This is a genomic window from Streptomyces sp. NPDC025721 (genome assembly GCF_055558595.1).
Map to the genome: position 1 here is coordinate 1 of NZ_JBVHMF010000002.1, position 56,433 is coordinate 56,433.

Here is a 56,433-nt window from a genome sequence, read left to right on the forward strand (position 1 = left end):
GAGAAGGACGGGAGAGAGGGAGGGGTCGGGGGGTGGGGGGGCCGTCGCTCCTCCCCCCCCCCCCCCCCCCCCCCCCCCCCCCCCCCTTCTCCCCCCCCCCCCCCCCCCCCCCCCCCCCCCCCCCCCCCCCCTGCCCTCTCCCCCCCCCCCCCCCCCCCCCCCCCCCCCCACCCCCCGAAGGACAACTCCGTTACGGCGTCGTCTTCGTGATGATCACGCTGCCCTTGCCCGCGACCGAGCCGCGCGCGTTGAGCAGTTGCACCTCACCGAAGAACTTGCGTCCCTCGGGCGCCGCGGCCGAGGCCAGGAGCGAGGCCGAGACCTTGGCGGAAGCGCCGTGCGGCAGGTTGACCGTGGTGGTGTCGTCCACCGTGACCGTACCGAGGGCGTCGGAGAAGTAGACGTCCTCGTAGTCGTAGGTGGTCGTCCCCGCCGGTACGGCGTAGGCGTCCACCTCGAAGGTGTACGTGCCCGCGGGCGGGTTGGCCAGGCTGACCCGCTCGTCGGAGCCGCCGCTGGCGGACTGCGCGACGAGCACCCCGTCCCGGTAGACGTACAGGTCGAGGTCGGCGGCCGTGTCGGACGTCCCGCCGATCGACACGTCGAGCCGGGAGGCGCCGGGGCCGAGCGTCAAGGTGGTGGTCTGCGTGTCACCGTCGGCGATCGTCGGCTTGGCGGTGAACGCCGAGCCGAGCGGGCCGCCCTTGAGCTTGCCCTGGATCGGGGCGAAGCCGTTGGTGACCGTCCAGTCGACCGGGGTCGGCGTGCCGACCTTGGCCTCGGGAACCGTCTTGACCGCCGGGTCGAAGGCCACGCCGAGCAGCGTCACCGACAGGTTGTACGGGTTGTCGAGCTGCGGCGAGGTGCGGCGCGCCTCGACCGCGATCTCCCACACGCCCGGCATCGGGTTGGCGTAGGAGCGCACGTCCGGGCGGCACTTGTTGTTGGGGTTGTCGTAGTTCGGGTAGCAGTCGATGGTCTGGGTCGAGTCGAGCGGCACACCGTACGGGTGCATCGTCAGGAACCGGGTCTGGCTGCCGGTCTTGAGCCCGTCCATGGCGACCTCCAGCGAGGTCGCGCCCGCCGGGACCTTCACGAAGTACGACCTCGTGGTGTCGCGCTCGATGCTGCCGGAGCGGGTCAGCGTGTACGACGGGCCCGCGACCGGGGTGGAGACGAGCACCGCGGCCGACATCTGCGAGTCGATGCCGCGGGTCAGCGGGTCGTCGATGTTCAGCAACGCGCTGTGCGCGCCCACCGACTTCGGCTTCGCGGTGACCTTCACGGTGACCGGCTTGTTCAGCGGCAGCAGCACCAGCGGGCTGGCCACCTTGAACGTGCCGTCGTTGTGCGCCCAGGTGAGCGTGTGCAGTTGGGCGTAGACCGGACCGCTGGTACGGGTCACGGTGACGTCGTACGTCCGCGACTGCCCGGCCTGGAGGCCGCCTTCACGGTCGTACACGCCGGTGCCGAAGCCCGGGGTGACGAGGTAGTCCTTCAGCACCGTGTTGACCGGCGCCTTGACCGTGTACGTGTTGGTCTTGCCGCCCTGCTTGAGCAGGTTCCAGGCCGGGCCGACGGCGATGAGACCGGCGCCCTGGTCGATGGTCTGCGTGCCGGGGATCGACTTGGCGGTGCTGGTCAGCGCGGTACGGAGCTGCGCGGGGCTGACCGTCAGGTGCTTGGCCTTGGCCGCGGACAGCAGCAGCGCGGAGGCTCCGGCGGCCTGCGGGGACGCCATCGAGGTGCCCTGGAGCATCGCGTAGCCGGGCGGCAGGGTGTAGCCCGCCTCCTTCACCGGCCCGCCCGGCTCCCAGGTCGGGATGGTGTTGATGGACGCGCCGGGCGCGGTGATGACCGGGGCGAGGCCGCCGTCCTCACGCGGGCCGCGCGAGGAGAAGGGCATCATCGAGTACGGAACGGTCATCTGCGAGCCGTAGTTGGCCGCCCAGGTCTCCTTCGAGATGGACGCGCCGACGCTGAGCACGTGGTCCGCGAGGCCGGGGTCGCCGATGGTGTTGACGCCGGGGCCGTCGTTGCCCGCGGAGATCACGAGCTGTATGCCGTAGGTGTCGATCAGCTCCTTGTAGAGCTGGTCGCGGGCGCTGGCACCGTCGTTGAGGGCGCCGAGACCGCCGATGGACATGTTGACCACGTCCACGTGCCGGTTGACGACCAGGTCGATCATGCCCTCGGTGAGCGCGATGCTGGTGCAGCCGCCGCTCCAGGTGCAGGCGCGCGAGGAGACGATCTTCGCGCCGGGCGCCGCGCCGTTCATCTTGCCGCCGAACAGGCTGTTGGCGGAGGTGATGCCCGCCACGTGCGTGCCGTGCTCGGACTCCACGAGGCCGAAGTTCACGAAGTCCGCGGTCTTGCCGACCCAGGTCCCGCCGTAGGGGTCCATGGGCACGTTCTTGCGGATCTCGACGGTGAACGGGATCGACTCGGAGATCGGCGTCGCCGGGTTGTCGGTGCCGAAGTGGCCGATCTGGAAACCGTCCTTGTACGGCTTCATCGCGGTGTCGTCCGTGAAGTCGCCGTTGTCGTTCAGGTCCACGCGGACCGTACCGGCGGCCGGGTCGTACAGCACGCCCCACTTGTCGGTGGTGTCGCCGTCGCGGTTCAGGTCGCCGTTCATGTCGCCGCCGATGGTGGCGGATTCGGCGAACGTGCTGAAGTAGTAGTTCCCCGCGGGCGCCTTCCAGGTGCGTCCCGAGGAGGTGAAGGCCGGGCCGGAGACCGCGGTCACCATCGGGCGCCAGGTGGCGTCGCCGTCGAGGATCGGGTCGGTCGCGGTGATCCAGTCGACGATCTTGCGCTCACCGGTGGTGGTCTTCTGGAGCGCCGGGTGGCCGATGTCCACACCCGAGTCCAGGATGCCGATGGTCACGCCGCGGCCGTCGTACTTCGGGTTGTCCTTGACGAAGTCGACCGCGCCGGTCTCGAACGCCGGCTGGTACGGGTTCTTGGCCGGGGTGTCCTTGCCGGGACCGGGGTACGTCGTGGCCGACGCCTTCCCGTTCTTGGCCGCCGCCGCGGTGGTGTCCGCCGCCGGGGTCGGGTCGTCGAGCTTGATCTCCTGCTTGAGGTCGATCGCGATGACCGAGGACAGCTTCTGCGCCGCCGCGATGGCCTGGTCCGCCTTGCCGGTCGGCACGGTGGCCCGCACATAGCCGATCTTGTCGTACCGCAGACCCACGCTGGCGCCCTGCGCGTCCAGCTTGTCGGCGACCTGGCCGGTGCTGCCGGGCTTGGTGGCGACCATGAAGGTGACGTTCTTGTCGCCGTCCGCCTTGGCCTTGGCCAGCAGCGAGGCGTCCGCGGACCCGAGTTTGTCCGCGGCTCCGCCCTTGTCGGCGGCGCCCTTGTCCGGCGAGCCGGGGCCGGGCGCGGGGGTGGAGGAGGGCGAGGCGGGCGCGTCCGCGATCGCGAGCGCGGGCCCGGCGGCCGACAGCGCGGCAACCAGACCCGCGGCCAGCGTGATACGGGCCGCGCGTCTCTTGCCGGGAATGTGAGCGAGTGGCATGGGCATCCCTGTTCGGACCGAGGTGGTCTGTTCGGAAAACGGAGCCGGTCGATCGCTCACATTGCTGGAATTGACTCCCCTTTGGGGAGTGTTGACCGTCCAATGGTCTGGGCATGACGTGTTTCCGCCAACCGCCATCAGGACGAATACGGTACGGGTCGGGGTAAATCGCCGGGACCCCGCTTCCTCGTGTGACGGGTGGTCACCTCGGGGTGACCACCACATACGCGGCGGGTGTCCGGTCGGCGGACGCCATCAGCGCGGTCCTGACGATCGCCGCCTGCTGCTCGGCGGAGTCCCTCAGTTTGGCCGGAGTGAGGTGGATGACGGTGATGCCCAGCGCCTCCAGACGCTCCCGCTCACGGGCGTAGCGCGACCACACCGCGTCGTCCTCGGCGTTCTCGAAACCGTGCTCGAAGGCCCGGTCGAAGAGCTGGTCGAAGGCGCCGCCGGGACCGTACGTGCCGCCCGGTCCGTACGCGTCCCCGTCCCCGTACGCGTCCGTCGCGTATACGTCGTCGTGGCAGTCCTCGCCCGCCGCCGTGCCCGGCCGTGCGGTGCGCGCGTCGATCTCCACCGCCACCGCGTGCTCCGGCCAGTACGCGTCGACCCCGCCCAGCGGCGGGCCGCCCGGCAGCCGCAGGTCGACGTTCCACACCGGGTCGGGCAGCGCGTGGCAGCGCACCATCGCGATCAGCCGGTCCTCGGCGACCGACCGGCCCTCGGCGAGCAGCGCGTCCAGCGCCGCCGCCACCTGCGGCCGGTCCAACAGTCGCGCGTGCTCCAGCTCCTCCAGTACGGCGCCCGCGTCGCAGTGCCCGCCGCGCACCGCCTCGGTCAGCAGCCGCCGCACCGTCTCGGCGTCGTCCAGCTCCGCGACCGCGTCGGCCAGGGCGCGCGGCACCGGCGCGCAGGGCAGTCCGGCGACCTCCTGCGGGCGGGGCAGCGCGTTGGTCCTGCGGATCGCCACGTCGCCCGCGTCGCGCAGCCTGCGCTGCCGCGGCACCAGGACGTCGATCCGGGACAGCCCCGGCAGCGGCGGCACCGAAGAGAAGCGGTGCAGGGCGAGGGCGGCCAGCCCGGTCACCATCGCCTCCCGGCCGCCGCCGAGCGGGCCGTGCGCTCCCGGATCGCGGCCCGCGTACAGCAGCGCCGCCTCCAGGCGCTCCGCGCTGTTCGGGGGCCCGGAGTGCAGCAGGTACACCTGCGGCAGCACCTGCTGCCACGGCCCTCCCGGGCGGCACCGTTCCGCGATCACGCCCGGCGTCACGCCGCGCTCCCTGAGCTGACGGACCGTCAAGACGCTGTGGGCGGTGCGGAGGTGGTCGGCGGTGCGGTGTGTGTGGGGGTTCTCGATGCTCATGCCGTGGTCGTTCCCGCCGCCGGCCCCGTCACTAACCGCTGTTACACGCCCGTCGACAAACCCGGACAAGCCTGGGCTAAAGTCCACGTGTTCGGATGCCGAGCTTACCTTTTCACCTATTCGGGTGACCCCCTCCGGGGGCCTGCTCTTTGCCCACCCGCCCACCCGTGCGGGTGTTTTGTCGTCTGCGGGTGCCGCTTGTGCCTGGTCGGTGCCGGGCCGGGGCACCTCCTCGAAATCCGTATCACCTGGCCTTTGCGCATCCGGTACCCGGCCGTCAACGTATTTCTGCGGGGGCACCCCGGCCCGTCCCCTCCTCGCTCGTCGGCGTCCGCCTGCCGGTGGGGGTTGCCGGGGAAGGGGGTGGGTGGGCTGAGGTGCGAAGACAGCCGACGGTCCGCTGTGGTGCCGGGGCGGGGGTGGGTGGGTCAGGGTCCGTTGGCCTCCGCCTGGCCAGTGGGGGCGGCGAGGGGTGGGTGGGCTCCATTACGTCGGCGTCCGCCCGCGCGCTGTAACCGGGGGAGGTGTCCCTCCGCTGTGGGCATCGGCGGAGACCGCCTGTCTCCGCCCCGCCGGGAGGTCGGGGGGCGCAGGGCCCGCACCCCCACTCACCGCCTTTCGCTCACCCCGCCGGGAGGTCGGGGGGCGCAGGGCCCGCACCCCCACCCACCGCGTTTCGCCCACCCCGCCGGGAGGTCGGGGGGCGCAGGGCCCGCACCCCCACTCACCGCCTTTCGCTCACCCCGCCGAGAGGTTGGCGGGGCGCAGGGCCTGGCCCCCACCCACCCCCGTCCGCCACCACACCGGACAGGCGGACGCCGACGTACCCGAGCCCACCCACCCCCCTCCCCGGCACCCCCACCGGACCGTCGGACGCCGACGTACCGGAAGGGGACGGGCCGGGGTGCCCCCGCAGAAATGCGGTGACAAGAACGGCACCGGATGAGCAAAGAGCAGGCAGCCGCATTTCGAGGAGGTGCCCCGGACCGGCACCGGCCAGGCACAAGCGGCACCCGCAGACGAAAAAGCACCCGCACGGGTGGGCGGGCGGGCAAAGACACCCCCCCCGTCAGCTCACCGCAGGGACTGCGCGCGGAGCGCCCGCGCGAGGTCGTCGCGCGACTCAACGACCAAGCGCCGCAAGGCGGGCGCCGCGTCGGCGCGGGAGGAGAGCCACGCGTCGGCCGCGGCCAGCGCCTCAGGACCCTGGTGGTGCGGGAACAGACCCCGCACCACCGCCATGCCGATCTCAATCGACCGCTCGCCCCAGACGCGCTCGATCGAGGCGAAGTACGGCTCGACGTACGGCGCCGTCAACCCCCGCTGCCCCGGCTGCGCGAAGCCCGCGATGGTGGCCTCGACCAAGGCGTTGGAGAGCCGGTCGGAGTCCACGACATCGGCCCAGGCCGCCGCCTTGACCTGCGCGGAGGGCCGCGCGGCCAGGCAGCGCACCTCGTGCCGGTGACCGGAGGCGGTGTCGTCGCGGGAGCGCTCGGCCGCGACCGCCGCCGCGTCCGCGTCGCCCTCGGCGGTGAGGGTCTCGAGGAAGGTCCAGCGCAGTTCCTGGTCGACGTCGAGCCCGTCGATCTTCGCCGAGCCGTCCAACAGCCCGCGCAGCAACTGGAGATCGGCCGCCGACGAGGCCACGGAGGAGAAGAACCGCGCCCACGCCAACTGGTGACCGCTGCCCGGCTCCGCCTGCCGCAGCTCCCGCAGCGCGCCCTCGGCGAGCGACCTGGCGGCCTCCTCGCGGTGGTCGGGCGCCACGTAGTGCGACAGCGCGGAGCGCGCCTGCTGGTGCAGCGACTGGAGCACCCCGATGTCGCTCTCGGAGCCCGCGAAGAGCAGCACGAGACCGAGGTAGTCACGGGCGGGCATCAGCCCGTCACGGGTCAGATTCCACACCGCCGACCACGCCAGTGCCCGCGCCAACGGGTCGGTGAGGTCGCCGAGATGGGCGCGGAGCGTGTCCAGTGACACCTCGTCGAAGCGGATCTTGCAGTACGTCAGGTCGTCGTCGTTGACCAGCACCAGCTCGGGCCGGTCCTGGCCGGTCAGGCCGTCCACCACGGTCACCGGACCCGACACGTCGGTCTCGACCCGCGCGTACCGTTCGAGCGCGCCGCCCGGCACCCGCCGGTACAGGCCCACCGCGACGCGGTGCGGGCGCAGTTCGGGGTGCGACTCGGCGGCGGTCTGGAGCACCGACAGCTCGGTGATCTTCCCGTCCGCGCCGTAGACCACCTGCGGGGTCAGGGAGTTGACGCCCGCCGTCTCCAGCCACGCGCGCGACCACTGCGCCATGTCGCGGCCCGAGGTCTCGGCCAGCACCGCCAGCAGGTCGGCGAGCGTGGTGTTGCCGTACGCGTGCCGCTTGAAGTACCGGCGCGCCGCCTCCAGGAAGGCGTCCCGGCCCACGTACGCCACGAGTTGCTTGAGCACCGAGGCGCCCTTGGAGTACGTGATGCCGTCGAAGTTCAGCTTCGCGTCCTGGAGGTCGCGGATGTCGGCGACCACCGGGTGCGTGGAGGGGAGTTGGTCGGCGCGGTACGCCCACGCCTTGCGCCGGTTGGCGAAGGTGATCCACCCGGCGTCGTACTGCGTGGCCTCCACCATCGCGAAGGCGCCCATGAAGTCCGCGAAGGACTCCTTCAGCCACAGGTCGTCCCACCAGCGCATGGTGACCAGGTCGCCGAACCACATGTGCGCCATCTCGTGCAGGATCACATTGGCCCGGCCCTCGTACGACGCGCGGGTGACCTTGCCGCGGAAGACGAACTCCTCCCGGAAGGTGACACATCCGGGGTTCTCCATCGCGCCGATGTTGTACTCGGGCACGAACGCCTGGTCGTACTTCCCGAAGGGGTACGGGTAGTCGAAGTTGTCGTGGAAGAAGTCCAGGCCCTGCTTGGTGACCGTGAAGATCTCGTCCGCGTCGAAGTGCCGGGCCAGCGACCTGCGGCACAGCGCGCTCAACGGCACGTCGAGCACCGCCCGGTCCTCGAAGGTCCGCGAGTAGTGGTCGTGCTCCACGTGGTACGGGCCCGCGACGACCGCCGTGATGTACGTCGAGATCGGCTGCGTCGGCAGGAAGCGCGACACCGCGCCGCCGCCTTCGCCCTCGTACGGCACCGGCTCGCCGTCCCGCTCGCTGTTGCTCAGCACCGTCCAGCCCTCGGGCGCGGTCACCTGGAAGGTGAACGGCGCCTTCAGGTCGGGCTGTTCGAAGTTGGCGAAGACGCGGCGCGCGTCGGCGGGCTCGTACTGCGTGTACAGATAGACCTCGCCGTCCTCCGGGTCCTCGAAGCGGTGCAGTCCCTCGCCGGTCCTGCTGTACGCGCAACGCGCGTCGACCACGAGGGTGTTGCGCTCCGCGAGGTCGTCCAGCGCGATCCGGGTGCCGTCGAAGACGGCCGCCGGGTCCAGCTCCCGGCCGTTGAGCCGGACGGAGGTGACGGCCGGGGCGAGCAGGTCCGCGAAGGACGAGGCGCCGGGTCGCGAGCACCGGAAGTCGATCACGGTCGTCGACCGGAAGGTGCGGTCCCCGCCCGCGTCGGCCGGGTCCACCGCCGACCGTACGTCGAGGGCCACGTCGTAGCGCTCGACGGACAGGATCGAGGCCCGCTCGCGGGCCTCCTCGCGGCTGAGGTTCTCGCCGGGCACGGGCGACTCCTTTGTCTGTTCTCACAGGCCCCGCGGGTCTGTGGGCTCATGGGCGGCCCCGGGGGTCTCCCGGGTGGTCACAGCGTCCCGCATCCTCCCACGGGGGGCGTACGGGGGAGGGGTACGGGGAATGCCGTCGCGCCGGTCGCGCGTTGTGCGACAGGGGACTCATGTCCCCGTGAGCCCACATGCCCCCCGTGCCGCCCGGCACGCCCCGGCACGATCCGTTCGAGGAGTACGCAGTGACCGCGACCGCCCCCGAGACCGACAACCGGCCAGGCAACGACAAGACCCCGGCCGACTTCTGGTTCGACCCGCTGTGCCCCTGGGCGTGGATGACCTCCCGCTGGATGCTGGAGGTCGAGAAGGTCCGCCCGGTCGAGGTGCGCTGGCACGCCATGAGCCTGGCGGTGCTCAACGAGGACAAGCTCGACACGCTGCCCGAGGAGTACGCCACCTTCCTGCGCGACGCGTGGGGCCCGATCCGGGTCGTCGTCGCCGCCCAGCAGAAGTACGGCGAGGAGTACGTGGGCCGGCTCTACACCGCCCTCGGCACCCGCTTCCACAACCAGGGCCTGCCCAAGACCCGCGAGACCGTCGTCGCCGCGCTCGAAGAGGTCGGCCTGCCCGCCGACCTCGCCGACTACGCGGACTCCGACGAGTACGACACCGAGCTGCGCGCCTCCCACAAGGAAGGCATCGACAAGGTCGGCCAGGAGGTCGGCACCCCCGTCATCGCCGTCCCCGGCGACGACGGCGAGCAGATCGCCTTCTTCGGCCCGGTCGTCACCCCCACCCCGCGCGGCGAGGAGGCCGCCAAGCTCTGGGACGGCACCTTGCTGGTCGCCTCGATCCCCGGCTTCTACGAGATCAAGCGCACCCGCACCAAGGGCCCGAGCTTCGAGTGAGCGCGGGGGACCGGGTTCGGGACGGGGTGCCGCGCCGATGGCACATCTAGGGCTGGTGGCGCTCGTCGTGCGTGACTACGACGAGGCCATCGACTTCTACACCCGCGCGCTCGGCTTCGAGCTGCGCGAGGACACGCCCCGCGCGGACGGCGGCCGGTGGGTGGTGGTCGCGCCCCGCGGCTCGTCCGAGACGGCGCTGCTGCTCGCCCGCGCGGGCAACCTCGCCCAGGCGGACCGCGTGGGCGACCAGACCGGCGGCCGGGTCGGCCTCTTCCTCACCACCGACGACTTCGACGGCGACTACAAGCGGATGGTCGCCGCCGGGGTCGTCTTCGAGGAGGAGCCGCGCTACGAGCCGTACGGCGCGGTCGTGGTCTTCCAGGACCTCTACGGCAACCGGTGGGATCTGATCGAACCCCACAAGTGACGTTGACCGGCACGGCAGTCGGGGCGGGCCCGCGAGGTCCCGCCCCGACGCATGTCACGGACGTGAGATGCCTCACGCGACCTGCCGAAACTCCCCGACTCTCCGGACCGCGCCGATAACTTGACGGTGCACGGAAGTCTCCAACCGGTCGCTCGCGGCTTTGTTCCCTTCTCACGATGATCACGCTCGGCCGCTGCGTTAGCGTCACGGTGTCCCCGACCGTCCTCACCCCGCGGAGTACCGATGACCACCGCCGAATCCGTCGCCGTTTCCCGAGCCCCCGGAGCGGTCCTGGCCGACCTGCTGCCCGCCTCGCGCGTCCGCGACACCGCCCTGGTCGTCGGCGGCGCGGTGCTCACGGGCCTGGCCGCGCAGCTCTCGGTCCCGGTGCACGGCTCGCCCGTCCCGGTCACCGGCCAGACCTTCGCCGCGCTGCTGGTCGGCACCGCCCTCGGCGCCCGCCGCGGCTTCGCCGCCCTCGCCCTGTACGCCGCCGCCGGTGTCGCCGGGCTCCCCTGGTTCTCCGAGGGCGCCTCCGGCTGGTCCATGCCCAGCTTCGGCTACATCCTCGGCATGCTCCTGGCCTCCGGCGTGGTCGGCGCTCTCGCCCGCCGCGGCGGCGACCGCACCGTCGCGCGCACCGCGGGCGTCATGGTCCTCGGCTCCGCCGTGATCTACGCGATCGGCGTCCCCTACCTCGCCTGGTCCGCCCATCTGTCCGCGTCCCAGGCCGTCTCCCTCGGCCTGACCCCGTATCTCCTGGGCGACGCGCTCAAGGCCGTCCTGGCGATGGGCCTGCTCCCCGCGGCCTGGCGGCTCACCCGGTAGGGCACTCCCGCTCCGGCCCGCCGGACATGCAAAACTCATCGCATGCGCGTTTACCTCGGGTCCGATCATGCCGGTTTTGAACTCAAGAACCACCTCGTGGAGTGGCTGACCCTCCACGGCCACGAGCCCGTGGACTGCGGGCCGCACATCTACGACGCGGTGGACGACTACCCGCCGTTCTGCCTGCGGGCGGCCGAGGGCGCGGCGGGGGAGCCGGGCAGCCTCGGCATCGTGATCGGCGGGTCGGGCAACGGCGAGCAGATCGCCGCGAACAAGGTCAAGGGCGTCCGCGCGGCGCTGGCGTGGAGCGAGCAGACCGCGTCGCTGGCGCGGGAGCACAACGACGCGAACGTGCTGAGCATCGGCGGCCGGATGCACACCGAGGCGGAGGCCACGAAATTCGTGGAGATCTTCCTCGCCACCCCGTACTCGCACGAGGAGCGCCACCAGCGCCGTATCGACATGCTGAGCGCGTACGAGGCCACCGGCGAGCTGCCGCCGGTCCCGGACCACCACCCCCGCCAGGGCTGACGCGGGCGATGCCGGAAGGCCACACGATCCACCGCCTGGCCGCCGACCACCGCGAGCGGTTCGGCGGCGGGGCGGTCCGGGCGAGCAGCCCGCAGGGCAAGTTCTCCGACAGCGCCGCGCTCGTCGACCGGCAGGTGCTGGAGAGCGCCGAGGCCCACGGCAAGCACCTGTTCCTGGGCTTCGGCGCGACCGGCTGGGTGCACATCCACCTCGGCCTGATCGGCAAGGTCACCTTCGGCGACGGCAAGGCGCCGCCGCCGACCGACACCGTACGGCTGCGGCTGGCGAACCGGGCGCACTGGGCGGATCTGCGCGGCCCGGCCGCCTGCGAGCTGATCACCGAGCCGGAGAAGCGGGCGATACACGACCGCCTCGGCCCCGACCCGCTGCGGCCGGGCGACGACCCGGAGCGGGTGTGGCAGCGGCTGTCCCGCTCCCGGATCAGCGTCGCCGCGCTGCTGATGGACCAGAAGGTCATCGCGGGCGTCGGCAACGTCTACCGCGCCGAAGTGCTTTTCCGGCACGGCGTCGACCCGTTCCTGCCGGGGCGTGAACTGCCGCGTCAGCGGTGGGACGCGATGTGGTCCGATCTGGTGACGCTGATGCGCGAGGGCGTACGGACCAACCGGATCGACACCGTGCGCCCCGAGCACACCCCCGAGGCGATGGGCCGCCCGCCGCGCCAGGACGACCACGGCGGCGAGGTGTACGTCTACCGGCGCACCGGACAGCCCTGCCTGGTGTGCGGCACCGGGATCAGCACCCGCCCGCTCGCGGCCCGCAATCTCTTCTGGTGCCCGGTCTGCCAGCCCGCGCATCCGCCGGTGAGCTGACGGATCTCAGAAGCCGTGCGGCAGCCACGGCTCGACATCCCCGCGGAACGCCCTGGACGCCTCCGCCAGCGCCCCCGGCCGCAGTTCACGTACCAGCCCCGCCTCCGCCTGCCCGCGCAGCGTCGGCCCGCCCAGGTAGGCCGCGCCCAACTCCTTGACGGACAGCGCCAGATCGGCCGCGTCCGCGGTCCGCTCGCACGTCGCGCCCTTCGCGTCGCCCGACAGCCGCCAACGCCCGGCGTTCCAGGGGCAGAAGGCGTCCTCCACCTCCAGCACCACATCCACCGGGGCGGTGTACGTCCGCGCCTCCAGCGCCTCGCCGAGATTCACCAGGCGCACGTGCAGGCTGTCGCGGAAGGCCAGTTCACCGCGGCGTACGTCGGACAGGAGGTGCAGCAGCGGGTCGTCGACCGGCCGGTTGTAGAACGCCACCCGCGAGGTGAGGTCGATGGAGGACAGATAGCGCCACAGCGCCGCGTAGACCACCGGGTCCAGCGCCTCGACGTCGCTCAGCTTCACGATGTTGTCGGGACCGAAGGAACTCCACGACAGCTTCACCGAGTAGCGCGCGTAACCGCGTACCTCACCGTCCACCTCGGCCACCACGCACAGCCGCTCGCCCGCCCCGTCCCGGCTCGCCGGGGCGTCGAGGAGCGGCACCCGCTCCCAGCCGGGCCGCCTGGCCAGCATGCCGGGCCGGGTCGGCACCACCCGCGCGTAGACGGCCTCGCACGCCTCGCCCGCCGCCTCCAGCGGCACCAGCCGCAGCCGTACGTCGTCCACGCCCGGCAGGGCCCTGACGGCGGTCCTGGTCGTGTCGACGTTGCCGCGGAGCTGCAACGTGCCCGTGCCGTAGCCGAACCGGCCGTAGATCGCCGGTTCCGACGCGGTCAGCACGGCGACCGGTTCGGGTCCCTCGCGCACGTCGTCGAGCTGCCTGCGCATCATCGAGGTCAGCACACCGCGGCGGCGGTGCGTCGGCTGCACGCTCACCATGGTCACGCCCGCGGCGGGCAGCGACGCCCCGCCGGGCACCGTCACACGGAACGAGAAGGCGCCCGCGGTGCCGACGATCTCCCCGCCGTCCCACACCGCCAACGACCTTTCCAGCTCGGTCAGTTCACGCCACAGCCCCCGCTCCTCCGGGGGCTCGGCCGGCCCGCCGAAAGCCCGCTCCAGGCGGCCGTAGAACTCTTCCCAGTCGTCCCGCTCCAGCACCCGCAGTTCCGTCGTCATAGGCCCTGCCTACCAGCCGCGCCGTCCGCGGGCGAACGTATTTCCGCCGTCTACGTGACAGGTCGGGGGGTATCCGCCCTGCACGGCGGGGCGAACGGTCGATAGGGTCGCCAAGACATGGCAAAGGGCGTCGCGGGCGAGGGGCTCGGGCTGCGGTGGAGCAGATGGCTGCACCGGGCCCGGCTCGGTGTGCGCAGGGCCGGGGTCGATTACTTCCGCGGCGGCGCCTCCGACTGGGTCGGCCTCACCGTACTGATCCTCACCGTCCCCGCGCTGGCGTACACCACCGTGAGCCTGCCCGTCTGGTGCCCGCCCAGCTCCCTGGTCCTGCCGATCCTCACCGGCGGCCTGCTGCTGCGCCCCTCCAGCCTGCTGCTCCTCTACGCGGCCTCCGCCGTCGCGCTGGTCGCGGAATCCGCGGCGCTCGGCCCGTACCGCGAGGGCCCGGCCCGCGTCACGCCCGGCACCGTCCTGGTGGTCACCGCGGTGGCGCTCACCGGCCTGGTCATCGCCCAGTTCAGGGCGCGGGTCGGCGTGCCCTGGCGGGGCGGCCACACCATGCTCTTCGACCTCAGGGAGCGGATCAGGGTCCAGAGCAGACTGCCGCGGCTGCCCGCGGGCTGGCACGCCGAGATGGCGCTGCGCCCGGCGGGCGGCCAGTCCTTCTCCGGCGACTTCGTGGTGGCCACCCGCGGTTCGGTCGGCGGCCGGACGCTGGAGGCCGTGCTCACCGACGTCTCCGGCAAGGGCATGGACGCCGCCTCCCGCTCGCTGCTGCTGTCCGGCGCCTTCGGCGGCCTGCTCGGCTCGCTGCCGCCGCACTCCTTCCTCACCGCCGCCAACGGCTATCTGCTCCGGCAGAATTGGGACGAGGGCTTCGCCACTTCCGTGCACCTGGTGCTCGACCTGGAGAGCGGCGACTACGAACTGCTGTCCGCCGGGCACCTCCCAGGGGTGCAACTGCACGCGGGCAGCGGCCGGTGGGAGGAGAAGGCCGCGGAGGGCCCGCTGCTCGGGGTCTACGACGGGGCCGAATTCCACGGCGTGAAGGGGACGTTGCGCTCGGGGGACGTCCTCATGCTGTTCACGGACGGCCTGGTGGAGACGCCGGACAAGGACATCTCCGAGGGCATCGACCGGCTGATCGGCGAGGCGGACCGCTTCGTGGCGACCGGATTCCGGGGCTCCGCCTGGCGGTTGATCGAAGCGGTCGCCAAGGATGTCAACGACGACCGGGCGCTACTCGTGGTGTGCAGGGACTAGCCGACGGGAATGGGACTATGGGCCTTCGGGTCCAACTGTCGTTCCCCGATGGCACCATGGGACCGGGCGGGGCGGGGGCGCGGCTCCATGCTCCCGGACCGGCGAGGCGTACCGTGAAGAGGAAGTGAACCGCTGTGGCCATCTCCCTGTCCGTAGTGCTGTTGCTGGCGATCATCCTGGTGGTCATGATCCGGGGGAAGAGCATCAAGGTGGGTCCGGCGATAGTGGCGGCCCTCTTCGGTTTCTTCCTCGCCTCCACCAACATGGCGCCGTCGGTCAACCGATTCCTGACCTCACTTGCCGACACCATCAACCAGATAAAGCTCTGACGCGGGCAGCGCCTGCGGGGCCGCCTCCAGAATCCGCCGCAACGCGGCGGTGGCGGTGCCCGTGCCGGACCGTCCGTCCTGCTCCGAGGGCAGGCGGGGGAGGTCCGAGGACGGCGACGTGAGCGAGAGCAGCGTCGCCAGCACCGCGATACGTGTCTGGCCGGGACGCAGAGTGCCCGCCAGCAGCCCGCCCGCCGCCACCAGGTCGACCGCCCCGCCGCCGGTGTAGAGCGGCGCCACCGCGCCCGCCGCGACCCGCGTGCTGACCGCGACCAGGACGCCGTCCGCCGTCGCCTTCCGTACCGCCTCCGCGACCTGCGGATTCGCGTTCCCCGCGCCCGTGCCGACCACGACGACGCCGCGCGCGCCCGCGCCCAGCGCCGCCTCGAAGAGCACGGTGTCGCCGTCGCTGTGGTGCATCAGGACGTCCACCCGCGGCGGTACGGCGCCGGGCGCGGGCAGCGGCAGCGGCTCGGGGCGCGGACGGCGGCGGCCCCACGTCACCCGGCCGAACTCGACGCGGCCCAGCGGCAGTCCGTCCGGCGCGCCGAAGGCGTGCGCGTCCACGGTGTGCTGCTTGACGGTGCCGCGGGCGGCCCAGACCTGGCCCGCGAAGACGATCACCGCGCCGATGTCGCGGCCGGTGGCCGCGGTCAGCAGCGCGTCGTACAGATTGCCCGCCGCGTCGCCGTCCTCCGCGTCCAGCGGCTTCTGCGCGCCGGTGAAGACCACCGGGCGGCGGTCGCCGTGGAAGAGGTCGAGGAAGAAGGCGGACTCCTCCAGGGTGTCGGTGCCGTGGGTGACCACCACGCCGTCCACCGCCGGATCGGCCAGCACCTCGTGCACGGCGTGCAGCAGCCGCAGCTGGTGGTCGGTGGTCAGGCGCGAGCTGTTGACGGTGAACAGGTCCACCACCCGGACCTCGACGCCCTCGGGCACCGCGCCGGCGGCGAGCACTTCCTGCCCTGCCGCCTCCGCCGCGTACCCGTCGCCCTGCCATCGGCTGGCTATGGTGCCCCCGGTGCTGATGACCACGACGTGTCGCACGATGCCTTCGCCTCCGTCTGATTGTGCGCGTCCGGTGCGTTCGCGCGGGGCTCTCCGGACGCCGCCGGATGTCCCCACTCCTCGGGGTGACACTTACCCACTCTGCACCCGGTGCAATGATATGCGCGTAGACCTGACATTTGATTGCTCGTACCGACCGGTATTCGGCCACCGAGTGGTAGGTATTGCCACCATGGACGCCATCGACAGACGAATCTTGCGCGAGCTCCAGGCCGACGGCCGGCTGAGCAACCAGGAACTGGCCCAGCGGGTCGGCCTCACGCCCTCCCCGTGCCTGCGCCGGGTGCGGCAGCTGGAGGACGACGGAGTGATCGAGACCTACCGTGCGGTCGTCGCCCCGGCCGCCGTCGGCCGCGGCTTCGAGGTCTTCGCCTCCGTCGAGGTACGCCGCGACCGCGCCTCCGTCGCCGCCTTCGAGGCCGAGGTCCAGTCCACCCCCGACGTCGTCGAGGCCTACCGCCTCTACGGCGCCCCCGGCTGCCTCCTGCGCATCGCCGTCGCCGACTCCGACGCCTACGAGCGCTTCTGGACCGACCAGCTCATCGACCTGCCGGGCGTCAGCGACGTCAACTCCCAGATGATCATGAAGCGCATCAAGTCCCCCCAGGGCATCCCGGTCGACTAGAAGGCCGCGACCCGGGCCGATCCGCGCCGACCCGAGCCGACCCCGGCCGACCCCGGCCGACCCCGGCCGACCCCGGCCGACCCCGGCCGATCCGGGCCGACCCCGGCCGACCCGGCGCCGGTCGCGGCCCGGGGAAACAGAAAGCCCCCGGACGCCGGTCGGGTGATACCGACCGGGCCGGAGGCCGTGGAGCGGGCGACGGGAATCGAACCCGCGTAGCTAGTTTGGAAGACTAGGGCTCTACCATTGAGCTACGCCCGCGGGAGTGTGATGCGCCAGTGATTGTGGCACATCGGATAGTAGCCGGTCGAACCGGTGAACCGGCGGGGGAATACCGGCTGCCCACGCGTACGGGGGCATGTACTCTACGTGTCGCACCAGCGGGGTGTGGCGCAGCTTGGTAGCGCGTCCGCTTTGGGAGCGGAAGGCCGTCGGTTCGAATCCGGCCACCCCGACCAGCGGTTCCGCGATCCCGAGGGGATTCTGGGGGCCGGGGCACGAAGGCCCGGACCGTGCGCATTGTGGTACCGGTAGGATGGGCCGCTGGCGACCGAGCGCGCGGCATGCCGTGTACTGCTTGCCGGACGAGATCACCGGACGATCCGGCGAGATCACCGGATGATCCGGCCGCCCCCATCAACGTAAAGCCCCCAAGGAGACCCAACCGTGAAGAGCGCCGTCGAGACTCTGAACCCGACTCGGGTTCGACTCACTGTCGAGGTGCCCTTCGAGGAGCTCAAGCCCAGCCTCGACGCGGCGTACAAGAAGATCAACCAGCAGGTCACGGTGCCGGGCTTCCGCAAGGGCAAGATCCCTGCGCGCGTCATCGACCAGCGGTTCGGCCGTGGCGCGGTCCTCGAAGAGGCCATCAACGACGCGCTGCCGAAGTTCTACACGGAGGCGGTCAACGAGGGTGAGCTGAACGTACTCGGCCAGCCCGACGTCGACATCACCGAGTTCAACGACGGTGACGAGCTGAAGTTCACCGCCGAGGTGGACATCCGCCCCGCGATCGAGATCCCGGACTACTCCGGCATCGAGGTCGTCGTGGACGCCGTCGAGGTCACCGACGAGGACGTCGACACCTCGCTGGAGCAGCTCCGTGACCGCTTCGCCTCGACCACCACGGTCGAGCGCGCGGCGGCCGAGGGCGACGTCGTGATCGTCGACCTCGAAGCCTCCGTCGACGGCGAGGTGCTGGAGGACGGCGTCGCCAAGGGCGTCAGCTACACCATCGGCTCCGGCCAGCTCCTCGACGGCATCGACGAGGCCGTCATCGGCCTGGAGGCCGGTGGCTCCGCCACCTTCACCTCCGAGCTGAAGGGCGGCTCCGCCGCCGGCAGCGCCGCCGAGGTCAAGGTCGACGTCTCCGACGTACAGGCCCGCGAACTGCCCGCCCTGGACGACGACTTCGCCCAGCTCGCGAGCGAGTTCGACACCCTTGAGGAGCTGCGCGCGGACAGCCGCAAGCGCCTGGAGCGGATGAAGCAGTACGACCAGGCGACCGCCGCCCAGGAGAAGGTCCTCGACGCGCTCATCGAGCTGTCCGAGGTGCCGATCCCGGAGAAGCTGCTCAAGGACGAGATCGAGACCAGGACCCACAACCTGGAGCACCACCAGTTCCCGCAGATGGGTCTGGACTGGGACACGTACCTGGAGCGCGAGGGCAAGACGCGCGAGGAGTACGACGCGGAGCTCGAGGCCCAGGCGGTCAAGGGCATCAAGACCCAGTTCCTGCTGGACGAACTGGTCAACAAGGAGAAGCTCTCCGTCAACCAGGAAGAGCTGACCGAGCACCTCATGCGCCGTGCGGCGACCTCCGGGATGTCTCCCGACCAGTTCGCCCAGGCCGTCGTCGAAGGCGGCCAGGTGCCGATGCTCGTCGGCGAGGTCGCCCGCGGCAAGGCGCTCGCGGTCGTCGTGGAGTCCGTCAAGGTCACGGACACCAACGGTGAGGTCGTGGACCTCGAGGACGAAGAGGACGAGGACGGCGAGACGGTCGAGGCCGTCGAGGCCGCCGACGAGAAGCCGGAGCCTGTCGAGCAGGTCTGAGCCCCGTCAGGGGCGCGGGGAACCGCGCGATCAGCCACGACGACGGCTGCACGTCACCACCGGCCCCGGAGGGGGCAGTCACGGTTGTTCTCGGACCACCGGCCGGTGGGGACGTGCCGCGCGGTTCCCCGCGCCCCTCGAAGCACCCGCCTCCGCGAGGTGAACGCGCAGGCACGTCCGGGCCGGGCCACCAACCCCCTGTGCCGGCGCGGCGTCTTGGTCTCCGCTGGCAGCGAACAGTTCCGCGTAGGGGATTGCTGGGCCCCACCTGCGCGTTAGGGTCCGTAAGTAGGAGGGCGGGGGCTCGGCACCAGAAGGGGTCGGCCCCGGCCCGGACGAAGACCCTGTGACGGCTTCACGGCCGTCCGACAACGAGCAGGTGGATACGTGACGACTCCGATGCCTTCCGCCGCCGGCGAGCCGACTCTCGGTGGCCTCGGCGACCAGGTCTACAACCGACTGCTCGGCGAGCGAATCATCTTCCTCGGCCAGGCGGTCGACGATGACATCGCCAACAAGATCACCGCCCAGCTCCTTCTCCTGGCAGCCGAGCCGGACAAGGACATCTTCCTCTACATCAACAGCCCCGGCGGCTCCGTGACCGCCGGTATGGCGATCTACGACACGATGCAGTTCATCAAGAACGACGTCGTGACGATCGCCATGGGCATGGCCGCCTCGATGGGCCAGTTCCTGCTGACCGCGGGCACCCCCGGCAAGCGCTTCGCCCTGCCGAACACCCGCATCCTGATGCACCAGCCCTCCGCGGGTCTCGGCGGCTCCGCCACCGACATCAAGATCCAGGCCGAGCAGTTGCTGCACACCAAGCGCCGCATGGCCGAGCTGATCGCCCAGCACTCCGGGCAGAGCTTCGACCAGATCACCAAGGACTCCGACCGCGACCGCTGGTTCTCCGCCGAGGAGGCCAAGGAGTACGGCCTGCTGGACGGCGTCATGCTGTCCGCCACGGAGGTCCCGGGCGGTGGCGGCACCGGCGCCTGATCCGTTCAGGAACCCCAGCCGACAGCACCCAGCTTCCGCATCATCACCAGGACGGTGGACGTGAACAGCATGAACTTCCCCGGCAGCGGCCTGTACGAGCGCACCGAGGCCGAGCGGCCCGGTGTGTTCGGTGCCGAGGCCCGCTACATCATTCCGCGCTTCGTCGAGCGCACCTCGCAGGGCGTGCGCGAGTACGACCCGTACGCGAAGCTCTTCGAGGAGCGCGTGATCTTCCTCGGCGTGCAGATCGACGACGCGTCGGCCAACGACGTCATGGCGCAGCTCCTGTGCCTGGAGTCCATGGACCCCGACCGGGACATCTCGGTCTACATCAACAGCCCCGGCGGCTCCTTCACCGCGCTGACGGCGATCTACGACACGATGCAGTTCGTGAAGCCGGACATCCAGACGGTCTGCATGGGCCAGGCGGCGTCCGCCGCCGCGGTCCTGCTGGCCGCCGGCAGCCCCGGCAAGCGGATGGCGCTGCCGAACGCGCGGGTGCTGATCCACCAGCCGTACAGCGAGACCGGCCGCGGGCAGGTCTCCGACCTGGAGATCGCCGCCAACGAGATCATCCGGATGCGGCAGCAGCTCGAAGAGATGCTGGCCAAGCACTCCACGACGCCGATCGAGCAGATCCGCGACGACATCGAGCGGGACAAGATCCTTACCGCCGAGGAGTCGCTGGCCTACGGGCTGGTCGACCAGATCGTCTCGACCCGCAAGACCTCTGTGACGGTCTGAACACAGTCGGACAACGGACCGGTCGCGCGGGTGGCCCTCCTTGGACTCCACTGAGTGAGTACGTCCAAGGGGGGCCCACACGGGGGTCGCGGCAAGGTACCGTCGATGAGAGAAGCACCAGGCTCCGTTGATCTCGGCGGATCCCAGGCGAAGGGGAAACACCTCGTGGCACGCATCGGTGACGGCGGCGACCTGCTGAAGTGCTCATTCTGCGGAAAGAGCCAGAAGCAGGTGAAGAAGCTCATCGCAGGCCCTGGTGTGTACATCTGCGACGAGTGCATCGATCTCTGCAACGAGATCATCGAGGAGGAGCTGGCCGAGTCCTCCGAGGTGCGCTGGGAGGACCTGCCCAAGCCGCGGGAGATCTACGAGTTCCTCGAGGGCTACGTGGTCGGGCAGACGCCCGCGAAGAAGGCCCTGTCGGTCGCGGTGTACAACCACTACAAGCGGGTCCAGGCGGGTGAGAACGCCGGCCGCGGGCACGACGACGCGATCGAGCTGGCGAAGTCCAACATCCTGCTGCTCGGCCCGACGGGCTCCGGCAAGACGCTGCTGGCCCAGACGCTGGCCCGCATGCTCAACGTGCCGTTCGCCATCGCGGACGCGACCGCCCTCACCGAGGCCGGTTACGTGGGCGAGGACGTCGAGAACATCCTGCTGAAGCTGATCCAGGCGGCGGACTACGACGTCAAGAAGGCCGAGACCGGGATCATCTACATCGACGAGATCGACAAGGTCGCCCGCAAGAGCGAGAATCCGTCGATCACCCGCGATGTGTCCGGCGAGGGCGTGCAGCAGGCGCTGCTGAAGATCCTGGAGGGCACGACGGCCTCGGTGCCGCCGCAGGGCGGGCGCAAGCACCCGCACCAGGAGTTCATCCAGATCGACACCACGAACGTGCTGTTCATCGTGGGCGGTGCCTTCTCCGGTCTGGAGAAGATCATCGAGTCCCGCGCGGGCGCCAAGGGCATCGGCTTCGGTGCGACCATCCGCTCCAAGCGCGAGCTGGACATGGCCGACCAGTTCTCCGAGATCATGCCGGAGGACCTGGTCAAGTTCGGCATGATCCCCGAGTTCATCGGACGGCTGCCCGTCATCACCAGCGTGCACAACCTCGACCGCGAGGCGCTCCTCCAGATTCTGGTCGAGCCGCGCAACGCGCTGGTGAAGCAGTACCAAAAACTCTTCGAACTCGACGGTGTGGAGCTGGAGTTCGAGCACGGCGCGCTGGAGTCCATCGCGGACCAGGCGATCCTGCGGCAGACCGGCGCCCGCGGTCTGCGGGCCATCATGGAGGAAGTCCTCCAGTCGGTGATGTACGAGGTGCCGTCCCGCAAGGACGTGGCCCGGGTCGTCATCACGGCCGATGTCGTGCACTCCAACGTCAACCCGACGCTGGTGCCGCGTGAACCGCGCATCGTCGGCAAGGGCGAGCAGAAGAGCGCGTAGCGCCACAGTACGAACACACGCGAAGGGGGCGCCCGGTGGATCCGGGCGCCCCCTTCCGTCTGCGCGGAACGGCTCCGCGGAACGCTCACGCCGAACGCGTCGGCGTACGGCGTCAGTTGAGCGGGACGCGCACGTCCTTGCGGACCTTCGCGGTGAGCGCCGCCGCCTCGTCGATCGGCATGCCGCTGCCGACCCCGGTGGTGGCCGTCGTCAGGTCGACCGGCAGGGTGTAGCCGACGGTGCTGTAGTCGGCCCACAGGCAGATCGGTGTGGTGAACGACTTGCTGCCCTCGGTGTACTTGGTGTTCTGGCACGACATGACGGCGTCGTCCATGCCCGCGGGCTGCACCTTCTGCGGGCTGCCGACCAGTTCGGTCTTGCCGCCGCCGGATTCCTTGTCGTCGGCGGCCTGCTTCTTCAGGTCGGCGAACATGCCGTCGACCACCTTCTGCGGGTCCGCGACCTTGCCGTAGACACCGCTGAACTCCAGCAGCTTGCCGGTGAGTTGGGACCCGCTGGTGTAGCCCGAGCTGACCTGCTGGGGGTCGGTGACGCCGAGCGTCTTGAGCAGCGTGACGTCCTTGGCGTCGAAGCCGTCGCCGGTGTCCGCGTCCTTCGACTTCTTGTACGTCTCCGCGACGGTCTCGGGCGTGATGAGCTTGTACTGCTTGCCGTCGTTCTTGACGGTGCTCTTGCCGCCGCCGCCCTTGCCGCCGTTGGCGCTGTTGTCGCCGTCACTGCCCTTGGTGAGGAAGAAGACCCCGGCGCCGATCGCGACCAGCGCCACCACGGCGCCGATGATGATCCCGGTGCGCTTCCCGCCGCCACCGCCCTGCGGCGGCACGGGCGGCTGGCCGCCGTAGCCGTAGCCCGGCTGCTGCTGCGGCTGCCCGTACGGCGCCTGCTGCGGCGGGCCCTGCTGGGGGTAGCCGTAACCGGGCTGCCCCTGGGGCTGGCCGTACGGCTGCTGCGGCGGCTGGCCGTAACCACCTTGCTGCGGCTGCCCGTATCCGCCCTGCTGCGGCTGCTGCGGCTGCGGCTGCCCGTATCCGCCCTGCTGGGGCTGGTGCCCGTACGGGTTCGGCGGCGGCTGGTTGTCACTCATGTCAGGTGGTCCCCTCGTTTACGACCGTCGGACCATCCTCGCCGATCCTTTATCGGGTTCTTACAGCGGGGGCGATACGGATTCGTAACGGGATGGTCCGCCACCGTAGAATCGTGCCGTGACCGACAACTCTCAGCAGAGCCCCGACCGCGGGCCGCACAGCACCCCCGAACTGCCGACGACCTACACGCCGGCCGAGGTAGAGGGGGCGCTGTACGAGCGCTGGGTAGAACGCGGCTACTTCGAGGCGGACGCGAAGAGCGACAAGCCCGCGTACACCATCGTCATCCCGCCGCCGAACGTCACGGGCACGCTCCACCTGGGTCACGCCTTCCAGCACACGCTGATGGACGCCCTCACCCGCCGCAAGCGGATGCAGGGTTACGAGTCGCTGTGGCTGCCCGGCATGGACCACGCGGGCATCGCCACCCAGAACAAGGTCGAGCAGCAGCTCGCCGACGAGGGCAAGTCCCGGCACGACATCGGCCGCGAGGCGTTCGTCGACCGCGTCTGGCAGTGGAAAGAGGAGTACGGCGGCCGGATCCTCGGCCAGATGCGCCGCCTCGGCGACGGCGTGGACTGGTCCCGCGAGCGCTTCACCATGGACGAGGGCCTGTCCAAGGCCGTCCAGACCATCTTCAAGAAGCTGTACGACGACGAGCTGATCTACCGCGCCGAGCGGATCATCAACTGGTGTCCGCGCTGTATGACGGCGATCTCGGACATCGAGGTCGACTACCAGGACGACGACGGCGAGTTGGTCTCGCTGAAGTACGGCGAGGGCGACGAGACGGTCGTCGTGGCGACCACCCGCGTCGAGACGATGCTCGGCGACACCGCCGTCGCCGTCCACCCGGACGACGAGCGGTACCGGCACCTGGTCGGCAAGCGGATCAAGCTGCCGCTCACCGACCGGACGATCCCGGTCGTCGCCGACACGCACGTCGACCCGGAGTTCGGCACCGGCGCCGTCAAGGTGACGCCCGCGCACGACCCGAACGACTTCGCGATCGGCCAGCGGCACGGCCTGGAGTCGCTGACCGTCATGGACGAGCGCGCGGTCATCACCGCGCCCGGCCCCTTCCAGGGCCTGGACCGCTTCGAGGCGCGGTCCGCGATCGTCGAGGCGCTGCGCGAACAGGGCCGGATCGTCGCGGAGAAGCGTCCTTACGTCCACTCCGTCGGCCACTGCTCGCGCTGCAAGACCACCATCGAGCCGCGGCTGTCCCTCCAGTGGTGGGTCAGGGTCGAGCCGCTGGCGAAGGCGTCCGGCGACGCGGTCCGCGACGGCCGGGTCAGGATCCACCCGTCGGAGCTGAACAAGCGGTACTTCGACTGGGTCGACAACATGCACGACTGGTGCATCTCGCGCCAGTTGTGGTGGGGCCACCGCATCCCCGTCTGGTACGGGCCGAACGGCCAGCAGATCTGCGTCGGACCGGACGACGAGGTGCCGTCCGGCGAGGGCTGGACGCAGGACTCCGACGTCCTGGACACCTGGTTCTCGTCCGCCCTGTGGCCGTTCTCCACGCTGGGCTGGCCCGAACAGACGCCGGATCTGGAGAAGTTCTATCCGACCGACGTCCTGCTCACCGGCCACGACATCATCTTCTTCTGGGTCGCCCGGATGATGATGTTCGGCCTGTACGCGATGGACGGCACCCCGCCGTTCCACACCATCGCGCTGACCGGGCTGGTCCGCGACGAGTTCGGCAAGAAGATGTCCAAGTCCAACCCCAACTCGGTGGACCCGCTGGACTGGATGGACAAGTACGGCTCGGACGCCGTCCGCTTCACCCTGGCCCGCGGCGCCAACCCCGGCGCCGACGTGCCGATCGGCGAGGACTGGGTCCAGGCGTCCCGCAACTTCGCCAACAAGATCTGGAACGCCACGCGCTTCGCGCTGATGAACGGCGCCACGGTCCAGGGCCCGCTGCCCGCGCCCGAGGAGCTGTCGGCCACCGACCGGTGGATCCTGTCCCGGCTGAACACGGTCGTCGCCGAGGTCAACGGCCTGTACGACGACTACCAGTTCGCGAAGCTCAGCGACAGCCTCTACCACTTCGCGTGGGACGAGGTCTTCGACTGGTATGTGGAGCTGTCCAAGACCGTCTTCTTCGCGGGCGGCGACGGCGCCCGGGTCTCCGGGCGGGTCCTGGGCGAGGTCCTGGACGTGATGCTGCGGCTGCTGCACCCGATCGTCCCCTTCGTCACCGAGACGCTGTGGACGACGCTGACCGGCGGCGAGTCGCTGGTCGTCGCGGACTGGCCGAGCGACAGCGGCTTCCGGGACGCGGCGGCCGAGGCGGAGATCGCCGAGGTCCAGCGGGTGGTCACCGAGGTCCGCCGCTTCCGCTCCGACCAGGGGCTCCAGCCCGGCCAGAAGGTCCCGGCGCTGCTGACCCTGGACGGGACGCTGCTCGCGCCGCACGAGGACGCCATCCGCCAGGTGCTCCGGCTCCAGCCCGCGGGCGAGGACTTCCACGCCACCGCGACGCTGCCGGTCGCGGGCGCCACGGTCGCGCTCGACCTGTCCGGCACGATCGACGTTCCGGCCGAGCGCAAGCGGCTCACCAAGGATCTCGGCCTGGCCGAGAAGGAGAAGGCCGACGCCGAGAAGAAGCTGGGCAACGAGGCGTTCCTCGGCAAGGCGCCCGAGCCGGTGGTGGCCAAGATCCGTACGCGGCTGGCGACCGCCGAGGCCGACATCGCCCGGATCACCGCGCAGATCGCGGCCCTCCCTTCGGCCTGACCGCACCGAGGGCCGCCCGCCCCGAAGGGCCACCGTGTGCCACGGGCCCGGACCGCGCACCCGCGGTCCGGGCCCGTGGCCGTTTCCGCTCGCGGGCTCCGTAGACTGGGCGCTGTGAGCGAGCACCCGCACAACGGCGACGGCCCCGAAGACGACGCGTACGAAATCCAGGACACGGCCTACGACGTGGACGACGACGTCGAGGACGCGGACGGGGCGGCCGACGGTACCCTCCGCGAGGCCGACCTGGCCGTCATCGAGGCGGGCAGCCGGACGCTGCGGGCCGGTGTCAGCCCGGTCGCGGCCGAGGACGACGTACCGGCGCGGCCCGCGGACCCCGCCGTCGACCGGGAGCTGCGCACGGTCGAGGAGGAGCTGCTCGGCCGCTGGCCCGAGACGAAGCTGGAGCCCTCGCTCGACCGGATCACGGCGCTGATGGACGTCCTCGGCGACCCGCAGCGCGCCTACCCGGCGATCCACATCACCGGCACCAACGGCAAGACCAGCACCGCCCGGATGATCGAGCGGCTGCTGCTCTCCTTCGACCTGCGCACCGGCCGCTACACCAGCCCGCACGTGCAGTCCGTCACCGAGCGGATCAGCCTGGACGGCGCGCCGATCTCCGCCGAGCGGTTCATCGAGACCTACCGCGACATCCAGCCCTTCGTCGGCATGGTGGACGACGCGCAGCCGCACCGGCTGTCGTTCTTCGAGGTGCTCACCGGGATGGCGTACGCGGCCTTCGCGGACGCGCCGGTCGACGTCGCGGTGGTCGAGGTCGGCATGGGCGGCGGCTGGGACGCCACCAACGTGGTGGACGGCCAGGTCGCCGTGGTCACCCCGATCGCGCTCGACCACACCGACCGGCTGGGCTCCACGCCCGGCGAGATCGCGGTGGAGAAGAGCGGCATCATCAAGAAGAACGCCACCGCCGTCCTGGCCCAGCAGCCCGCCGACGCGGCGCAGACGCTGCTCAAGCGGGCCGTGGAGGCGGACGCGACGGTCGCCCGCGAGGGCATGGAGTTCGGCGTCGTGCACCGCGAGGTCGCCGTCGGCGGGCAACTGCTGACGCTGCGCGGCCTGGGCGGCGAGTACGAACAGGTCTTCCTGCCACTGCACGGCGAGCACCAGGCGCACAACGCGGCGGTCGCGCTGGCCGCCGTCGAGGCGTTCTTCGGCATCGGCAGCACCCAGTCGCGCACCCTCGACATGGACACCGTGCGGGCCGCGTTCGCCTCGGTCACCTCGCCCGGCCGCCTGGAGGTGGTGCGCCGCAGCCCCACCGTGGTCCTGGACGCGGCGCACAATCCGGCGGGCGCGGCCGCCGCGGCGGCCGCGGTCGGTGAGGCGTTCGGCTTCACGCACCTGGTCGGTGTGGTCGGGCCGAGCGGCGACAAGGACGTACGCGGGCTGCTGGAGGCGTTCGAGCCGGTCTTCTCCGAGGTCGTCGTCACCCGTAACTCGACGCACCGCGCGATGGACGTGGACGAATTGGCGGCGCTGGCCGTCGAGGTGTTCGGGGACGACCGGGTGCAGGTCGAGCCGAGGCTGGACGACGCGCTGGAGGCGGCGATCACGCTCGCCGAGGACGAGGGCGAGTTCTCCGGGGCCGGAGTGCTGGTCACCGGTTCCGTCATCACCGTCGGAGAGGCCCGGCTGCTGCTGGGCCGCAAGTGAAGGGGGCGGGACGATGCGGACGCTGTGCGCGAGCACGCTGATCGGCGAGTTCTTCGTCATCGGCTTCGCCGGTCTGGTCGCGATGAAGCATCCCGACCTGTCGATGGGCACCGTCTGGACGGTGTGCGGGATCGCCATGGCGCTGTGCGTGCTGCTGTGCGGGATGCTCACCCGGCCGGGCGCGCTGACCGTCGGCTGGGTGCTCCAGGCCGCGCTGGTGGTCAGCGGGTACTGGGTCGGCACGATGTTCTTCCTCGGCGTGATCTTCGCCGGTCTGTGGTGGGCGGCGATCCACTACGGGCGCAAGGTGGACGTCCTGAAGGCCCGGCACGCGGCGCAGGCCGAGGCGCAGGCACAAGACCGTGCGCGGGCCCAGGAAGCGTGACCCCAGCGGCACCGTCCGTCCCGTCCGTCCCGGCCCGGTGTCCGCCGGGCACCGCCCGCCCTTGTAGGCTCGTCGTACTTCGCACCCCGCCGGCCGGAGCCCATACGGCCGCGCCCCCCGCGGCCGCACCCCGCCGGCCGCACACCGCACCCGTACAGAGAACCCGTACACCGAACCCGTAGACCGCACACAGCAGGAGCCGTCCCGTGTCGCAGCGCACCCTTGTCCTTCTCAAGCCGGACACCGTCCGCCGCGGCCTGATCGGCGAGGTCGTCGGCCGCATCGAACGCAAGGCGGGCTGGACCGTCGCCGCGCTCGAACTGCGCACCCTGGACCGCGGCACGCTGGAGCAGCACTACGCCGAGCACGTCGGCCGCCCGTTCTACGAGCCGCTGATGGACTTCATGGCGTCGGGCCCCGCGGTCGCGATGGTCGTCGAGGGCGAGCGGGTCATCGAGGGCGTCCGCGCGCTGGCCGGTCCGACCGACCCGATCGCCGCCGCGCCGGGCTCCATTCGGGGGGACTTCGGGACGATTGTCCGGGAGAATCTGATCCACGCCTCGGACTCCGAGGAGTCCGCCGAGCGCGAGATCAAGATCTTCTTCCCCGGTCTGGCCTAATCCCGGGACCTGGCTGTTCGGGTACGGAGTACCGTTGCTGACGCCCCGTCGGACCAGGCGCCCGGGGGAATCCCGCCGCCCCGGGCATATGCCGTCGGCGATCGGGAACCAAACACCCCGACACGGCGTCACCATTACAGAGGTCCGCTGTGTGTTCTGATGACAATGACGTCGGAACCCCGACCCCGTGCCCCGCCGGGCGCGACTACGATGGAATCTCCGCTCAAGCTCGGGAAGGCCAGACGTATCCACATGGCGAACAACATGTCGTTCATCGGCCGTGACATGGCAGTCGACCTCGGGACGGCCAACACGCTGGTGTACGTCAGGGGCCGCGGGATCGTCCTGAACGAGCCGTCGGTCGTGGCCGTCAACACCAACACCGGCGGCATCCTCGCGGTCGGTTCCGAGGCCAAGAAGATGATCGGCCGCACCCCCGGCAACATCGTCGCGGTGCGCCCCCTGAAGGACGGCGTCATCGCCGACTTCGAGATCACCGAGCGCATGCTGCGCTACTTCATCCTCAAGATCCACAAGCGGCGGTACCTGGCCCGCCCGCGGGTGGTCGTCTGCGTGCCCTCCGGCATCACCGGAGTCGAGCGACGCGCCGTCATCGAGGCGACCACGCAGGCCGGCGCCCGTACCGTGCACATCATCGAGGAGCCGATGGCGGCGGCGATCGGCGCCGGGCTCCCGGTGCACGAGGCCACCGGCAACATGGTGGTGGACATCGGCGGCGGCACCACCGAGGTCGCGGTGATCAGCCTCGGCGGCATCGTCACCGCCCAGTCCATCCGCGTCGCGGGTGACGAGCTGGACAACGCGATCATCCAGCACATCAAGAAGGAGTACAGCCTCCTGCTCGGTGAGCGGACCGCGGAGCAGATCAAGCTCACCATCGGCTCCGCCTTCGCCTCCAAGGACGACGACGAGCACACCGAGATCCGCGGCCGTGACCTGGTCAGCGGCCTGCCCAAGACCGTGGTGATCTCCGCGGCCGAGGTGCGCAAGGCCATCGAGGAGCCGGTCAACGCGATCGTCGACGCGGTGAAGACCACCCTGGACAAGTGCCCGCCCGAGCTGTCCGGCGACATCATGGACCGCGGGATCGTGCTGGCCGGCGGCGGCGCGCTGCTGCGCGGCCTGGACGAGCGGCTGCGGCACGAGACGGGAATGCCCATTCACATCGCCGAGTCGCCGCTGGACTGCGTGGCGCTGGGCGCGGGCAAGTGCGTCGAGGAATTCGAGGCACTCCAGCAGGTGCTCGACTCCTCGCCACGCAGATGAGGCACGGGCAGCACACGGGCTCACCGGTCGCCCGCAGCGACGGCGGGAACCCGCCCCACAAGCTCTGACCGGCCGCGGTGCACAGCGGCGGCAGGTCCGATGAGGAAGGCACGGACTGGCGCCCGTGAGGGACACACGAGAGAGCCGGCTTCTGCTGGTGCTGCTGGTGGTGATCGCGTTCGCGCTGATCACCGTGGACATCAGGGGCGGTGAGGACTCACCGCTCGACCGGCCACGGCAGGCGGCGCAGTCCGTCTTCGGCCCCGTCGAGAACTCCGTGTCAGGCGTTGTCGACCCGGTGGGCAACGCCATAGACGCGGTCCGCGACTCCGGCGGACGCAACAGCACCATCAGCCGCCTGCAACGCGAGAACGAGGCGCTCAAGCAGCAGCTCGGCAGCAAGGACGTCACCCGTAACCGGGCGGCGGAGCTGGACAAGCTGCTGAAGACCGCGGGCGCCGGGCAGTACGCCATCAAGGGCGCGCAGGTCATCGCGATAGGAGCCGCGCAGGGATTCTCCTGGACGGTCACCATCGACGCGGGCAGCAAGGACGGCGTCACCCGCGACATGACGGTCATCGACGGTGACGGCCTGGTCGGCCGGGTCACCACCGTCGGCCCCTCCACCTCCACGGTGCTGCTCGCCAACGACCCGGACTTCACCGTGGGCACCCGCATGGAGGGCTCCATGGAGCTGGGCTTCGCCACCGGCCAGGGCAACCAGCCGATGCGCGTGCAGCTCCTCAACGGCAAGGCCACGGTGCACAACGGCGACCGGCTGGTCACCTTCGGCTCCGAGGCGGGCAAGCCGTTCGTGCCGGGCGTGCCGGTCGGCAAGGTCGTCGGCGTCGACCCCTCGGGCGGCAACCTCACCAAGACCGTCCAGGTGCAGCCGTTCGTCGGCTTCACCCGGCTGGACATCGTCGGTGTCGTCGTCCAGGGCCCGCGTGCCGACCCGCGCGACAGCGTGCTGCCGCCGAAGCCGACCCCGTCGCCCAAGCCGAAGCCCACATCCACGCCCAAGCCCGGCTCGACCCCGACCGGCGGCGCCACCCCCGGCACCACGGCCGGCACCACGGAAAATACGACAAGCAACGGCAAGAGGGGCTGAGACACCGTGCGCCTCAACCGGATCGTGCTCTCCACCGTCCTCGTGGTGATCGCCATGGTCGCCCAGGTCAGCGTGCTGGCCCGGCTGCACCTGCCCGGCGCGGTCCCCGACCTGCTGCTGCTGACCGTGCTCGGCCTGGCCATCGCCTACGGCCACGTCGGCGGCTGCCTGGTCGGCTTCGGCGCGGGACTGCTCGCCGACCTCGCGCCACCGGCCGACCACGCGGTCGGCCGCTACGCGCTCGTGCTGTGCGTCATCGGCTACCTGGCGGGACTCGCCAAGCCCGAGAGCGGCCAACTGCGCACGGCCGCCGGACCCATGCTCGTCGTGATCGGCGCGGCCGTCGGCACCACACTGCTGTACGCGGGCGTCGGCAGCCTCGTCGGCGACACCGCGGGCGCCCATGTGGGCCTGCCCAAGCTGGTGTTCACCGCGACCGTCTACGACCTGCTGCTCGCGCCCTTCGTGGTGCCGCTCGTGATGGCCCTGGCCAGACGCTTCGACCACGATCCGCTCACCGAGGACCCGACCGGCGGCTTCGGCGGCAGCGCGCTGCGCACCCGGCCCACCCGTACCAGGACCGGTTCCGGGATCAGCCCGCAGCGCGGCCTGTTCGGCCGGGCCAAGACGATGGCCTCGATGCCCAGGGGGGCCAGAAGGTGAGCAACATCCCGGAGACCGGGCGCACCTCCCGGGTCACGATCCGCCTGGTGATCCTCCAGATCCTCGTGGTGTCCCTGCTGCTCACCCTCGGCGGACGCCTGTGGTACCTCCAGATCCGCAACGGCCAGGAGTACGACCAGAAGGCCGCGAACAACCACATCCAGCAGGTCGTCACCCCGGCCGTCCGCGGCTCGATCCTCGACGACCGCGGTGTGCCGCTCGCCGACAACCAGACGCGCCTGGTGGTCTCCGCCTCCCGTACCGACCTGCTCAAGCAGCGCGACGACGGCCTGGCCGTACTGACCCGGCTCGCCGGTGTCCTCGGGCTGACCCCCAAGGAAGTCACCGACAAGGTGCGGCTGTGCGACGCGAAGACGCCCAAGCCGTGCTGGAACGGGTCGCCGTACCAGCCGATCCCGATCACCGACGAGGCCACCACCCAGCAGGCGCTCCAGATCATGGAGCGGCGCGAGGACTTCCCCGGCGTCACCGCCGAGCCCACCGCCGTACGCCGCTACCCCAGTCCTTCCAAGGCGAACACCGCGCAGGTCCTCGGCTATCTGTCGCCGGTCACCGACGCGGAGCTGACCGCCTCGGAGAAGACCGAGGCGCCGCTCCAGCGCTCCGACCAGATCGGCCGCTCCGGCCTGGAGAGCGTCTACGACGCGCAGTTGCGCGGCAAGGCGGGCGTGACCCGCTACGAGGTCGACAACCTCGGCCGGGTGATCGGCAAGGCGGGCGACACCCCGGCGCAGCCCGGCGCGAACCTGGTGACCAGCATCGACTCCAAGGTCCAGGCGCTCACCGAGAAGGAACTCGCGCAGGCCATGGCCGACGCGCGCAAGACGTACGACAGCATCACCCACCAGAACTACAAGGCCGACTCCGGCGCGGCCGTCGTCCTGGACAACAACACCGGCCAGGTCATCGCCATGGCCAGCGCCCCCACCTACGACCCCAACGAGTGGGTCGGCGGGATCTCCGCCAAGGACTACAAGGCGCTCAACGAGACCGAGTCCAACTACCCGCTGCTCAACCGCGCCACGCAGGGCCAGTCGGCGCCCGGCTCCACCTTCAAGGTGGTGTCCACCTCGGCGGCCGTCAACGCCGGTTACGACATCAACGGCGGCTACCCCTGCACCTCGTCGATGACCATCGGCAACCAGGTCTTCAAGAACTTCGAGAACGAGAGCTTCGGCGACATCTCGCTCGGCCGCGCCCTGGAGGTCTCCTGCGACACCGTGTTCTACGGCATCGCGTACGACCAGTGGCAGAAGGACGGCGGCACCGACCCCAAGCACCCCAAGGACTGGTTCTACAAGACCGCCCACCAGTTCGGCCTCGGCACCAAGACCGGCATCGACCTGCCGGGCGAGGTCACCGGCCGCGTCCCCGACCGTCAGTGGAAGCAGAGCTACTACGACGCGATGAAGGACTACTGGTGCAAGCTCAAGAAGACCAGTAAGAAGAACGACCTGGCCACCGCCATCGCGCGGGAGAACTGCACCGACGGTTACGTGCTGCGCGCCGGTGACTCCGTCAACTACGCGATCGGCCAGGGCGACACGCTCGTCACGCCGATCCAGATGGCCCGGATCTACGCGGCGCTCGCCAACGGCGGCACGCTGTACCAGCCGACCATAGGGAAGGCCGTGGTCAGCGCGGACGGCAAGACCGTCACGCCGATCAAGCCGAAGGTGGCGGGCAAGCTGCCCGACTCCAAGTCGACGCTGAAGTACATCAACAAGGCCACCGCGGGCGTCGTCACGGACGGTACGGCCAACTGGAAGTTCGCCGGCTGGCCGCAGGACAAGATCACGCTGCACGCCAAGACCGGTACCGCCGAGGTCTCCGGCAAGCAGACGACCTCGTGGCTGACCACGTACACCAAGGACTACACGATCGTGATGACGATCTCGCAGGCCGGTACCGGCTCCGGCGCCTCGGGCACCGCGGTCCGCCGGATCTACGAGGCGATGTACGGCATCGAGAAGGACGGCCCGAAGATCGACGCGAGCAAGGGCATCATGCCCAAGCCGGTCGCCGCGCTGCCGAAGATCTCCGGTGACGGCGTCGTCGTGCCCGCCTCCGACACCACCTTGACGCCGTCGCAGCACGGCACGCCGGGCGACCCGGGCCCGGTGCTCGCGGCCCTCACCCCGACCCGCACCGAGAAGCTGCTGCAGGGCAGGAAATCCTGGTCATGAGTGCCACCAACAGCTACTCGATCCGCCGCTTCACCCCCGAGCGGTCCACGCTGGGCAAGCTCTTCGCCCGCGACTCGATAGCGCGCCGGATGGACTGGGTGCTGCTCTTCGCGTCCCTCGCGCTGACCGCCATCGGCACGATGCTGGTGTACTCCGCGACCCGCAACCGCACCAATCTCACCCATGGCGACCAGTACTACTTCCTGATGCGGCACCTGATGAACGCCGGGATCGGCGCGGGTCTCGCGATCGGTGTCGTCGTCATAGGGCACCGCAGGATGCGCGGCATCGTGCCGTTCTACTACGTGCTGGCGATCCTCGGCATCCTCGCGGTGCTCAGCCCTCTCGGCTCGACCGTCAACGGCGCGCACTCGTGGATCGTGATCGGCGGCGGCTTCTCGCTCCAGCCGTCGGAATTCGTGAAGGTCGCGATCATCCTCGGCATGGCGATGGTGCTGTCGGCGCGGGTGGACGCGGGCGACCGCGAGCATCCGGACCACCGGACCGTGCTCCAGTCGCTGGGCCTGGCCGCGCTGCCGATCCTGATCATCATGATGATGCCGGACCTCGGCTCGGTGATGGTGATGGCGGCGATCGTGCTCGGGGTGCTGCTCTCCTCCGGCGCGTCCAACCGCTGGGTGTTCGGCCTGATCGCCGCCGGGATCGGCGGCGCCCTCGCCGTCTGGCAGCTCGGCATCCTGGACAAGTACCAGATCGACCGCTTCGCGGCCTTCGCCAACCCCGCCCTGGACCCGGCGGGCGTCGGCTACAACACCAGCCAGGCGCGGATCGCCATCGGCTCCGGCGGCCTGCTCGGCAAGGGCCTGTTCCACGGCAGCCAGACCACCGGGCAGTTCGTGCCCGAGCAGCAGACGGACTTCGTCTTCTCGGTCGCGGGCGAGGAACTGGGCTTCCTCGGCGCCGCCCTGATCATCGCGCTGATCGGCCTCATCCTGTGGCGGGCCTGCGCCATCGCCCGCAATGCCACCGACCTGTACGGCACGATCGTCGCCGCCGGAATCGTCGCCTGGTTCGCCTTCCAGTCCTTCGAGAACATCGGCATGACGCTGGGCATCATGCCGGTCGCGGGTATCCCCTTGCCCTTTGTGTCGTACGGCGGATCATCGATGTTCGCCAACTGTGTGGCCATAGGTCTGTTGCAGTCCGTACGGATGCAACGGCCGATGTCGGCGTGACGCGCGGGCCCGGCCGGTCGGAAGGGGTCCGCGGATCCCGTCCCGGCCGGCCGCGCCATTGCTCGCGGGCGGGGTGCCCGGTTACCGTCGAGCATGGGTCAGCGAGTGCGCGAGACCGAACGCAAGTACGAGGCCGGTGACGGCCCCGGCCGCCCCCTGACGCCTCCCGACCTCGAAGGACTGCCGTCCGTCGCCGGAATCCGGCGCCTGGACCCCGTCCTCCTCGACGCCGTCTACTACGACACCGCCGGCCTCGCGCTGGCCGCCCACCGCACCACGCTCCGCCGCCGTACCGGGGGCGAGGACGCGGGCTGGCACCTGAAACTGCCCACCGGCGAGCCCGACACCCGCACCGAGGTCCGTGTCCCGCTGGGCGCCGCCGACGACGCCCCGCCCGAGGAGCTGCGCACCGAGGTCGCCGCGCTGCTCAGGGGCCGCCCGCTGAACCCGGTGGTCCGGCTGCGCACCACCCGGCACCGGACCCTGCTGCTGGACGCGGAGGGCGGCGCGCTCGCCGAGATCGCCCACGACGAGGTCGCGGCGTACGTGTACGCGGCGGGCGCGTACGAGACCGGTGCGTACGAGGCGGGTGCCGACGAGACCGGTGCGTACGAGACCGGTGCTTACGAGACCGGCGCCGACGCGGGGGCGGACGGCCCGAGCTGGACCGAGACCGAGGTCGAGCTGATGCGCGGCCCGCCCGCCCTGCTGGACGCCGTCGAGGAACGGCTGACGGCGGCGGGACAGCGCCGCTCGGGCTCCCGCTCCAAACTGGCCCGCGCGCTCGGCGACCGGCTCGCCGAACCGCCCGCGCCGCCCGGCACCCCCGCCACCGCGGGCGAGGTCGCCACCGGGTACCTGCGCGAACAGCTCACCGCGATCCTCGCGCTCGACCCGCTGGTGCGGCGCGACCAGGAGGACGCCGTGCACCGGATGCGGGTCGCCACCCGCAGGGCCCGCAGCGCCCTCAAGAGCTTCCGCAGGGAGCTGGACCGCGGTGCCACCGACCCGCTCGGCGCGGAGCTGAAGTGGCTGGCCGCCGTCCTCGGCACCGAACGCGACCGCGAGGTCCTCGCGGACCGCGTGGACGGGCTGCTCGCCGAGACCGACCCCGCGCTGGTCACCGCGGCCGTACGCGACCGGCTGCGGGGCCTGGCCGCCGACAGCCACGCGCGCTCCCACGCGGCCCTGGTCCGGGTGCTGAACGGGATCCGCTACTTCGCGCTGCTCGACCGCCTGGAGGCGCTGCTCGTGCTGCCGCCGTTCCTGGTGTCGGCCGCCGCGCCCGCCCACGAGGCCGCCACCGCGGCCGTGGGCCGCGACCACCTGCGGCTGCGGCGGCAGATCCAGGCCGCGCTGGCGCTGCCGCCAGGCGACGACCGCGACATCGCGCTGCACGAGGCCCGCAAATCCGCCAAGCGCGCCCGCTACTGCGGCGAGGCCGCGCAGCCGGTGCTCGGCAAGCGGGCCGCCGCCCACACCGGCCGGATGAAGTCCGTCCAGCAGCTCCTCGGCGAGCACCAGGACAGCGTGATGTGCCGGGCGGCGCTCGGCCGTACCGCGCGGGAGGCACGGGAGGCGGGGGAGCCCACCGAGGCGTACACGGCGCTGATCGCGGCCGAGCGGGCCAGAGCGGCGGCCGTGGAGGCGGAACTGCCGGATGTCTGGCGGTCGGCGGACCGCGACATCTGAGCCGGGGCCCGGGCGCGGCGGGACCGTGACGGATGAGCGGGACCGGGCCGCCGCGAGACACGGGTACCCTTGAGGGTCACCCAGCCCCCACGCCGCCGGCCGGGGGAGTCCCAGCCGTCTGATGAGAGTCGCCGAGATGCCTGTCGAGTCGGTCTTCCCGCGCTTGGAAGCACTTCTCCCGCACGTCCAGAAGCCGATCCAGTACGTCGGCGGCGAGCTGAACTCCACCGTCAAGGAGTGGGACAGCACCGACGTCCGCTGGGTGTTGATGTACCCGGACGCGTACGAGGTGGGCCTGCCCAACCAGGGTGTCATGATCCTCTACGAGGTGCTCAACGAGCGCGAGGGCGTCCTGGCCGAGCGCACGTACAGCGTGTGGCCCGACCTCGAAGCGCTGATGCGCGAGCACGATGTGCCGCAGTTCACGGTCGACGCGCACCGCCCGGTCCGCGCCTTCGACGTGTTCGGCCTCAGCTTCTCCACGGAGCTGGGCTACACCAACATGCTCACCGCGCTCGACCTGTCGGGCATCCCGCTGCTCGCGGCCGACCGCACGCTGGACGACCCGATCGTGCTGGCGGGCGGCCACGCCGCGTTCAACCCCGAGCCGATCGCCGACTTCATCGACGCGGCCGTCATCGGCGACGGCGAGCAGGCCGTCCTGGAGATGACCGAGGTCATCCGCGCGTGGAAGGCCGAGGGCCGCCCCGGCGGCCGGGACGAGGTGCTGCTGCGGCTGGCGAGGACCGGCGGGGTGTACGTGCCGCGCTTCTACGACGTGGAGTATCTGGCCGACGGCCGGATCTCCCGCGTCGTGCCCAACCGCAGCGGCGTGCCGTGGCGGGTGTCCAAGCACACCGTGATGGACCTCGACGAGTGGCCGTACCCCAAGCAGCCGCTGGTGCCGCTGGCCGAGACCGTGCACGAGCGGATGTCGGTGGAGATCTTCCGCGGCTGCACCCGCGGCTGCCGCTTCTGCCAGGCGGGCATGATCACCCGCCCGGTGCGCGAGCGGTCCATCACCGGGATCGGCGAGATGGTCGAGAAGGGCCTGAAGGCCACCGGCTTCGAGGAGGTCGGCCTGCTCTCGCTGTCCTCCGCCGACCACACCGAGATCGCCGAGGTCGCCAAGGGCCTCGCCGACCGGTACGAGGACGACAAGATCGGCCTGTCCCTGCCGTCCACCCGCGTCGACGCCTTCAACATCGACCTGGCCAACGAGCTGACCCGCAACGGCCGCCGCTCCGGTCTGACCTTCGCCCCCGAGGGCGGCTCCGAGCGGATCCGCAAGGTCATCAACAAGATGGTCTCGGAAGAGGACCTGATCCGTACCGTGGCCACCGCGTACGGCAACGGCTGGCGGCAGGTGAAGCTCTACTTCATGTGCGGGCTGCCCACCGAGACCGACGAGGACGTCCTCCAGATCGCCGACATGGCGAAGAAGGTCATCGCCAAGGGCCGCGAGGTCACCGGGCAGAACGACATCCGCTGCACGGTCTCCATCGGCGGGTTCGTGCCCAAGCCGCACACCCCCTTCCAGTGGGCCCCGCAGCTCGGCGTGGAGGAGACCGACGCCCGGCTGGAGAAGCTGCGCGACGCGATCCGCGGCGACAAGAAGTACGGCCGCAACATCGGCTTCCGCTACCACGACGGCAAGCCCGGCATCATCGAGGGCCTGCTCTCCCGCGGCGACCGCCGGGTGTCGGCCGTCATCCGGGCCGTCTACGAGGACGGCGGCCGGTTCGACGGCTGGCGCGAGCACTTCAGCTACGACCGCTGGCTGCGCGCCGCCGAGGCCGAGCTGCCCGCCTTCGGCGTCGACCTGTCCTGGTACACCACCCGCGAGCGCACCGCCGAGGAGGTCCTGCCCTGGGACCACCTGGACTCCGGTCTCGACAAGGACTGGCTGTGGGAGGACTGGCAGGACGCCCTGGACGAGACCGAGGTCGACGACTGCCGCTGGACGCCGTGCTTCGACTGCGGTGTCTGCCCGCAGATGGATACATGGGTACAAGTAGGCCCGACCGGCCAGAAGCTGCTGCCCCTGGCGGTCAAGAACGCAGGTCCGGCGCCTGCGGAGCACGGTCATACGCACTGAGATGAGTGACGCCCCGAGTAAGATCGCCGACTTACTCGGCGACATGACGGACGCCGAGGCGACCGAGGTTTGGTCTTGCTTCGGCGTCTCGACCTCAGTGAAGGCAGAACCGCGGTCTACGCTCACGACACCTCTGCCTGGTCCGGGCCCGGAGGGCAAGGCCGGTCGAGTCAAGAGCAGTATCGAGTGGGTGTGACTCCAGCAGTCACGCGCTTCCGGAGAGGGCGATCGACGCGGTCTCTGTGCGCCGTCTTCGCCGTCAGGGAGTGGCCGGAAGCGTGTTTCAACGGGCTGGCGTGGTGACGACGAAGCCGAGGGACTTCAGACCTTCGGCTTGGCAGAGAGTGTCTGACACGCCGCCGACTTCGGTTTGAAGCAGCTGGTACTCGGCTCCGTTCTCTTGACCCCACCGCATGGCGGCGCGCCAGAGTGCGCGCCCGAACCCGTACCCCCGGTGCTCGGAGCGGACTCCGAAGTACTGGGGCATGAGCTGGGGCTGGCCGATCGCGTCGGGCCTGATCTCCATGGGGCCGATGGCTCCTGCGACCCGGCCGCCCGTCACGGCCACGAGTACGGGCCCTACCGCGCCTGCTTGCATCCTTGAGTGGAGGAAAGCGAATCCGTCGTTCGCCATCTCCTCTGCGAAGCCGGTGAAGTCCTGGCGCAGTTCGGCGGGCAGGTCGGTGAAGGTGGTGAGGGGGTGTCCAGGGGGCGGGCAGGCTCCGGTGGAGAAGTCCTTGAGCTGAATCCTGACGCCTTGGGCGAAGCGGGTGCCGTATTCGGGGCCGAGGAAGTGCACGACTCGTGCCTTGCTCGCTCCGTGGTCCGCGGCGAGTTTCTGGGCCAGTTCGGCGGCGGCGATGCGGCTACCGGGGCCGACTCCGTACGCGTAGACCTTGATCGTTCCTGTGCCTCGGGCCAAGTGCGTGGGGATGAGCGTCTCCCCGGGGCGGTGTACGACGGCGTCGGTCAGTACGCTCTCGTCCTTGGTGTCTGACCACCGGAGGTCCTTGTCGTACGGAAGGAAGCGCCTGCTTCCTGCGGCCCTGAGCGTGTCGGCGAAGAGGTCGTCGGTGAGGACGGACGGGTGCACTGGGCCGATGGTGGGGACGTAGGGGGCCGTTACCACTGGGCGGAGCCAGTCCCAACGGAAGCGCATGGGTCGCACCTTACTTGCGGCGAGGGATGTACGGCTCAGGCCCCGGCATGATCTGCCGGGGCCTGGCGGTGATCTGTGGGTGATCAGTGGGGGTTGTCGTCGCCCGCGTTGCAGGAGCACTTCACGGAGTCCATCACGTCGTCCATGTCGGCGACGGTGATCACCACGGGTGTTGCGACCGTGGCGGTGGACTCCTCGGGGCGGATCACGGGCGGCCTGGGCCGGATCTCTACGGCGACTGCGGTCATGCGTGCACCATCTCCTTGGGCATTCCGTGCTGGCAGTAGTTGATCAGTGGAGCCTTCGCCTCCTGGAACTGCTTGGCCAGCGGCCGGCACACCTTGCATGTGCCGGAGAGCTGGCAGCCCTCGCAGCCCCCGGTGCGAAGCATCAGGGCGTCGGAGATCGCGGGCAGCCGACGCAAGCCCTCAAGGCCCTCGGCCATGAGGTCGATCTGGTCGTCCCGGCCCACCTTGCAGATGCTCACCTTGGCGTGCGGGTCGGCGTGGAAGAACGTCACTCCGGCGTTGCATCCGGTGAAGGCGCTGCGTTCGCGCAGGTGGCTGCTGGACTGGGCGAGCAGGCTTTCCGGACCGCCGTAGATGGTGGGCGTCATGTTGCTGAAGACGTGGTGCTTCAGGCCCCATTCCTCTGCGAGGGCCACCATGGCGTCCGTCTCGTGGGCGTTGTCGTTGGTGACGATGATGTTGAGCCGCACCGGCAGGTGAGCCTCACGTGCGGCGTCCATTCCGCGTTTGAACGCCTTCCACGCGCCGCGCCGTTGTGTGAGCCGGTCGAAGCTCTTCTCGGTCGCCCCGTACACGCTGACAACAAGGCGGTAGGCGGGGCACTCCTCGAACATCGCCAGCAGCGATTTCTCCCACAACCGGGACGCGTTGGTGGAGACGGTGAGCATCATGCCCAGTGAGTAGGCGTAGCGGTAGGCGTCCTGGAAGTGCTTGTCGATGGTGGGTTCGCCGCCGGTGATCTGGAGCCAGACCACGCCCGCGTCCCGCATGATGTCCAGGAGCGTGACCTTCTGGTCCCACGTGAGGCCGGCGAATTCCTTCAGGCCCAAGTAGCAGTGCGTGCAGGCGAAGTTGCAGCCGAGGTTGATCTCCCAGCTCGCCTTGGAGAAGCCATAGGACGAGCGCTCGCGGACCAGCACCGCCTTCGATACAGGCTTGCCGACCAAGTCCAGACCCCACACCTGCGCGACCGTCTCGGCAAACCACGATGGGACCGGGGAGTCGTTGCGGACGAGGGCGCGTAGTTCCTCGTAGCCGGCTTCGGGCAGACGTGCCCCTGCCGCGCTGCCAGGCCGTAAGGCCAGATAGCCGTCAAGGAACGGGCTCACGATCAGGTCATGAAGCATCGTTCATTCCTCCGGTCAGCCGGTGAGGGGGGTTCCAGGGATCGTCGAGTTGCCATGTGTGGCCGTCAGGGTGGCCCTCGTATTCGCTACAGCCGCCATGCTTGGGATGGGTGGCCGGGCAGTCCGGGAGGATCAGCAGAATGGCCGGGGTGCTGTTCGGAGGCCACCGGCTCCAGACGGCGGTGTTGTCGGCGATGTCGAGGACCATCGCGTAGTGGTCGCCGCTGGTGTGACGTTCGAGAGTGCAGCGCAGGTCCCGGATGTCAGCGGTCATGTCGTGGCGGTATCCGGACCATGCCAGGGCTGTGTGGGCGAGTGGATCGGGCAGGACGGTCAGGGCCGAACAGATGGACCGGTGCCTGGGCGGAGCGATGGAGCTGATGCTGGGGGTGGAAATGGTCACGGCACGTTCCTCTGAAGTGGATGGGCCCGGTTCGGGACACGGCCTGAGCGGGTCCAGGTCAGGCGTCATGCGTGAACGCCCGTATGCCCGGCTGTTACGCAAAGCGAGGCAGGTAGCGTCTCCCGCCGGGGCGTCTTGGACTGTTGTTTGTCCGCTCGCAACGAGGCGGCAAGTCGCAGACTTGCCCAGACGGTCTTGCCAACGGGCGCAGCCCTCTCGAATCCCCACGCGCCTTCGGTGAGGCCGGCGACGATCTGAAGTCCGCGTCCGCTCTCGGCGTCCAGGGAGGTGGGCCGCAGTTCGGGTGGTTCGTCGCTCTGGTCCTGGACCGCGACGTACAGGCGGCCTGTGCTGATCCACAAGGTCAGGGGACACGTGCGGACCACGGATCGAGGGTGCCCTGCGGACTTCGGCTCGGTCGGCTCGCCCGCATGGCGAACCGCGTTGGCCGTAAATTCCGAGACGACGGTGAGGGCGTCCTGTACGACCTCGTCGGGGAGGCCCCAGCTTTCAAGGACCTCTTGTGCGTGACGCCTGGCGAGACCGGGGGCGGATGGCTCGCAGGCCAGGTCCAACCTGGTCCGGTTGGCGTAGTCGCTTGCCCTCACTGTCCTCCGTGCGCTCTCCCGTGCCGCGAGTCGAACTGCCGCTCGCGCCCTGACTGGTTGCACGCACTACGCAACCGTCTGCGTACGGAGAGCGGTACCGTTGGGGCGGCGTGCGAAGTGGAAAGCGTGGAAAGTTCGTCCACCCGCGGAGAGTGGCAGCATGGCTGAGCACGAGCCGAACCAAGGTCTCAAAGCCCTTCTGAGCGAGGCCCGGTGGTCCCAGGTCGAGCTGGCCGCCGCAGTGAATCGGGCTGCCTCCGAAGCGGGCGTTCCGGTGAGCTGTGACAAGAGCAATGTCAACAAGTGGCTCTCAGGTACGCGCCCACAGGCGAAATGGCGCCCGTTGATCTTGGAGGCGTTCTCCCGTCGGTTGGGCCGGCCAGTCACCCATGCCGAAGCTGGCTTACCGCCTTCGGTGGCCGAAACAGCGACTCTCGCGGCGCTGACCATGCCCGGGGACACTGTGGAGGGACTGGTCACTATCGGGAGAGAAGACATGGACCCCTCTCGGCGGAAGTTCTTCACGACGACGCTCTATGCAGCCGCGCTGCCGATCCCGGCCTACATCGACCTGGCGGGCCGTTCCGAGGCTCACGCGACTGGCCGTGCAACGCGGATCGGGGCGGGCGAGGTTGCCACGGTCCGGACGATGACCGACCGCATCGCGGACATTCTTGATGAGCTGGGCGGGGGACACGCCCGCCCGATGGCGGCGGCGTTCCTCGTGAACACGGTCGCGCCGTATCTGCGGGCCGATGCCTCCGAGACCGTCCGCAAGGACATGCTCGCCGCCGCGTCCGACCTCGTGTACCTCACGGGCTGGATGGCCATGTACGAGAAGGCGCACGGACTCGGCCAGCGCTACTACGTACAAGCCCTCCACTTGGCCGCCGACGCCGAGGACCACGTCACCTACTGCCGCACCCTTCGCGGCATGGCCCTTCAGGCTGCCAACCTCAAGCACGGGAAGCGGTCGCTGGAACTCGCAGACTCCGCGGCGGAGGCGGCGCCGAAAGCAGGACCGCGTCTGCAAGCGTTCCTGTCCGGACAGCAGGCGCAAGGTGCGGCCCTCGTCAAAGACAAACGCCTCGCCTTCTCCCGCCTCGCGGAGACTCAGTCAGCACTTTCGAAAGCCGACAACCGGCGGGATGCGATCGGCGGTTACGACCAGGCCGCCTACTTCTTCCACGTGTCCAGCGTGCTCTACGCCCTCGGCGATGTGCCCGGCTCCATCGCGGCCATGCAAGATTCCAACCGCGTCCGTCCTCCTATTGAGAAGCAGGGGCGGGCGCACGCCAACGGCTTGCTCGCACAGCGTCAGCTCGAAGTCGGCCACCTGGAGGCTTCCTGCGCCACCTGGTCCAAATTCCTCGACGATTACGAGCGCCTTTCATCCTCACGCGCTGATGAGCATTTCGGCGCTCTCCGTCGTCGTCTCCGTCCTCACCTGAAGAACCAGCACGCACGCGGGGTCTACGAGCGGGCACAGGAACTTGCCCGGCAGAAGGCCGCATAGCCGCGCCTGTCGCTATCCGGGCATGAAGCTCTGCTCAACTGCCGCGTGAACCTAAAACAGGCGGTCGGTGAGTGTTGGGCCAGCCGCCGGGGGTCCGCGTAGCGGGCCGCCTTGTCAGTCCGAGCGCCGTTCAGAACTTTGCGGCGAAGTCGTCTTCCTTGCGGACGAGACGGGCACGTACGTCCTTGGGGATGAGGAGGCGGAGGTGGACCTCGGGGGCGCGGACGTGGGGGATCTTGGTGCGGGTGACCTCGCACTTGATGCCCACGCGGAGGAGGTCCTCGGCCATGGCTTCCATGCCGCCGCTCTCCCACTGCTCGCGGTAGGTCTTGCCGTTGTGGACGGTGACCCAGCGGTCCTTGGTGGTCTCGGGGTCGATCGCTTCCAGATCGGAGATCAGCTTGTCGAGAGTCGCTTCCGCCTGCTCCCTGGTGAAGCGTGTCTTCATGAAACGGCCGCCAGGCTCAAGCTCGCGCATGTAGTAGGCCACGGACTCTTCGAGTCGCTTGACCTCCTTCCGCGCTTCCTCGCCCTGGGCGTACTCGCGCGTCTCGACGGGGTAGTCGCCGATCACGGACAGCACGTCATGGGCCAATTGGGCGTAGACCTCTTCGGGGTTCGGCGCGCCGAGGCCGCCACTCTTGCAGCCACCGCAGCGCAGGTAGCTGTAGGAGCCGTAGGAGTTGGTCGTCTTCTGGACGGTGATGTTGGTCTCGCAGTCGGGGCAGATCAGGACTCCGAGGAACTTGGTGGCTCCGCCCGGACGGCGAGCAGGCTGGTCTTTCGAGTACTTGTCGAGGGCGCTCTGCAAGGAGGCGAACTCGTCCTCGGTGAAAATGCCCTCCGCGACCCGGATCGGCTTGCCGTCCCTACCGAGAACGGCCTTCGAACGTCGCTTGCCACCGGTCTTGTCCTCCTCGACCCGATAGCCCATGAGCGCGGGATTCCTCAGCCTGCGGAGCAGTGTTGACGGCGTGAGGCCGGCCCCGCACAAGCCTGCCCTCACCAGCACTGCGACCATGCGCCGGGCTGAGGCGGCGTTCGTCCTCATGGCGGCCCGCCGACACCAGTGCAACGCGCGGTGCGCGTCTTCATCGATCCGGAGGACGGCTTTCCCGTTCTCGTCCCGTGCGGTGACGTATCCGTACGCGGGCTTCCCTACCAACCATTCACTCTGGGACTTGGCGTAGTCCCAGAGGCTCGTGACACGCGTGCTGGTGTTGGTGGCCTCGATCTCAGCGATGCCGCCAATGATCGTCACCATGATCTTCCCGGCCGTGGTTGTCAGGTCGATGCTGTCGTTCTTGGAGACGAGATTCTTCCCGTACTTCAGGCACCAGTCGATCATGGCCGCCAGGTCCGAGAGGCGGCGGACGAACCGGTCGAGCTTCCAGAAGAGCAGTACGTCGAATTCGGGGGAGCGGTCGTTGAGCCACTGGCCGAGGTGCTTACGCTTCCAGGGCGGCACCTTCGTCGCGCTCACGTTGAGATCGCTGGCCACACCGACGACACGGCAGCCCATGTCCCTGGCGAGTATCCGCAGGTCGAGTTCCTGACGGACGGGTGAGGTCGTCTCTTCGGTGAGAACCGACAGGCGCACGGACAACAAGGCGCGCGGCGCGTCTGCGGGGAGCTGTGCTTCGGCCTTCTTCAGCTCCTCCAGCAGAGCGAGGTCGCCCTCGGACCATTCGATGTCCCTAGGCGAACGCTTCCGCTCGGCCATGGTCTGCTTGCCGTCTCGTCTTGTCATGTCAGCATGGTATTTGTTTTAGGGCCGTATCTATATGTCTGCAGATGGACACCCACATCCAGGTCGGCCCGACGGGGCAGAAGCTGCTGCCGCTGTCGGTCGTGAAGTGACGGTCGGCGCCGCCGCGAGGTAGCGCGACACGGCCCGTGGCCCCGCACGCAGGACGCGTGCGGGGCCACGGGTTTTTTCGGGGGGTGAGAGCCTTCGGTTACGAGCCGTTGATCACGTACTGCGATCCGGGCTCGATGAGGACGCTGCCGTTGGCGGAGTTGGTGATGGTGACGTGGGACAGATTGGCGCTGCCCCGCGCGCCGCCCTGGGCGCGGATCCCGGCGCCGTTGTTGGACTTGTCGATGGTGACGTTGCTGATGGTGACGCCCGGCATGGCGCCGCCGCCGTTCTTGAACTGGATCCCGTCGTAGGTGGAGTCGGCGATGTCGGTGTCCCGGATGGTGACGCCGGTGATGTCACTGGTGGAGGCGAACAGGGTGATGGCCCCGAACTTCTGCGCCTCGCCCCAGAAGACGCCGCCGCCGCGCTGGATGCCGTTGTTGGCGATCAGCGTCTGGCCGGAGAACGGCAGCGGGTCGTGGTCGGTGGCCAGCATGATCGCCGGGTAGTTCATCGTGTCGTAGACGAGGTTGTTCTCGATGGTGTTGCCGTAACCGCCGTAGATCGCCAGGCCGTTGGCGCGCCAGGGCAACTGGATGGTGTTGTTCACGAAGTGGTTGTCGTGCGCGATGTCGACGGACTGGTCCTTGACGTACTTGTTGGCCCAGACCGCGAGCGAGTCGTCGCCCGTGGTGCGGAAGGAGGAGTTGAAGACCTTCGAATTGCGGGTGCCGTTGGTGAAGTTGATGCCGTCGGCGTAGGTGTCGCGGATGCGCATCCCGCTGAATTCGAGGCCGTCCGCCGGTCCCCACAGGGCGGGGATGTTGTCGTAGTCGCGGCCGACCCAGACACCGACGTTGGCGTGCTCGATCCACACGTTGCTGATCTTGGTGTTCTTGCCGAACCGGCCGTTGAGGCCCACGCCGCCCTCGGCGTTGCCGTCACCGCCGCGGATCCGGCCGGAGCCGAAGATCGCGATGTCGGAGATCTGCGTGTTGTTGTCGATGTCGAAGCCGAAGTTGCCCTCGTGCGGGTGGTTGATGCTGCCCACGGCGTCCTGCGGCTGGATCAGCGAGTAGAGCTGCGAGTACCACATGCCCGCGCCGCGGATCGTGACGTTGCTGATGCCGACCTGGTTGTACTGGCCGCGGTGCAGCGGGTCCTCGGTGAGGATCTTCTTCTCCTGGCGCCACTGGCCCGCCGGGATCCACACGCAGTTGATGAGGCCGTTCTGGTTGGCGGTCACGGCCCGCTGGATCGCGGCGGTGTCCTCGATCCCGTCGTCCGGGATCGCGCCGTACTCGGTGATCGACGTGCACTCGGCGGGCTTGGCCTTCGGCGGCGCCACCTGCTCCAGGTCGATCAGGTCGATGACGTAGAACGACGCCGTGTCGGTCGCGTCCCGCTGGAGGCGGAATTTGGTGCCCACCGGATACGTCGTCGACAGCAGCGCGTTGGACTCGTCGAACAGCCGACGGGCGTCCGCCTGCGGCGAGTTGGTCAGTGCCTCGGGGCCGTCGGTGTTGCCGTACAGCCAACTGTGCTTCGAGGACAGGGTGATCTTCCGGTTGAACGTGTTGTTGATGTAGAGGCTGATCGTGGCCTCGATGCCGCCGCCGTTCGCGGCGTCGGGGATCGAGTTGCGCACCACGATCGAGTTGGTCGGGTTGGTGGAGGTGAACTCCACGAACTGACCGGTGGTGTTCAGCCGTACCGACTTGCGGCCCGAGGACTCGGTCGCGAAGTTGGTGTGGCCGAAGGTGCGCAGCGGGTCGGTCTCCAGGAGCGTGCCCTGGTAGGTGGCGGCCTCGGCCTCGTACTCGGTGTACGGGACGGCGGCGCCGCGCCCGACCACGATCGAGCGGGAGAAGGTGTTGTTGGTCTCGTTGGTCTCGGCGACGACGTTGGTGGCGTCCGCGGTCGCGACGAGGGTGGCGCCGCCGCTGGTCGCGGTCCAGGTGCCGGTGACGTTCACGGTGACGGTCGCGCCCGCGGCGATCGCCGGGGTGCTGGTGTCGAGCGTGGTGCCGCCCACGGTGAGGCGGGTGACGGTGGCGGCGCCCGTCGAGGTGGTGCCGCGGTTGTGCACCGAGACGGTGAAGGAGACGGCCGCGCCGACCGCGGGGCTGGCCGGGTTGGAGGTGATGCCGAGCACTTCGAGGTCGGGGCCCGGCGCCTGCGCGACGACCAGCTTCGTCGGTGAGGCGAGGCTGTTGTTGTCCTTGCTCTGCTCGATGACGGTGCCATTGGGGTCGACCACGGCCGAGACGGTGTAGCTGCCCACCGCCCGCTTGCCGACGGCGACCTGGACGGTGGCGGACGCACCGGCGGCGAGGGCGGCCACCGGGGCGCTGCCCGCGACGACACCGCCGACGCTGACATTGACGGTGGTCGCGGGCGACGCGGCGCTGCCGATGTTCTTCACGGTGGCGCTGACGTTCACGGTGTCGGTCTCGACCGGGGCGGTCGGGGTCCACGACAGCGCGGTGACGGTCAGGTCGGGGTTGGGCGCGGGTACGCCGATGACCTGCACCTCGGCGACCTGGCCGCCCGGGGCGCCGGAGTTGGAGAAGAACCCGAGCTGGAGGTCGGCGGCCCGGCCGGTGACCGGGATGGTCACGGTGTTCTGGTTGCTCGACGGGCTGAACGCGTAGTCGGCCCTGGCCTTCAGCGAGGTGAAGCCGGTCGCGCTCTGGCCGCGCCCGAGCACCTGGATGTTCTGCGTGCGCGGACCCCACGCGGCGTCGGGGTTGAGCTTGACGACGACGGAGGTGATGTCGGCGTCGGAGCCGAGCTTGACCGTCAGCGTCGACGGGAAGCCGTTGGACTCCCAGTAGCTGCCGACCTGGCCGTCGTTGGCGTTGGACGCGACGAAGGACTGGGCCGTCGAGGACGCCTCGATCGGCTTGCCGCGCGCCAGGTCCTTGCCCGTGCCGTCACCGGGGCCGGGATCGCCGGGGCCGGGGCCGCCGGGGTCGGTGACCGTCGTGCCGTGGATCTCCAGCTCGGATATCTGCGCGGCCGGCCACGCGGTGTTGGCGGTGATGTTCAGCCGTACGTAGCGGACCGTCGCGGCGCTGAAGTCGACCGTCACGGTGTTGGCGGAAGCCGGGTTGAAGGTGCGGCCCTGCGCGGCGGACAGCGTGCTGAAGGCGGCGCCGTCGGTGCTGCCCTGCACCGCGATGGTCTCGGTGCGCGCCTCCCAGCCGGCCGGCAGCTTGAGCACCACCTGGTCGACGGCGGCACCGCTGCCGCCGAGGTCGATCTGCACCCACTGCGGGAAGGTGTTGTTCGGCCCTTCCCAGTACGTGCCCTGGTTGCCGTCGGTGACCGCGGAGGCGGGGTATCCGCCCACCGCGCCGCTCGACGAAGCGGCCTTCCCCGAGGCGAGGTTGGGCCGGTCGGCCGCGGCGGCGGCCCCGGACAGTGGCAGGAGCCCGATGGCGATCAGACCGGCGGTGACCAGGCCGGTGATCAGCCGACGGCTGAGCTGTTTCCGTTTCATGTGTCCTCTGTTCAGTCGGAACGAGAGAGCGCGGACGACGCGCGGGACGCGCGGGGTTCGCAGGACGCGAGGCGGCTCCTGCCGTGAAGTTGCATACAGATGTGAAGAATTGAGAGAGCATTGACCAGCTTTTTGCGAGTCACATGTTGCGATCGTGTCACCGGCTTGTCAACGGTTTACGCACGTCATTCGATTTGTTGACAAGACCCGCGCATCCCCAACACATGCGCGCAGCCGACGACTTGACGGGGCGGGACCTGCGCAAGGCCCCTGGCCCGCGCCGTGGCGGAGCGTTTTCGCGCGGTGCCGCGAGCCGCGCTTCGAGGCGTGCGTGGAGCCGTACTCGCAGAAGTGCTCGCCGGAGTACGTCGAGCCGCGCTCCGGCCCGTGTGCGCGGCCGTGACACGCGGCCGTGACACGCGGCCGGCCGCCGCCGCGCGACGTCTCCGGGCGGTATCCGCCGGGTGCCGATCCGGCTGCGGACACCGCGCGGTACGCCAACCCGCCAAGCCCTGCGGGTAGGTTCACCGCATGGCTCTGGAACACCCGCGGGGGAGCGGCGACGGCTGCCTGACCGTCGCCATACGTATGCCGGTCCGTCTCGTCGCCTTCGCCGTCGTGCTGCCGCTGCGCCTGCTCTGGGACGCGCTCGCGACGGCCGGGCGCGCGACCTCGGCCGGACTGCGCTGGACATGGCGCCGCCTGCTGCTCCCGCCGCTGCGGGTCCTCGGCGCCGCGCTCGTCTGGGCGGTGCGCACCCTGGTGGTGATCCCGGCCGTCTTCCTGACCCGCTACCTGGTCGTCGTCCCGCTCGTCGCCCTGTGGCGGTACGTGCTCGTACCGCTCGGCCACGCCGCCGCCTGGACACTGCGCATGCTCGGCGCCGGCACGGGACTGCTCGCGCACTGGCTGCTCGTCGTCCCCCTGACCGCCCTCTACACGTACGTCCTCGCGCCCGTCGGCCGCGCCGCCCGCTGGACGCTGCTGACCCTCGGCGCGGGCCTGGGCGCGGGCGCCTCCTGGCTCGGCCACTACCTCCTGGCCGTGCCCGCCCGCTGGCTCTGGCACTCCCTGCTGGTGCCCGTCGCCCTCGCACTCGCCGCGGCCGTCGTCTTCTTCGTGCGGTACGCGCTGGTGTGGCCACTGGCCGCGCTGTGGCGGTACGTGCTCACGCCGGTCGGCCGCGGCCTCGCGTGGACGCTGCGGATGACGTGGCTCGGCCTGCTCTGGCTGATCAGGACCCTGGTCGTGCTGCCGGTCGGCTTCGTATGGCGGCGCGTCGTCGTCCCCGTCGCACGCGAGATCGGCGCGGCGCTCGGCCACGCCTGGCGGGTGACCGGCTATGTCTCGCGCGCCGTCGGCCGCGGCGTCGCGTGGCTGGCCCGCGTGCTGATCGCGGTCCCCGCCGCCTGGGTCTGGAGCCGGACCGGCGCTCCCGCACTGCGCGCGGTACGGGCCGCGGGCCGCTGGTACCGGCGCGCGGTCCGGCAGCCGGTCAAGGACGCGGTCGCCGACGCCCGCCGCTCGCTGCGCGAGTTGCGCGCCGAGACCCGCAGAGCGCTCTTCGGCGATCCGGTCGGCGCGGCCGAGCGGCGGCTGCCGCCGCGGCGGGCCGGGTACGAGCCGGGGGCGTTCGGTCCGGCACCGGCGACGGACGCGGCCGACGTATCAGAGGCGCCCGATCCCGCCGACGCGCTGGTGGCGAGCGCGCACGCCACGCAAGCGCTGCCCCGGCCGGCGGCCCGCCACCGTAAGCAGCCCGGCCCCGACCTCGCCAAGCGGCGTCCGCCGACCCACCGCTGAGCGGGGGACCGGCACCGGTTCAGGGCGTTCCCCCGAGACTGTCGACCCCGGGTTGTCCACAGGGCGGGGGTCACCCGTCAACAGCAACGCGCGACGCGGCGTAACCTTGTAAAAGACAAGCGGGCCCGGTGACGGGCCCCCGGGACACGAGTACGCACGAGGGACTGAACGACACTGGGCAAGCGACAGCCCGAAGGTCCGCCGCCCGCACCGGCGGTGCAGCGCATTCGACTGCGCTACACCAAGCGTGGCCGCCTCCGGTTCACCAGCCACCGCGACTTCCAGCGCGCCTTCGAGCGGGCCCTGCGCCGCGCCGAGGTGCCGATGGCGTACTCGGCGGGCTTCACCCCGCACCCCAAGGTGTCGTACGCCAACGCCGCACCCACCGGCGTCGGCAGCGAGGCGGAGTATCTGGAGATCGCCCTCGCGCGCAGCGTCGACCCGGAGAAGCTGCGGCTGCTGCTCGACGAGTCGCTGCCCGCGGGACTCGACGTCATCGAGGCGGTCGAGGCCCGGACCTCGGGACTCGCCGAACGCCTCGAGGCGTCCGTCTGGCAGGTCAGGCTCGACGGTGTCGACCCGGCCGAGGCACGACAGGCCGTCGCGGCGTTCCTCGCCGCGGAGACCGTGGAAGTACAGCGCAAGACGAAGAACGGCATCCGCACGTTCGACACCCGCGGCGCCGTCACGCGCCTGGAAGTCGTGGACGACACGCCGGACAACGGCGCCGGGCACGACGCGGACATGTCCGAACAGGGTGCCGATAGGCCGCAGGACCGCGCCTGTGCGATACTGCGGCTGGTTGTACGGCACCTGACACCTGCCGTACGGCCCGACGACGTACTGTCCGGCCTCCATGCGACGGCCGACCTCGCGCCGCCGGTCCCCGCAGCGGTGACCAGGCTGGCGCAGGGGCCGCTCGACGAGGAGTCCGGCACGGTCACCGACCCGCTCGCGCATGATCGCGACGCTGTGACGGTACCTGCCGGGTCCGCGTAGCCACGTCGTCACGCGTCGCCGACGCACCAGGGAGCCACCCGGGTCCGGCGCCGCAGACCACATGAGACTTTCGTCGACCCGCCGACGCGGTGCCGACGAGCGACACAGCAGCTCCCGTGCGGCGCCCGCGCCCCCGGACAGCGGCACCGCGACCAAGCGGCCCGCCGCACCGGACATGGACGCGGCGCCCGGGAGCTCGACGGGAGCATTGCCCGAATGCACGACCAGACCGACTCCAACGAACCCACCCCCACATCCGAGCCCGCCGCCGAGGCCGCGCCGCCGCGCCGCCGCCGGGCCGCCTCCCGCCCCGCGGGCCCCCCGACCGACGCCGCCGGCGGCTCCGCCCCCGCCGAGCCCGCGGCCCAGGCCCCGGCTCCGGCCTCCGACGACGCCTCCGCGTCCGAGGCAGCCGCCCCGCCGCGTGCCCGCCGTCGCGCCACCCGCAAGGTCGCCGCTCCGGCCGTGACCGCCGGTGACGAGGCCGCCTCCGACGGCGCCACGGCCGCCCCCATGAGTTCCGAGACCGCCGAGAGCCTGGCTCCGGCCTCCGATGACGCCTCCGCGTCCGAGGCGGCGGCCCCGCCGCGCGCCCGCCGTCGCGCCACGCGCAAGGTGGCGGCCCCGGCCGCGTCCACCGCCGACGAGACCGCTGCGGGCGATGCCCCTGACGGCGGTACGGACACCGCCGCGGCGTCCGGCCCCGCCGCTGACGACACCGCCGCCTCCGACGAGGCCCCCGCCGCGCCGCCGCGCGCTCGCCGCCGTGCCACCCGCAAGGTGGCGGCCCCGGCCGCCTCGACGGCGGACGAGACCGCCTCGAACGATGCCCCTGACGGCGGTACGCCCGCCCCGGCGACCGCCGAGCCCGCCGCCGCCGAGGCCCCCGCTGGGGACGCGGCCCCGCCGCGCGCCCGCCGTCGCGCCACGCGCAAGGTGGCCGCCCCGGCCGCCTCCACCGCCGACGAGACCGCTGCGGGCGATGCCCCTGACGGCGGTACGCCCGACGCGGTGACTGCCGAGCCCGCCGCCGAGGCCCCCGCCGCCGCCGAGGCCCCCGCTGGGGACGCGGCCCCGCCGCGCGCCCGCCGCCGGGCCACCCGCAAGGTGGCCGCGCCCGCCGAAGCGCCCGCCGCCGACGGCACCGCGGGCGAGATCGCCGAGACCCCCGCACCCGCGGCGCCCGTGGCGCCGCCCGCCCCGGCCGCCGAGCCGGAGCCGCGCGCCCGGCGGTCGCGCAAGCGCACGGCCGGAGCCCCTGCGGCGACGTTCTCCGCGGGCGACGGCTCCCGGCGGCTGAAGCCGGGCGCGCTGGCGCCGCGGGACGAGGCCGAGGCCGAGAGCGACACCGTCACCGCCAGTGCGCACGACACGCCGGAAGAGCGCTTCGAGTACACCGGGAAGGCGCTCCAGGACGGCGACGAGTGGAACGTCGAGGTCGACGACGCGTACGAGATCCGCGGCTACGGCCAGACGGTCGAGGAGGCGAACGCCAACGCGGTGGCCGCCCTCGCCGAGGCGTTCGGCATCCCCGTCGCGTCCATCACCCTTGAGGTCAGGACCGAGGAGCGCCCGGCGCGCGGACGCCGCAGGGCGTCGCGTCCGCCGACGGCCGTCTTCCAGCCGCCGGTCTTCCAGGCGCCCACGGCCGAGCCCGTGGCGGCCGGCGCCGTCGCGGAGGAGCCCGCCGTCGCCGACGAGGACGAGACCGAGGAGCGGGACAGCGGCCCGCGCCGCCGCCGCCGTCGCCGTGGCGGCTCCGCCGCGGAGCCGGTGACCGCCGAGGCGGCCACCGCCGTGGACGTGGACGAGGCCGACCCCGACGCGGACGACGAGCAGGACAACGACGCGGACGCCGACGGCGAGCACGACGGCGATGACCGCCCGTCCCGCCGTCGCCGCCGCGGCGGTCGCCGCCGTCGCCGGGGCGAGTCCAGCGAGCACGAGGACACCGCGTCCTCCGACGACGAGGACGAGTCGTCCGAGGGCGACGACGAGGAGGACTCCGCCGACGAGTCGGCGCACGACGACGACCACGGCTCGGGTTCCAGCACCAGCCGTCGCCGCAGGCGCCGTCGCCGTCGCGGTTCCGACTCCGGCGCCGACGACTCCGCCAACGGCGGCGACGACCCGGAGCGCACGGTCGTCAAGGTCCGCGAGCCGCGCCAGAAGTCGGAGTCCGGTGGCGGCACCGGCGCCGACGAGGTGCAGTCCATCAAGGGCTCCACGCGCCTGGAGGCCAAGAAGCAGCGCCGCCGCGAGGGCCGCGAGCAGGGCCGCCGCCGCGTGCCGATCATCACCGAGGCGGAGTTCCTGGCGCGCCGCGAGGCCGTCGAGCGCGTCATGGTGGTCCGGCAGAACGGCGAGCGCACCCAGATCGGCGTGCTGGAGGACAACGTCCTCGTCGAGCACTACGTCAACAAGGAGCAGGCCACCAGCTACGTCGGCAACGTCTACCTGGGCAAGGTGCAGAACGTGCTGCCGTCCATGGAGGCCGCGTTCGTCGACATCGGCAAGGGCCGCAACGCCGTCCTGTACGCGGGCGAGGTCAACTTCGAGGCACTCGGCATGGGCAACGGCCCGCGCCGTATCGAGTCCGCGCTCAAGTCCGGCCAGCCGGTCCTCGTCCAGGTGACGAAGGACCCGATCGGCCACAAGGGCGCCCGCCTGACCAGCCAGGTCTCGCTGCCCGGCCGCTACCTGGTGTACGTGCCCGAGGGCTCGATGACCGGCATCAGCCGCAAGCTCCCCGACACCGAGCGGGCCCGGCTGAAGACCATCCTCAAGAAGATCGTCCCCGAGGACGCGGGCGTCATCGTCCGCACCGCCGCGGAGGGCGCCAGCGAGGACGAGCTGCGCCGCGACGTCGAACGCCTCCAGGCGCAGTGGGAGGACATCCAGAAGAAGGCCAAGAGCGGCAACGCGCCGACGCTGCTCTACGGCGAGCCGGACATGACCGTCCGCGTCGTCCGCGACATCTTCAACGAGGACTTCTCGAAGGTCATCGTCAGCGGTGACGAGGCGTGGAGCACGATCCACGAGTACGTCACCCACGTCGCGCCCGACCTGGCGGACCGGCTGTCGCGCTGGACCTCGGAGATCGACGTCTTCGCGACGTACCGCATCGACGAGCAGCTTCTGAAGGCGCTGGACCGCAAGGTGTGGCTGCCGTCCGGCGGTTCGCTGGTGATCGACAAGACCGAGGCGATGGTCGTGGTCGACGTCAACACCGGCAAGTTCACCGGGCAGGGCGGCAACCTGGAGGAGACCGTCACCCGCAACAACCTGGAGGCGGCCGAGGAGATCGTCCGCCAGCTCAGGCTGCGGGACCTCGGCGGCATCGTCGTCATCGACTTCATCGACATGGTCCTGGAGTCCAACCGCGACCTGGTCATGCGGCGGCTGCTGGAGTGCCTGGGCCGGGACCGGACCAAGCACCAGGTGGCCGAGGTCACCTCGCTCGGCCTGGTGCAGATGACCCGCAAGCGGGTCGGCCAGGGCCTGCTGGAGTCCTTCTCCGAGACCTGCGTGCACTGCAACGGGCGCGGCGTCATCGTCCACATGGACCAGGCGACCACCACCGGCGGTGGCGGCGGCAAGCGCAAGCGGCGCGGCAAGTCCGGCAACGGCGGCGCGGCGGGCGACGGTCACGACCACGAGCACGAGAGCGAGCACGTGCTGGAGGCGGACGCGGACGAGGTCGACTCGGTCGACTCGGTCGACTCGGCCGACGAACTGCCTGAGCTGGAGCCGATCGAGGTCGGCGAGGCCGAGTTGGTGCCGACCGTCGGCGACCCCGAGGAGGAGTGGTTCGGCACCGCGGCCGAGGCCGAGGCCGCCGCCCACGGCAGCCGTGGCCGCTCCCGGCGGCGCGGCGCCCGTAAGGCCACCTCGCCCGCGGGCGCGCCGCCCGCGGCCGACCACGAGCCGGAACCGGCCGTCGTGGTCGTCCCGGTCAGCGAGCCCGTCATCGAGCAGGCGCCGGCCGCCGAGCCCGAGGTCTCCACGGAGCCCCCGGCCCGCGCCCGTCGTCGCGCCACCCGCAAGGTGACGGCTCCCGCCGGGTCTCCCGCGGTCTCCGAGGACGCCGCCGTCGTGGTCGTCCCCGCCGAGGCCCCGACGGCCCCGGTCGAGGCCGCGCCCGAGCCCGAGGTCTCCACGGAGCCCCCGGCGCGCGCCCGTCGTCGTGCCACGCGCAAGGTGACGGCTCCCGCCGGGTCGCCGTCGGGCGCCGACGACGCGGCCGTCGTGGTCGTCCCGGCCGAGGCACCGGCCGCCGATGCCGCTGACGCGGAGCCCAAGAAGCGGGCGCCGCGCAAGGCCGCCACGAAGAAGGCTGCCGCCAAGAAGACGGCGACGAAGAAGGTCGCGGCCAAGAAGACGACCACGAAGAAGGCTGCCGCCAAGAAGTCGGCCGCGCCCTCCGAGTAGTCCGGCCCCGGGGGGGGGGGGGGGGGGGGGGGGGGGGGGGGGGGGGGGGGGGGCGGAGGGGGGGGGGGGGGGAGGGGGGGGGGGGGGGGGGGTGCCTTCGGGGGGGGGGGGGGGGGGAAAAAACCACCACTCC

The 56,433-nt window shown here is 70.7% G+C and carries 40 protein-coding genes and 2 tRNA genes; 28 read left to right on the forward strand and 14 right to left on the reverse strand.

Annotated features, from left to right (window positions below):
* Positions 1 to 190 precede the first annotated feature (190 nt).
* From ACZ4EF_RS04025 to pepN, 3 genes are all read right to left on the reverse strand, one after another.
* A complete protein-coding gene (locus ACZ4EF_RS04025; protein ID WP_467502662.1) occupies positions 191 to 3,526 on the reverse strand; it encodes a S8 family serine peptidase in 3,336 nt (1,111 codons plus the stop codon).
* A 202-nt stretch (positions 3,527 to 3,728) separates the two neighbouring features.
* On the reverse strand, positions 3,729 to 4,889 hold the full coding sequence (locus tag ACZ4EF_RS04030; protein WP_467502663.1) for a hypothetical protein: 1,161 nt from the start codon (positions 4,887 to 4,889) through the stop codon (positions 3,729 to 3,731).
* A gap of 1,074 nt (positions 4,890 to 5,963) precedes the next feature.
* The gene (pepN, locus tag ACZ4EF_RS04035) at positions 5,964 to 8,552 is read right to left on the reverse strand and encodes an aminopeptidase N (protein WP_467502665.1); all 2,589 of its coding nucleotides are present in this window, start codon (positions 8,550 to 8,552) and stop codon (positions 5,964 to 5,966) included.
* Between the two features lie 242 nt (positions 8,553 to 8,794).
* Between pepN and ACZ4EF_RS04040 the strand changes: the two genes are divergently transcribed.
* The 5 genes from ACZ4EF_RS04040 to ACZ4EF_RS04060 all read left to right on the forward strand — a co-directional run bounded on the left by ACZ4EF_RS04040 (position 8,795) and on the right by ACZ4EF_RS04060 (position 12,079).
* Positions 8,795 to 9,460 carry a DsbA family oxidoreductase gene (locus ACZ4EF_RS04040; RefSeq protein ID WP_391047630.1) on the forward strand — a complete coding sequence of 222 codons (666 nt, stop codon included), beginning with the start codon at positions 8,795 to 8,797 and terminating at the stop codon, positions 9,458 to 9,460.
* A gap of 37 nt (positions 9,461 to 9,497) precedes the next feature.
* Positions 9,498 to 9,887: a VOC family protein gene (locus ACZ4EF_RS04045; RefSeq protein ID WP_355349503.1), complete on the forward strand. Its 390-nt coding sequence runs from the start codon at positions 9,498 to 9,500 to the stop codon at positions 9,885 to 9,887.
* A 243-nt stretch (positions 9,888 to 10,130) separates the two neighbouring features.
* The gene (locus ACZ4EF_RS04050; protein WP_355349506.1) at positions 10,131 to 10,715 is read left to right on the forward strand and encodes a biotin transporter BioY; all 585 of its coding nucleotides are present in this window, start codon (positions 10,131 to 10,133) and stop codon (positions 10,713 to 10,715) included.
* A gap of 42 nt (positions 10,716 to 10,757) precedes the next feature.
* Positions 10,758 to 11,246, forward strand: a complete 489-nt coding sequence (locus tag ACZ4EF_RS04055; RefSeq protein WP_467502668.1) for a ribose-5-phosphate isomerase — start codon at positions 10,758 to 10,760, stop codon at positions 11,244 to 11,246.
* Between the two features lie 8 nt (positions 11,247 to 11,254).
* Entirely contained in the window at positions 11,255 to 12,079 is an 825-nt protein-coding gene (locus ACZ4EF_RS04060; RefSeq protein ID WP_355349512.1) for an Fpg/Nei family DNA glycosylase, read from the forward strand.
* A 6-nt stretch (positions 12,080 to 12,085) separates the two neighbouring features.
* Here ACZ4EF_RS04060 and ACZ4EF_RS04065 read toward each other — a convergent pair whose 3' ends face one another.
* Positions 12,086 to 13,315: a GNAT family N-acetyltransferase gene (locus ACZ4EF_RS04065; RefSeq protein ID WP_401304564.1), complete on the reverse strand. Its 1,230-nt coding sequence runs from the start codon at positions 13,313 to 13,315 to the stop codon at positions 12,086 to 12,088.
* Positions 13,316 to 13,432: 117 nt separating this feature from the next.
* On the opposite strand from ACZ4EF_RS04065, the gene ACZ4EF_RS04070 reads away from it, so the two are divergent.
* Together ACZ4EF_RS04070 and ACZ4EF_RS04075 are read left to right on the forward strand one after the other, a co-directional pair.
* Complete coding sequence (locus tag ACZ4EF_RS04070; protein ID WP_355349518.1) at positions 13,433 to 14,578, forward strand: PP2C family protein-serine/threonine phosphatase; 1,146 nt, start codon at positions 13,433 to 13,435, stop codon at positions 14,576 to 14,578.
* 134 nt (positions 14,579 to 14,712) lie between these two features.
* Positions 14,713 to 14,907: a hypothetical protein gene (locus tag ACZ4EF_RS04075; protein WP_093715861.1), complete on the forward strand. Its 195-nt coding sequence runs from the start codon at positions 14,713 to 14,715 to the stop codon at positions 14,905 to 14,907.
* Here ACZ4EF_RS04075 and ACZ4EF_RS04080 read toward each other — a convergent pair.
* Complete coding sequence (locus ACZ4EF_RS04080; RefSeq protein WP_355349521.1) at positions 14,872 to 15,954, reverse strand: asparaginase; 1,083 nt, start codon at positions 15,952 to 15,954, stop codon at positions 14,872 to 14,874. The genes ACZ4EF_RS04075 and ACZ4EF_RS04080 overlap by 36 nt on opposite strands.
* 193 nt (positions 15,955 to 16,147) lie before the next feature.
* Here ACZ4EF_RS04080 and ACZ4EF_RS04085 point away from each other — a divergent pair, with 193 nt between their 5' ends.
* Positions 16,148 to 16,600: an Lrp/AsnC family transcriptional regulator gene (locus tag ACZ4EF_RS04085; RefSeq protein ID WP_355349524.1), complete on the forward strand. Its 453-nt coding sequence runs from the start codon at positions 16,148 to 16,150 to the stop codon at positions 16,598 to 16,600.
* Positions 16,601 to 16,787: 187 nt separating this feature from the next.
* Here ACZ4EF_RS04085 and ACZ4EF_RS04090 read toward each other — a convergent pair.
* A tRNA-Gly gene (locus tag ACZ4EF_RS04090) sits at positions 16,788 to 16,861 on the reverse strand.
* A 120-nt stretch (positions 16,862 to 16,981) separates the two neighbouring features.
* On the opposite strand from ACZ4EF_RS04090, the gene ACZ4EF_RS04095 reads away from it, so the two are divergent.
* The 5 genes from ACZ4EF_RS04095 to clpX all read left to right on the forward strand — a co-directional run bounded on the left by ACZ4EF_RS04095 (position 16,982) and on the right by clpX (position 21,847).
* Positions 16,982 to 17,058, forward strand: a tRNA-Pro gene (locus ACZ4EF_RS04095).
* 208 nt (positions 17,059 to 17,266) lie between these two features.
* Positions 17,267 to 18,652 (forward strand): trigger factor, encoded by a 1,386-nt coding sequence (tig, locus tag ACZ4EF_RS04100; RefSeq protein ID WP_467502672.1) that lies wholly within the window; start codon positions 17,267 to 17,269, stop codon positions 18,650 to 18,652.
* 399 nt (positions 18,653 to 19,051) lie between these two features.
* Positions 19,052 to 19,654: an ATP-dependent Clp protease proteolytic subunit gene (locus ACZ4EF_RS04105; RefSeq protein ID WP_355349570.1), complete on the forward strand. Its 603-nt coding sequence runs from the start codon at positions 19,052 to 19,054 to the stop codon at positions 19,652 to 19,654.
* Positions 19,655 to 19,723: 69 nt separating this feature from the next.
* Positions 19,724 to 20,398 (forward strand): ATP-dependent Clp protease proteolytic subunit, encoded by a 675-nt coding sequence (locus ACZ4EF_RS04110; protein ID WP_223187111.1) that lies wholly within the window; start codon positions 19,724 to 19,726, stop codon positions 20,396 to 20,398.
* 165 nt (positions 20,399 to 20,563) lie between these two features.
* Positions 20,564 to 21,847, forward strand: a complete 1,284-nt coding sequence (gene clpX / locus ACZ4EF_RS04115; protein WP_188282316.1) for an ATP-dependent Clp protease ATP-binding subunit ClpX — start codon at positions 20,564 to 20,566, stop codon at positions 21,845 to 21,847.
* Positions 21,848 to 21,959: 112 nt separating this feature from the next.
* Here clpX and ACZ4EF_RS04120 read toward each other — a convergent pair whose 3' ends face one another.
* Positions 21,960 to 22,952 carry a hypothetical protein gene (locus tag ACZ4EF_RS04120; RefSeq protein ID WP_467502674.1) on the reverse strand — a complete coding sequence of 331 codons (993 nt, stop codon included), beginning with the start codon at positions 22,950 to 22,952 and terminating at the stop codon, positions 21,960 to 21,962.
* A 118-nt stretch (positions 22,953 to 23,070) separates the two neighbouring features.
* Between ACZ4EF_RS04120 and ACZ4EF_RS04125 the strand changes: the two genes are divergently transcribed.
* The 11 genes from ACZ4EF_RS04125 (at position 23,071) to ACZ4EF_RS04175 (ending at position 38,640) form a co-directional block, all read left to right on the forward strand.
* On the forward strand, positions 23,071 to 25,704 hold the full coding sequence (locus tag ACZ4EF_RS04125; protein ID WP_467502676.1) for a valine--tRNA ligase: 2,634 nt from the start codon (positions 23,071 to 23,073) through the stop codon (positions 25,702 to 25,704).
* Positions 25,705 to 25,818: 114 nt separating this feature from the next.
* The gene (gene folC, locus ACZ4EF_RS04130) at positions 25,819 to 27,381 is read left to right on the forward strand and encodes a bifunctional tetrahydrofolate synthase/dihydrofolate synthase (protein ID WP_401304554.1); all 1,563 of its coding nucleotides are present in this window, start codon (positions 25,819 to 25,821) and stop codon (positions 27,379 to 27,381) included.
* A 13-nt stretch (positions 27,382 to 27,394) separates the two neighbouring features.
* Positions 27,395 to 27,766 carry a DUF4233 domain-containing protein gene (locus tag ACZ4EF_RS04135; protein WP_467345790.1) on the forward strand — a complete coding sequence of 124 codons (372 nt, stop codon included), beginning with the start codon at positions 27,395 to 27,397 and terminating at the stop codon, positions 27,764 to 27,766.
* Between the two features lie 206 nt (positions 27,767 to 27,972).
* Positions 27,973 to 28,386: a nucleoside-diphosphate kinase gene (gene ndk / locus ACZ4EF_RS04140; RefSeq protein ID WP_188282321.1), complete on the forward strand. Its 414-nt coding sequence runs from the start codon at positions 27,973 to 27,975 to the stop codon at positions 28,384 to 28,386.
* A 264-nt stretch (positions 28,387 to 28,650) separates the two neighbouring features.
* Positions 28,651 to 29,673: a rod shape-determining protein gene (locus tag ACZ4EF_RS04145; protein ID WP_355349577.1), complete on the forward strand. Its 1,023-nt coding sequence runs from the start codon at positions 28,651 to 28,653 to the stop codon at positions 29,671 to 29,673.
* Between the two features lie 124 nt (positions 29,674 to 29,797).
* Positions 29,798 to 30,784, forward strand: a complete 987-nt coding sequence (mreC, locus tag ACZ4EF_RS04150; protein ID WP_391160352.1) for a rod shape-determining protein MreC — start codon at positions 29,798 to 29,800, stop codon at positions 30,782 to 30,784.
* 6 nt (positions 30,785 to 30,790) lie between these two features.
* Entirely contained in the window at positions 30,791 to 31,447 is a 657-nt protein-coding gene (gene mreD, locus ACZ4EF_RS04155; RefSeq protein WP_391047608.1) for a rod shape-determining protein MreD, read from the forward strand.
* Complete coding sequence (mrdA, locus tag ACZ4EF_RS04160; protein ID WP_467502680.1) at positions 31,444 to 33,654, forward strand: penicillin-binding protein 2; 2,211 nt, start codon at positions 31,444 to 31,446, stop codon at positions 33,652 to 33,654. Before mreD ends, mrdA begins: the two co-directional genes overlap by 4 nt.
* Complete coding sequence (gene rodA / locus ACZ4EF_RS04165; protein ID WP_355349549.1) at positions 33,651 to 34,850, forward strand: rod shape-determining protein RodA; 1,200 nt, start codon at positions 33,651 to 33,653, stop codon at positions 34,848 to 34,850. Before mrdA ends, rodA begins: the two co-directional genes overlap by 4 nt.
* 93 nt (positions 34,851 to 34,943) lie before the next feature.
* Complete coding sequence (locus ACZ4EF_RS04170; RefSeq protein ID WP_467502682.1) at positions 34,944 to 36,542, forward strand: CYTH and CHAD domain-containing protein; 1,599 nt, start codon at positions 34,944 to 34,946, stop codon at positions 36,540 to 36,542.
* A gap of 136 nt (positions 36,543 to 36,678) precedes the next feature.
* Positions 36,679 to 38,640, forward strand: a complete 1,962-nt coding sequence (locus ACZ4EF_RS04175; RefSeq protein WP_467345788.1) for a TIGR03960 family B12-binding radical SAM protein — start codon at positions 36,679 to 36,681, stop codon at positions 38,638 to 38,640.
* A 283-nt stretch (positions 38,641 to 38,923) separates the two neighbouring features.
* On the opposite strand, the gene ACZ4EF_RS04180 is transcribed toward ACZ4EF_RS04175, so the two are convergent.
* The 5 genes from ACZ4EF_RS04180 to ACZ4EF_RS04200 all read right to left on the reverse strand — a co-directional run bounded on the left by ACZ4EF_RS04180 (position 38,924) and on the right by ACZ4EF_RS04200 (position 42,248).
* Entirely contained in the window at positions 38,924 to 39,799 is an 876-nt protein-coding gene (locus ACZ4EF_RS04180) for a GNAT family N-acetyltransferase (protein WP_467502684.1), read from the reverse strand.
* An 83-nt stretch (positions 39,800 to 39,882) separates the two neighbouring features.
* Positions 39,883 to 40,047 carry a hypothetical protein gene (locus ACZ4EF_RS04185; RefSeq protein WP_391047600.1) on the reverse strand — a complete coding sequence of 55 codons (165 nt, stop codon included), beginning with the start codon at positions 40,045 to 40,047 and terminating at the stop codon, positions 39,883 to 39,885.
* Positions 40,044 to 41,174: a radical SAM protein gene (locus tag ACZ4EF_RS04190; protein ID WP_467502687.1), complete on the reverse strand. Its 1,131-nt coding sequence runs from the start codon at positions 41,172 to 41,174 to the stop codon at positions 40,044 to 40,046. Before ACZ4EF_RS04190 ends, ACZ4EF_RS04185 begins: the two co-directional genes overlap by 4 nt.
* Positions 41,164 to 41,577, reverse strand: coding sequence for a hypothetical protein (locus tag ACZ4EF_RS04195; protein WP_467502689.1), 414 nt, complete (start codon positions 41,575 to 41,577; stop codon positions 41,164 to 41,166). The genes ACZ4EF_RS04190 and ACZ4EF_RS04195 overlap by 11 nt, the downstream gene beginning before the upstream one ends.
* A 65-nt stretch (positions 41,578 to 41,642) precedes the next feature.
* The gene (locus ACZ4EF_RS04200) at positions 41,643 to 42,248 is read right to left on the reverse strand and encodes an ATP-binding protein (protein WP_467502691.1); all 606 of its coding nucleotides are present in this window, start codon (positions 42,246 to 42,248) and stop codon (positions 41,643 to 41,645) included.
* 97 nt (positions 42,249 to 42,345) lie between these two features.
* Between ACZ4EF_RS04200 and ACZ4EF_RS04205 the strand changes: the two genes are divergently transcribed.
* Complete coding sequence (locus tag ACZ4EF_RS04205) at positions 42,346 to 43,701, forward strand: hypothetical protein (RefSeq protein WP_467502693.1); 1,356 nt, start codon at positions 42,346 to 42,348, stop codon at positions 43,699 to 43,701.
* Between the two features lie 130 nt (positions 43,702 to 43,831).
* Here ACZ4EF_RS04205 and ACZ4EF_RS04210 read toward each other — a convergent pair whose 3' ends face one another.
* Together ACZ4EF_RS04210 and ACZ4EF_RS04215 are read right to left on the reverse strand one after the other, a co-directional pair.
* Complete coding sequence (locus ACZ4EF_RS04210; protein WP_467502695.1) at positions 43,832 to 45,451, reverse strand: recombinase family protein; 1,620 nt, start codon at positions 45,449 to 45,451, stop codon at positions 43,832 to 43,834.
* Between the two features lie 208 nt (positions 45,452 to 45,659).
* A complete protein-coding gene (locus tag ACZ4EF_RS04215; protein ID WP_467502697.1) occupies positions 45,660 to 49,067 on the reverse strand; it encodes a CARDB domain-containing protein in 3,408 nt (1,135 codons plus the stop codon).
* A gap of 531 nt (positions 49,068 to 49,598) precedes the next feature.
* Here ACZ4EF_RS04215 and ACZ4EF_RS04220 point away from each other — a divergent pair.
* The 3 genes from ACZ4EF_RS04220 (at position 49,599) to ACZ4EF_RS04230 (ending at position 56,300) form a co-directional block, all read left to right on the forward strand.
* Positions 49,599 to 50,870: a hypothetical protein gene (locus ACZ4EF_RS04220; protein ID WP_467502699.1), complete on the forward strand. Its 1,272-nt coding sequence runs from the start codon at positions 49,599 to 49,601 to the stop codon at positions 50,868 to 50,870.
* A 216-nt stretch (positions 50,871 to 51,086) separates the two neighbouring features.
* On the forward strand, positions 51,087 to 51,869 hold the full coding sequence (locus ACZ4EF_RS04225) for a TIGR03936 family radical SAM-associated protein (RefSeq protein ID WP_355349564.1): 783 nt from the start codon (positions 51,087 to 51,089) through the stop codon (positions 51,867 to 51,869).
* 216 nt (positions 51,870 to 52,085) lie between these two features.
* Positions 52,086 to 56,300 carry an Rne/Rng family ribonuclease gene (locus ACZ4EF_RS04230; protein ID WP_467502701.1) on the forward strand — a complete coding sequence of 1,405 codons (4,215 nt, stop codon included), beginning with the start codon at positions 52,086 to 52,088 and terminating at the stop codon, positions 56,298 to 56,300.
* Positions 56,301 to 56,433 lie beyond the last annotated feature (133 nt).

Coding starts and splice junctions, on each gene's coding strand:
- ACZ4EF_RS04025 (WP_467502662.1), bottom strand. CDS start 3,526: ATGCCACTCGCTCACATTCCCGGCAAGAGACGCGCGGCCCGTATCACG.
- ACZ4EF_RS04030 (WP_467502663.1), bottom strand. CDS start 4,889: ATGAGCATCGAGAACCCCCACACACACCGCACCGCCGACCACCTCCGC.
- ACZ4EF_RS04045 (WP_355349503.1), top strand. CDS start 9,498: ATGGCACATCTAGGGCTGGTGGCGCTCGTCGTGCGTGACTACGACGAG.
- ACZ4EF_RS04050 (WP_355349506.1), top strand. CDS start 10,131: ATGACCACCGCCGAATCCGTCGCCGTTTCCCGAGCCCCCGGAGCGGTC.
- ACZ4EF_RS04055 (WP_467502668.1), top strand. CDS start 10,758: ATGCGCGTTTACCTCGGGTCCGATCATGCCGGTTTTGAACTCAAGAAC.
- ACZ4EF_RS04060 (WP_355349512.1), top strand. CDS start 11,255: ATGCCGGAAGGCCACACGATCCACCGCCTGGCCGCCGACCACCGCGAG.
- ACZ4EF_RS04065 (WP_401304564.1), bottom strand. CDS start 13,315: ATGACGACGGAACTGCGGGTGCTGGAGCGGGACGACTGGGAAGAGTTC.
- ACZ4EF_RS04070 (WP_355349518.1), top strand. CDS start 13,433: ATGGCAAAGGGCGTCGCGGGCGAGGGGCTCGGGCTGCGGTGGAGCAGA.
- ACZ4EF_RS04085 (WP_355349524.1), top strand. CDS start 16,148: ATGGACGCCATCGACAGACGAATCTTGCGCGAGCTCCAGGCCGACGGC.
- ACZ4EF_RS04105 (WP_355349570.1), top strand. CDS start 19,052: ATGCCTTCCGCCGCCGGCGAGCCGACTCTCGGTGGCCTCGGCGACCAG.
- ACZ4EF_RS04110 (WP_223187111.1), top strand. CDS start 19,724: ATGAACTTCCCCGGCAGCGGCCTGTACGAGCGCACCGAGGCCGAGCGG.
- ACZ4EF_RS04120 (WP_467502674.1), bottom strand. CDS start 22,952: ATGAGTGACAACCAGCCGCCGCCGAACCCGTACGGGCACCAGCCCCAG.
- ACZ4EF_RS04135 (WP_467345790.1), top strand. CDS start 27,395: ATGCGGACGCTGTGCGCGAGCACGCTGATCGGCGAGTTCTTCGTCATC.
- ACZ4EF_RS04145 (WP_355349577.1), top strand. CDS start 28,651: ATGTCGTTCATCGGCCGTGACATGGCAGTCGACCTCGGGACGGCCAAC.
- rodA (WP_355349549.1), top strand. CDS start 33,651: ATGAGTGCCACCAACAGCTACTCGATCCGCCGCTTCACCCCCGAGCGG.
- ACZ4EF_RS04170 (WP_467502682.1), top strand. CDS start 34,944: ATGGGTCAGCGAGTGCGCGAGACCGAACGCAAGTACGAGGCCGGTGAC.
- ACZ4EF_RS04175 (WP_467345788.1), top strand. CDS start 36,679: ATGCCTGTCGAGTCGGTCTTCCCGCGCTTGGAAGCACTTCTCCCGCAC.
- ACZ4EF_RS04180 (WP_467502684.1), bottom strand. CDS start 39,799: ATGCGCTTCCGTTGGGACTGGCTCCGCCCAGTGGTAACGGCCCCCTAC.
- ACZ4EF_RS04185 (WP_391047600.1), bottom strand. CDS start 40,047: ATGACCGCAGTCGCCGTAGAGATCCGGCCCAGGCCGCCCGTGATCCGC.
- ACZ4EF_RS04190 (WP_467502687.1), bottom strand. CDS start 41,174: ATGCTTCATGACCTGATCGTGAGCCCGTTCCTTGACGGCTATCTGGCC.
- ACZ4EF_RS04205 (WP_467502693.1), top strand. CDS start 42,346: ATGGCTGAGCACGAGCCGAACCAAGGTCTCAAAGCCCTTCTGAGCGAG.
- ACZ4EF_RS04210 (WP_467502695.1), bottom strand. CDS start 45,451: ATGACAAGACGAGACGGCAAGCAGACCATGGCCGAGCGGAAGCGTTCG.
- ACZ4EF_RS04215 (WP_467502697.1), bottom strand. CDS start 49,067: ATGAAACGGAAACAGCTCAGCCGTCGGCTGATCACCGGCCTGGTCACC.
- ACZ4EF_RS04220 (WP_467502699.1), top strand. CDS start 49,599: ATGGCTCTGGAACACCCGCGGGGGAGCGGCGACGGCTGCCTGACCGTC.
- ACZ4EF_RS04230 (WP_467502701.1), top strand. CDS start 52,086: ATGCACGACCAGACCGACTCCAACGAACCCACCCCCACATCCGAGCCC.